53 protein-coding genes, 2 tRNA genes, 1 rRNA gene and 1 riboswitch (1 of these 57 running past the window's edge) are annotated in these 57,671 nt (G+C 43.4%); of the genes, 24 read left to right on the top strand and 32 right to left on the bottom strand.

The genetic code is table 11. From position 1 onward, the window contains the following. From MR764_RS16495 to MR764_RS16480, 4 genes are all read right to left on the bottom strand, one after another. A protein-coding gene (locus MR764_RS16495; RefSeq protein WP_247980546.1) for an alpha/beta hydrolase-fold protein crosses the window boundary here: on the bottom strand, positions 1–716 show its 5' portion. The gene continues 454 nt to the left of window position 1, outside the view; 716 of the gene's 1,170 nt are visible here — the first part of the coding sequence; its start codon is at positions 714–716; its stop codon lies off the left edge, out of view. A 472-nt stretch (positions 717–1,188) separates the two neighbouring features. Continuing rightward, a tRNA-Val gene (locus MR764_RS16490) sits at positions 1,189–1,263 on the bottom strand. A gap of 96 nt (positions 1,264–1,359) precedes the next feature. Next, a tRNA-Val gene (locus MR764_RS16485) sits at positions 1,360–1,434 on the bottom strand. 100 nt (positions 1,435–1,534) lie between these two features. Next, positions 1,535–2,830, bottom strand: coding sequence for a folylpolyglutamate synthase/dihydrofolate synthase family protein (locus tag MR764_RS16480; protein ID WP_247980545.1), 1,296 nt, complete (start codon positions 2,828–2,830; stop codon positions 1,535–1,537). Between the two features lie 98 nt (positions 2,831–2,928). Here MR764_RS16480 and MR764_RS16475 point away from each other — a divergent pair, with 98 nt between their 5' ends. The 13 genes from MR764_RS16475 to MR764_RS16415 all read left to right on the top strand — a co-directional run bounded on the left by MR764_RS16475 (position 2,929) and on the right by MR764_RS16415 (position 17,948). Next, positions 2,929–4,263, top strand: coding sequence for a PhoH family protein (locus tag MR764_RS16475; RefSeq protein WP_247980544.1), 1,335 nt, complete (start codon positions 2,929–2,931; stop codon positions 4,261–4,263). Between the two features lie 126 nt (positions 4,264–4,389). Further along, positions 4,390–5,694 (top strand): tRNA (N(6)-L-threonylcarbamoyladenosine(37)-C(2))-methylthiotransferase MtaB, encoded by a 1,305-nt coding sequence (gene mtaB, locus MR764_RS16470; RefSeq protein WP_247980543.1) that lies wholly within the window; start codon positions 4,390–4,392, stop codon positions 5,692–5,694. 32 nt (positions 5,695–5,726) lie between these two features. After that, entirely contained in the window at positions 5,727–6,524 is a 798-nt protein-coding gene (locus MR764_RS16465) for an inositol monophosphatase family protein (protein ID WP_247980542.1), read from the top strand. 113 nt (positions 6,525–6,637) lie between these two features. Beyond that, positions 6,638–7,114, top strand: coding sequence for a hypothetical protein (locus MR764_RS16460; protein ID WP_247980541.1), 477 nt, complete (start codon positions 6,638–6,640; stop codon positions 7,112–7,114). 5 nt (positions 7,115–7,119) lie between these two features. Next, entirely contained in the window at positions 7,120–8,160 is a 1,041-nt protein-coding gene (locus MR764_RS16455) for a glycosyltransferase family 2 protein (protein ID WP_247980540.1), read from the top strand. Between the two features lie 2 nt (positions 8,161–8,162). Beyond that, on the top strand, positions 8,163–8,585 hold the full coding sequence (locus MR764_RS16450) for a thioesterase family protein (RefSeq protein ID WP_247980539.1): 423 nt from the start codon (positions 8,163–8,165) through the stop codon (positions 8,583–8,585). Then, positions 8,582–10,060 carry a potassium/proton antiporter gene (locus MR764_RS16445; protein ID WP_247980538.1) on the top strand — a complete coding sequence of 493 codons (1,479 nt, stop codon included), beginning with the start codon at positions 8,582–8,584 and terminating at the stop codon, positions 10,058–10,060. Before MR764_RS16450 ends, MR764_RS16445 begins: the two co-directional genes overlap by 4 nt. Positions 10,061–10,191: 131 nt before the next feature. Further along, positions 10,192–10,887 carry a 4Fe-4S dicluster domain-containing protein gene (locus MR764_RS16440; protein WP_247980537.1) on the top strand — a complete coding sequence of 232 codons (696 nt, stop codon included), beginning with the start codon at positions 10,192–10,194 and terminating at the stop codon, positions 10,885–10,887. A 7-nt stretch (positions 10,888–10,894) separates the two neighbouring features. Continuing rightward, positions 10,895–11,965 carry a heterodisulfide reductase-related iron-sulfur binding cluster gene (locus tag MR764_RS16435; protein WP_247980536.1) on the top strand — a complete coding sequence of 357 codons (1,071 nt, stop codon included), beginning with the start codon at positions 10,895–10,897 and terminating at the stop codon, positions 11,963–11,965. Positions 11,966–12,030: 65 nt separating this feature from the next. Continuing rightward, on the top strand, positions 12,031–13,065 hold the full coding sequence (locus tag MR764_RS16430; RefSeq protein WP_247980535.1) for an FAD-dependent oxidoreductase: 1,035 nt from the start codon (positions 12,031–12,033) through the stop codon (positions 13,063–13,065). Next, positions 13,062–13,412, top strand: coding sequence for a 4Fe-4S dicluster domain-containing protein (locus MR764_RS16425; protein WP_247980534.1), 351 nt, complete (start codon positions 13,062–13,064; stop codon positions 13,410–13,412). The genes MR764_RS16430 and MR764_RS16425 overlap by 4 nt, the downstream gene beginning before the upstream one ends. After that, a complete protein-coding gene (locus MR764_RS16420) occupies positions 13,412–15,235 on the top strand; it encodes a (Fe-S)-binding protein (RefSeq protein ID WP_247980533.1) in 1,824 nt (607 codons plus the stop codon). The genes MR764_RS16425 and MR764_RS16420 overlap by 1 nt, the downstream gene beginning before the upstream one ends. Before the next feature lie 129 nt (positions 15,236–15,364). Continuing rightward, a riboswitch (TPP riboswitch) is annotated at positions 15,365–15,462 on the top strand. Positions 15,463–15,503: 41 nt separating this feature from the next. After that, a complete protein-coding gene (locus tag MR764_RS16415) occupies positions 15,504–17,948 on the top strand; it encodes a TonB-dependent receptor (protein WP_247980532.1) in 2,445 nt (814 codons plus the stop codon). Between the two features lie 97 nt (positions 17,949–18,045). Here MR764_RS16415 and MR764_RS16410 read toward each other — a convergent pair whose 3' ends face one another. The 7 genes from MR764_RS16410 to MR764_RS16380 form a co-directional block, all read right to left on the bottom strand. Continuing rightward, a complete protein-coding gene (locus tag MR764_RS16410; protein WP_247980531.1) occupies positions 18,046–19,176 on the bottom strand; it encodes a hypothetical protein in 1,131 nt (376 codons plus the stop codon). A 117-nt stretch (positions 19,177–19,293) separates the two neighbouring features. Beyond that, entirely contained in the window at positions 19,294–19,974 is a 681-nt protein-coding gene (deoC, locus tag MR764_RS16405) for a deoxyribose-phosphate aldolase (protein WP_247980530.1), read from the bottom strand. A gap of 1 nt (position 19,975) precedes the next feature. Continuing rightward, complete coding sequence (locus MR764_RS16400) at positions 19,976–20,206, bottom strand: DUF2007 domain-containing protein (RefSeq protein WP_247980529.1); 231 nt, start codon at positions 20,204–20,206, stop codon at positions 19,976–19,978. Positions 20,207–20,216: 10 nt separating this feature from the next. Continuing rightward, a complete protein-coding gene (gene xseB / locus MR764_RS16395; protein ID WP_247980528.1) occupies positions 20,217–20,417 on the bottom strand; it encodes an exodeoxyribonuclease VII small subunit in 201 nt (66 codons plus the stop codon). After that, positions 20,407–21,852: an exodeoxyribonuclease VII large subunit gene (xseA, locus tag MR764_RS16390; RefSeq protein ID WP_247980527.1), complete on the bottom strand. Its 1,446-nt coding sequence runs from the start codon at positions 21,850–21,852 to the stop codon at positions 20,407–20,409. Before xseA ends, xseB begins: the two co-directional genes overlap by 11 nt. Continuing rightward, positions 21,853–23,490, bottom strand: coding sequence for a S8 family serine peptidase (locus MR764_RS16385; protein ID WP_247980526.1), 1,638 nt, complete (start codon positions 23,488–23,490; stop codon positions 21,853–21,855). Between the two features lie 50 nt (positions 23,491–23,540). Next, a complete protein-coding gene (locus MR764_RS16380) occupies positions 23,541–24,329 on the bottom strand; it encodes a hypothetical protein (RefSeq protein ID WP_247980525.1) in 789 nt (262 codons plus the stop codon). A 277-nt stretch (positions 24,330–24,606) separates the two neighbouring features. Between MR764_RS16380 and MR764_RS16375 the strand changes: the two genes are divergently transcribed. Next, a complete protein-coding gene (locus MR764_RS16375) occupies positions 24,607–25,947 on the top strand; it encodes a Gfo/Idh/MocA family oxidoreductase (protein ID WP_247980524.1) in 1,341 nt (446 codons plus the stop codon). A gap of 231 nt (positions 25,948–26,178) precedes the next feature. Then, positions 26,179–27,441, top strand: a complete 1,263-nt coding sequence (locus MR764_RS16370) for an Nramp family divalent metal transporter (RefSeq protein WP_247980523.1) — start codon at positions 26,179–26,181, stop codon at positions 27,439–27,441. A 138-nt stretch (positions 27,442–27,579) separates the two neighbouring features. On the opposite strand, the gene MR764_RS16365 is transcribed toward MR764_RS16370, so the two are convergent. Continuing rightward, complete coding sequence (locus MR764_RS16365) at positions 27,580–28,092, bottom strand: YbaK/EbsC family protein (protein ID WP_247980522.1); 513 nt, start codon at positions 28,090–28,092, stop codon at positions 27,580–27,582. Positions 28,093–28,257: 165 nt separating this feature from the next. Then, complete coding sequence (locus MR764_RS16360) at positions 28,258–28,704, bottom strand: Dps family protein (protein ID WP_247980521.1); 447 nt, start codon at positions 28,702–28,704, stop codon at positions 28,258–28,260. Positions 28,705–28,803: 99 nt separating this feature from the next. On the opposite strand from MR764_RS16360, the gene MR764_RS16355 reads away from it, so the two are divergent. Next, on the top strand, positions 28,804–29,745 hold the full coding sequence (locus MR764_RS16355; RefSeq protein WP_247980520.1) for a hydrogen peroxide-inducible genes activator: 942 nt from the start codon (positions 28,804–28,806) through the stop codon (positions 29,743–29,745). Between the two features lie 68 nt (positions 29,746–29,813). Here the strand turns inward: MR764_RS16355 and MR764_RS16350 are convergent, their stop codons facing one another. Beyond that, on the bottom strand, positions 29,814–30,176 hold the full coding sequence (locus MR764_RS16350; protein ID WP_247980519.1) for a hypothetical protein: 363 nt from the start codon (positions 30,174–30,176) through the stop codon (positions 29,814–29,816). A 166-nt stretch (positions 30,177–30,342) separates the two neighbouring features. Next, positions 30,343–32,262: a molecular chaperone DnaK gene (dnaK, locus tag MR764_RS16345; protein ID WP_247980518.1), complete on the bottom strand. Its 1,920-nt coding sequence runs from the start codon at positions 32,260–32,262 to the stop codon at positions 30,343–30,345. A 241-nt stretch (positions 32,263–32,503) separates the two neighbouring features. Here dnaK and MR764_RS16340 point away from each other — a divergent pair, with 241 nt between their 5' ends. Beyond that, positions 32,504–33,613 carry a DUF5009 domain-containing protein gene (locus MR764_RS16340; protein WP_247980517.1) on the top strand — a complete coding sequence of 370 codons (1,110 nt, stop codon included), beginning with the start codon at positions 32,504–32,506 and terminating at the stop codon, positions 33,611–33,613. Here the strand turns inward: MR764_RS16340 and MR764_RS16335 are convergent. Further along, on the bottom strand, positions 33,610–34,905 hold the full coding sequence (locus tag MR764_RS16335; RefSeq protein WP_247980516.1) for a hypothetical protein: 1,296 nt from the start codon (positions 34,903–34,905) through the stop codon (positions 33,610–33,612). The genes MR764_RS16340 and MR764_RS16335 overlap by 4 nt on opposite strands. Positions 34,906–35,078: 173 nt before the next feature. Here MR764_RS16335 and panB point away from each other — a divergent pair, with 173 nt between their 5' ends. Both panB and MR764_RS16325 read left to right on the top strand, forming a co-directional pair. Beyond that, positions 35,079–35,894, top strand: coding sequence for a 3-methyl-2-oxobutanoate hydroxymethyltransferase (panB, locus tag MR764_RS16330; RefSeq protein WP_247980515.1), 816 nt, complete (start codon positions 35,079–35,081; stop codon positions 35,892–35,894). Between the two features lie 60 nt (positions 35,895–35,954). Further along, positions 35,955–36,665 carry an RNA pseudouridine synthase gene (locus MR764_RS16325; protein WP_247980514.1) on the top strand — a complete coding sequence of 237 codons (711 nt, stop codon included), beginning with the start codon at positions 35,955–35,957 and terminating at the stop codon, positions 36,663–36,665. On the opposite strand, the gene MR764_RS16320 is transcribed toward MR764_RS16325, so the two are convergent. From MR764_RS16320 to MR764_RS16310, 3 genes are all read right to left on the bottom strand, one after another. Next, entirely contained in the window at positions 36,643–37,125 is a 483-nt protein-coding gene (locus tag MR764_RS16320; RefSeq protein WP_247980513.1) for a cytidine deaminase, read from the bottom strand. The genes MR764_RS16325 and MR764_RS16320 overlap by 23 nt on opposite strands. Before the next feature lie 126 nt (positions 37,126–37,251). After that, entirely contained in the window at positions 37,252–37,764 is a 513-nt protein-coding gene (locus MR764_RS16315) for a threonine/serine exporter family protein (protein WP_247980512.1), read from the bottom strand. An 18-nt stretch (positions 37,765–37,782) separates the two neighbouring features. Then, the gene (locus tag MR764_RS16310) at positions 37,783–38,553 is read right to left on the bottom strand and encodes a threonine/serine exporter family protein (RefSeq protein WP_247980511.1); all 771 of its coding nucleotides are present in this window, start codon (positions 38,551–38,553) and stop codon (positions 37,783–37,785) included. 257 nt (positions 38,554–38,810) lie between these two features. On the opposite strand from MR764_RS16310, the gene MR764_RS16305 reads away from it, so the two are divergent. After that, the gene (locus MR764_RS16305) at positions 38,811–39,734 is read left to right on the top strand and encodes a glucosaminidase domain-containing protein (RefSeq protein ID WP_247980510.1); all 924 of its coding nucleotides are present in this window, start codon (positions 38,811–38,813) and stop codon (positions 39,732–39,734) included. Positions 39,735–39,750: 16 nt separating this feature from the next. Here the strand turns inward: MR764_RS16305 and MR764_RS16300 are convergent, their stop codons facing one another. Next, complete coding sequence (locus tag MR764_RS16300) at positions 39,751–40,110, bottom strand: hypothetical protein (RefSeq protein WP_247980509.1); 360 nt, start codon at positions 40,108–40,110, stop codon at positions 39,751–39,753. Continuing rightward, complete coding sequence (locus MR764_RS16295; protein ID WP_247980508.1) at positions 40,103–40,684, bottom strand: RNA polymerase sigma factor; 582 nt, start codon at positions 40,682–40,684, stop codon at positions 40,103–40,105. Before MR764_RS16295 ends, MR764_RS16300 begins: the two co-directional genes overlap by 8 nt. Positions 40,685–40,918: 234 nt before the next feature. Between MR764_RS16295 and tyrS the strand changes: the two genes are divergently transcribed. From tyrS to MR764_RS20385, 3 genes are all read left to right on the top strand, one after another. Further along, positions 40,919–42,211, top strand: a complete 1,293-nt coding sequence (gene tyrS / locus MR764_RS16290; RefSeq protein WP_247980507.1) for a tyrosine--tRNA ligase — start codon at positions 40,919–40,921, stop codon at positions 42,209–42,211. A 79-nt stretch (positions 42,212–42,290) separates the two neighbouring features. Continuing rightward, positions 42,291–43,238, top strand: a complete 948-nt coding sequence (locus MR764_RS16285) for a Wzz/FepE/Etk N-terminal domain-containing protein (protein ID WP_247980506.1) — start codon at positions 42,291–42,293, stop codon at positions 43,236–43,238. A 113-nt stretch (positions 43,239–43,351) separates the two neighbouring features. Then, on the top strand, positions 43,352–44,713 hold the full coding sequence (locus tag MR764_RS20385) for an O-antigen ligase family protein (RefSeq protein ID WP_247980505.1): 1,362 nt from the start codon (positions 43,352–43,354) through the stop codon (positions 44,711–44,713). 550 nt (positions 44,714–45,263) lie between these two features. On the opposite strand, the gene MR764_RS16275 is transcribed toward MR764_RS20385, so the two are convergent. After that, positions 45,264–45,635, bottom strand: a complete 372-nt coding sequence (locus MR764_RS16275; RefSeq protein ID WP_247980504.1) for a hypothetical protein — start codon at positions 45,633–45,635, stop codon at positions 45,264–45,266. Positions 45,636–45,854: 219 nt separating this feature from the next. After that, on the bottom strand, positions 45,855–46,562 hold the full coding sequence (locus MR764_RS16270) for a ThuA domain-containing protein (RefSeq protein ID WP_247980503.1): 708 nt from the start codon (positions 46,560–46,562) through the stop codon (positions 45,855–45,857). A 200-nt stretch (positions 46,563–46,762) separates the two neighbouring features. Between MR764_RS16270 and MR764_RS16265 the strand changes: the two genes are divergently transcribed. Beyond that, positions 46,763–47,998 (top strand): lipase family protein, encoded by a 1,236-nt coding sequence (locus tag MR764_RS16265; protein WP_247980502.1) that lies wholly within the window; start codon positions 46,763–46,765, stop codon positions 47,996–47,998. A 1,376-nt stretch (positions 47,999–49,374) separates the two neighbouring features. Here MR764_RS16265 and miaB read toward each other — a convergent pair. The 9 genes from miaB to rrf all read right to left on the bottom strand — a co-directional run bounded on the left by miaB (position 49,375) and on the right by rrf (position 57,659). Continuing rightward, complete coding sequence (gene miaB / locus MR764_RS16260; protein ID WP_247980501.1) at positions 49,375–50,751, bottom strand: tRNA (N6-isopentenyl adenosine(37)-C2)-methylthiotransferase MiaB; 1,377 nt, start codon at positions 50,749–50,751, stop codon at positions 49,375–49,377. A gap of 128 nt (positions 50,752–50,879) precedes the next feature. After that, a complete protein-coding gene (locus tag MR764_RS16255; RefSeq protein ID WP_247980500.1) occupies positions 50,880–51,524 on the bottom strand; it encodes an FAD-binding oxidoreductase in 645 nt (214 codons plus the stop codon). Positions 51,525–52,007: 483 nt separating this feature from the next. Then, on the bottom strand, positions 52,008–53,012 hold the full coding sequence (locus MR764_RS16250; protein WP_247980499.1) for a substrate-binding domain-containing protein: 1,005 nt from the start codon (positions 53,010–53,012) through the stop codon (positions 52,008–52,010). 123 nt (positions 53,013–53,135) lie between these two features. Then, positions 53,136–53,711, bottom strand: coding sequence for a Maf family nucleotide pyrophosphatase (locus tag MR764_RS16245; protein ID WP_247980498.1), 576 nt, complete (start codon positions 53,709–53,711; stop codon positions 53,136–53,138). 1 nt (position 53,712) lies between these two features. After that, complete coding sequence (locus tag MR764_RS16240) at positions 53,713–54,243, bottom strand: HAD hydrolase family protein (protein WP_247980497.1); 531 nt, start codon at positions 54,241–54,243, stop codon at positions 53,713–53,715. A 2-nt stretch (positions 54,244–54,245) separates the two neighbouring features. Then, positions 54,246–55,022, bottom strand: a complete 777-nt coding sequence (locus tag MR764_RS16235) for a DUF2520 domain-containing protein (RefSeq protein ID WP_247980496.1) — start codon at positions 55,020–55,022, stop codon at positions 54,246–54,248. A 54-nt stretch (positions 55,023–55,076) separates the two neighbouring features. Then, complete coding sequence (locus tag MR764_RS16230) at positions 55,077–55,730, bottom strand: superoxide dismutase (RefSeq protein ID WP_247980566.1); 654 nt, start codon at positions 55,728–55,730, stop codon at positions 55,077–55,079. Positions 55,731–55,868: 138 nt separating this feature from the next. Then, entirely contained in the window at positions 55,869–56,783 is a 915-nt protein-coding gene (locus MR764_RS16225; RefSeq protein ID WP_348773087.1) for an O-antigen ligase family protein, read from the bottom strand. 765 nt (positions 56,784–57,548) lie between these two features. Further along, positions 57,549–57,659 (bottom strand): 5S ribosomal RNA (gene rrf / locus MR764_RS16220). Positions 57,660–57,671 lie beyond the last annotated feature (12 nt).

Genomic DNA, 57,671 nt, shown 5'->3' with positions numbered 1-57,671 from the left:
ATAAACTTAGGTTTGTAAAAACCTTTATTGCCTTCCCCCGGAGCTGCATCCTGGATCACATTTCCATTCGGCATTACCACAATCATCGGTTTCGCTTTCCCCTCTGCAATCAGATTATCCATTATCTGAGCTGTTCTTCCAAGGGTGATCCAGGCTTCTTCGTCGCCACCCGCACCATGTAGTAAATACAAAACAGGATATTTTTCAGAGGAAGTTTCATAACCGGGAGGAGTGTAAACCGTAATTCGCCGATCCATTTCCAAACCGGGCGAATCGTACCACCGACGGGTTACCGAACCATGCGGAATATCGTTTACTTTATAAAGATCGGCCTGGTCTCCCTCAATGATGAAAATATTCATCAACGTTGCCACGTCCCGGATAATAAACGGATTGTTTTGATCCACACTGCGTACACCATCGATTAGAAAATAATACGTATACAGTTCGGGGACCAGTTGATCGGAGGTATAACTCCACAATCCCTTCTCATCTTTTACCATGTCTGCCGAACCGGGAACCCACCCCTGCGAGGGCATCCAGTCGCCCGAAAGCTTTACTTCTTTTGCATTTGGCGCCATTACCCGAAAGGTAACCTGATGTTCGGCACTGATTTCCGGAGATACAATTTCCTGTGCTCCAAACAAAGCTTGTTGCGCCCGGAGCGTTGGAAGTGTCAGAAAAAATGCTGTTAAAAACACTAACGTTCGTTTCATTGGTTTAAGTTTATTATTGAATTATTTACCAGATTATCAGCTCGTAGGAAAAATAAGTTTCATGTTCTTATTAATATTCCTTCGTATAAATTTAGTCTGAAATGATTGAAATTACCCTTTCGTTTTCTTTGCCATCAACATTTTCAATATCACAACCACCTGTGTTTTACTTTTCTCAACATAAAAAATAGCATTACTTTATAACCCCTTGTTTAGTTTCTTTTACGGATATGTTTTGAGATAATAAACGTATATGCTACTTTTATAAAATCAGTTGAAGATAGTTTTTTTGTCATTGAAATCAAACATATCTGTCAATTCAACTTTAGTAAGGATTATTGAAAAGCGATCGTAAGTATAGTTTAGTAAATCTTGCTGAAGTTCTATTGGAAACCTAGAAATGGTATTCCTAACCATAGATCCTGAAAAAGGAAAAAGGCCGACTGTCATTCGACAAATCGACCTTTTTTTGTGGGCGATGACGGATTCGAACCGCCGACCCTCTGGGTGTAAACCAGATGCTCTGAACCAACTGAGCTAATCGCCCGAAAATTATTCTCTATTGCTGAACGTCTCCTTCCTTACCGAAAGGACAGTTAAACCAAAAAAGGCCGTCCGTCATAAAACGGATCAACCTTTTTTGTGGGCGATGACGGATTCGAACCGCCGACCCTCTGGGTGTAAACCAGATGCTCTGAACCAACTGAGCTAATCGCCCGAAAATCGTTTTCTTGTTTCTGAACGCGCCCTCCTTTTCAGAAAGGCGCTGCAAATATAGAAGCTATTTTTAGTTCTGCAAAGAAATCTCAAAAAAATCTTCAGATAATTTCAGCGACCACAAAGGTGCTGCCCCCAACAAAAACGAGGTCTTTTTCTCCGGCATTTTCCAGCGCTTTTTTGAAGCCCTCATTCACAGAACTATATGTATCTCCTATCAGCCCGAAACCGGCTGCGTGCTGTTTCAACACCTCCGCATCCAGCGCCCGCTCAATATTTGCTTTTACAAAATAATAGCTTGCATTTTTGGGTAAAAGCCCCAAAACTTTGTCCGGATTTTTGTCGCCGACCGTACCAAAAACAAAGTGCAATTTTTTATGTGGAGTAAAATTAATCTGTTCCACCACCTCTTTTATTCCGTCAGAATTGTGGCCGGTATCACAAACCACCATCGGATTAGCTCCAATAATCTGCCATCGTCCCTGTAATCCGCTTGCCTCTTTCACCTGTTTCAGACCGGTTCTTAAATCCTGTTCAGCAATTTTAAATCCACGGTCGTTTAAAATGTCTACAGCCTTTAAAACAGTTGGAAGATTTTTATGCTGATACAATCCGAGCAGATCAAGTTTCAGATCACGATAAAAAGGCTCGTTGTTTTTGTCCACCTGCAGGTTTTGCATGCCGTCTACTCCCCGGGTCGCATAAGCCACCTTATATTCCTGATCAGCAAAATAAATAGGTGCGTTCACTTCCCGGACTTTATTCAGAAACACTGCTTTTGTTTCCTCCTGCGTTTCGCCAATCACAACCGGAATATTCTTTTTGATGATTCCCGCTTTTTCTCCCGCGATAAGTTCAAGCGTTTCGCCCAACAGGTTGGTATGATCGAATCCGATGTTGGTAATAATACCCACTTCAGGCATAATAATATTCGTCGAATCAAGCCTTCCGCCCAATCCCACTTCAATAACCGCCACATCTACTTTTTGCTGGGCAAAATAGTCGAATGCCATGGCAACGGTCAACTCGAAAAAAGAAGGTTCTATTTTCCACAACTCGTTGTTAGTACGGTATTTTTCCACCCAGTTCACCACCTCCTCCTCTCCGATCATTTTGCCGTCGATCCGGATGCGTTCCCGAAAATCCTTTAAGTGCGGAGAGGTGTATAAACCGATTTTATACCCGGCAGCTTGTAAAACGGTAGCCAGCATGTGCGAAACGGAACCCTTGCCATTTGTGCCCGCTACATGTATGGTTTTAAACGAGCGGTGCGGATGCGCATAATATTCGTCGAGCAGTAAAGTGTTGGCCAGGGTATTTTTATACGCCGCAGGTCCCATGCGTTGAAACATGGGCAGGCGGGTAAAAAGATAATCAAGTGTATCGCTGTAGTTCACGTCAATCTATTTTATTAACGGGTGCAAGTTTATTAAATTTTAAGGCATTCTCCCGGTTATCCCGTCAATTTATCTACATTTAAGAAATTCAATTTGATATGCTTAGTAAAACTGCAAAGAGTAAAATTTTCGTTCTGGATACGAACGTAATTTTACACGATTACACCTGTATTTACCAGTTCCAGGATAACGACGTTATCCTTCCGATCACTGTATTAGAGGAGCTGGACAAATTTAAGCGCGGCAATGATCTCATCAACTTTCAGGCTCGTGAATTCACCCGCCTGTTGGATGAAATTGTAGGAGATGAACTATTTAACGGCGGCAAATCGCTGGGACAGGGAAAAGGCAAGCTGAGAATTGAAACAGGAAAACCCTTTTCAGATGAACTAAAAGCTTCTTTCAAAGAAGACATCCCTGACCACCGAATTCTTGCCATCGCCGATTACATTTCGAAATCGTACCCTAAACGCAAATCGATTCTTATCACCAAGGACATCAACCTGAGGATGAAAGCCAAATCGCTGGGAATCCAGGCCGAAGATTACAAAACCGACCAGGTCACCGACGAGCACATCTTGGACAAAACCGTTACTACCTTTGATAATTTCGACGATTCACTGATCGACAAGTTGTACAACCAAGGAAGTTTCGCCAAAGACGAAGTGAAGAAAGACTTTAAGCCGGAAGCTAATGAATGCTTTATTTTCCGAGGAAGCTCTTCGAGCGCACTGGCTCGTTACGACAACAAATCGGAGCGAATTTACCGGGTGGAAAAAAATTCGGCTTACGGAATCAAACCACGAAACGCCGAGCAAACCTTTAGCTTAAACATGCTGATGGATCCGGAAATCAGGCTAATGGCGCTCACCGGGAAAGCCGGAACTGGAAAAACCCTGCTGGCGCTGGCAGCTGCCATAGAGCAACACCGCCAATACGAGCAAATTTTGCTGGCCCGCCCGATTGTGGCACTCAGCAACCGCGACCTCGGTTATTTGCCAGGCGATGCGTCCGATAAGATCAGTCCGTACATGCAACCGCTGTTCGACAACCTGGCCGTAATCAAGCATACGTTTAACCCGCGAAGCAACGAATACCAGCTGATCGAGGAAATGGTGAAGGAAGAAAAGCTGAACATCACTCCGCTGGCCTACATTCGCGGGCGTAGTTTATCAAATGCTTTTTTCATCATCGACGAAGCACAGAACCTGACTCCGCACGAAATAAAAACCATTATCACCCGTGCCGGAGAAGGAACCAAAATGGTGTTTACAGGCGACCTTCAGCAGATCGACTCGCCTTATCTGGATATGAAATCAAACGGATTGGCTTACATGACCGACCGTATGCGCAACCAGGAACTGTTTGCCCACATCAACCTGTTGAAAGGCGAACGCAGCTACCTGGCCGAACTCGCAGCAACGCTGCTTTAATAAAATATCCCCGGAGACTTCCATGTCTCCGGGCTTTTATCTTCCAAAACACTGAATCACACTCAACTTGCAAATCCATTCTTTTTTCTACCTTTGCAGCCTGTTTAGAAAGATTCAAAATTAGAGATGGACTACAAAGGGAAGAAAGCTGCTTTTTATACACTGGGATGTAAACTGAACTTTTCAGAAACCTCAACTATCGCTGCCTCTTTTAAAGAGGTGGGGTTTGATCGTGTGGAGTTTGAAGAAGAAGCCGATGTTTATGTGATCAACACTTGCTCGGTTACCAACCAGGGCGACAAGGAAAGCCGTAACATTATCCGGCGTGCAGTGCGCAAAAATCCTAACGCAATGGTAATTGTGGTGGGTTGTTATTCGCAGCTCAAACCCGAAGAAGTAGGCCATATTGAAGGCGTTGACCTGGTGCTTGGTACGCAGGAAAAGTTTCATATTCCGGCTTACCTGGGTGATTTACAAAAGAAAGAGACCACGCAGGTACAAACCACGCGTTTGGCCAATATCAAAAGTTACCACCGCGCTTTTTCGTGGGGCGACCGCACACGCAGTTTCCTCAAAGTTCAGGACGGATGTGATTACTACTGTTCTTTCTGTACCATTCCTTTTGCCCGGGGACGAAGCCGCAACGACACCATCGAAAATACGGTTGCCGAAGCACAAAAAGCGGTTGACAAAGGCTTTAAGGAAATCATTTTAACAGGTGTAAACATTGGAGACTTTGGCAAATCAACAGGCGAAAATTTCCGGGATTTGCTGAAAGCGCTAGAAAAAGTAGACGGATTGAACCGTTTGCGTCTTGGGTCGATTGAACCCAATTTGCTGAAGGACGAGATCATCGAACTGGTGGCCGGATCGAAAGTGATTATGCCACATTTTCACCTTCCGTTGCAATCGGGTTCCGACGAGATTCTTTCGCTGATGAAGCGTAAGTATTCGACTGAATTGTACCGCAGAAGAGTGGAACGAATCCGCGAGATTGTGCCGCATGCGTTCATTGGAGTGGATGTGATTGCCGGGACCAACGGCGAAACAGAATCCTATTTCCAGGAATCGTACGATTTTCTGAACAGCCTCGAAATATCGCAACTTCATGCTTTTACCTATTCGGAACGAAGCGGCACACAGGCCTTGAAAATTCCGTGGAAAGTAGAAGTGGAAGACCGGAAACGACGTACGCAGATGTACATCAATCTTTCGGAGAAAAAACTTCGGGCTTTTTACGAACAACACCTGGGAGCCGAGCAAACCGTGCTTTTTGAAGACAAAAAAAGCCACGACTGCATGAATGGTTTTACCGAGAATTACATTAAGGTAGAAATTCCTTACAACGAAAACCTGGTAAACCAGCTGCATCCGGTAAAATTAAAGTCAATTCTGCCAAACGGGCACGTTGCCGTGGACCTCATGGTTTAAAAAACAGTATTTTTACTCCAAACTTCGCAACTATGAATTACAAACAACTTTGTTTTCAGGTGCAGGACATTGCCCGTGAAGTGGGAGATTTTATCCGCACCGAACAGAAAAAACTATCCGCTGAAAATATCGAAATAAAGAGTGTTGCCAGTCTGGTTACCTATGTTGACAAAACTGCCGAACAACGCATTGTTTCAGCCTTAAAAACGTTGATTCCCGATTCAGGCTTTGTAGCCGAAGAAGGAACTGCCGAATCAAACAACGAGAAATACACCTGGTTTGTGGATCCGCTCGACGGAACCACCAACTATCTTTTTGGGCTTGCACCACATTCAGTAAGCATTGGTTTAGCTGAAGACGGGGAAATGGTGCTCGGCGTGGTATACGAAATTGGCGCCAACGAAATGTTTTACGCGTGGAAAGACAGTCCGGCGTATTGCAACGAAAAGGAAATTAGAACCGCCAGCCGTTCAAAAATCGAAGAAACGCTGATCGGAACCGGTTTCCCGTATTACGATTTCGACCGCGTGGACGACTACATCAGCGCCATGAAATACCTGATGAAAAATACTCTTGGCCTGCGCAGGTTTGGATCGGCAGCTGTTGATCTTTGTTACGTGGCCTCGGGTCGTTTCGATGCCTTTTACGAACATGCCCTCCACGCCTGGGATGTGGCGGCCGGAGTTTTTATCCTTCAACAGGCAGGCGGAAAAGTCACCGACTTTAATGGTGGCGATAACTGGCTTTTCGGAGGACAAATAATTTCAGCAAGCAGCAGTTTCTTCGACCAGTTTTACGGCGTCATCAACAAGTATTTAGGAAAGAAATAATTCATTGCAAAAAGCTTTGAAGAGTCTTTAAATGCATATCCATTTATGCATTTTCATCGGCAATTGCACATTAAATTATGCACTTTTGTCTTATTTTGCAAAAAAATATTGCCATGGCTGAAAAAGAAATTGCACTGCTAAAGGAACAACTCGCCAGCCTCGACGAACCAAAATTCGACCTCGAAGCCTGGAAAAATCACACACTTATTTTTCTGGAACGGATTTTCGGGAAAGACAGTACCAAACTGAAGCTGATTCGTGATTTGCGGTACGATTATTCGAGCTGGAACCTGCGCGACACGGCTGCCATCGGAAAAACAAAAGACAAAGACCCGGTAAAAATGCAGGCCAGGGAAATCCTGGAAGCCACCATTATGGAACTGGAAAAGTTGGGCCTTCCCGGCGATACTTCAGAACATCAAAAAGTGTGGGAACTTCTGGAAGACGAGCTTACCGGCAGACAGGTTAAAGAAATTGAAACACTGCTTAAATCTGAAATTTCGGATAAGGCAGAAAAGATTGGCGAAATTCTGGAAAAACTGGAAAAGGAAAATCTCGCAGCCATCATTGCAAAACTTCTTCTGAACTAATTTACATGACAAGCAACCCAAAAATTGCCATTGTAATTTTAAACTGGAACGGGGTAAAACTGTTCCCCGATTTTCTTCCGTCACTCATCGAACATTCGAAGGGAGACAATATTGACTTGATTGTTGCCGACAATGGCTCGACCGATGACTCGCTGGCATTTCTTGAAAAGAATTTCCCGTCGGTTACTCTACTCGATCTAAAAACCAACTATGGTTTTGCCAAAGGTTACAATGTGGCGCTGGACCAAATTGATGCCGACTATTTCGTGCTGGTAAATTCAGACGTAAAAGTGAGCAAGAACTGGATTCAGCCTTGTATTCAACACTTTGAATCGGACAAAACCGTGGCTGCCGTTCAACCCAAAATACTGAGTTACCATCAACCCGAATATTTTGAATATGCCGGGGCTGCCGGTGGTTTTATCGATCAGTTTGGCTATCCGTTTTGCCGCGGACGCATTCTCGATAAAGTGGAAAAAGACGAAGGACAGTACCAGACTCCGGGCGAAATCTTTTGGGCCAGCGGCGCCTGTATGTTTGTGCGAGCTGAAGTTTTCAAATCAGCAGGTGGGTTCGATCCGCTCTTTTGGGCACATATGGAAGAAATCGATCTTTGCTGGAGGCTTAAAAACCGGGGATTGAAAATCGTTTACGAACCAAAGAGCATCATTTTCCATTTAGGAGGCGGTTCTTTATCGTACGGCGATCCACGCAAAGTATACCTCAATTTCAGGAACAACCTGTACATGCTGTACAAGAATCTTCCCAAGAATAAATTCAAACGTATTCTTTTTATCCGAATGGTACTCGACGGTGTTGCCGCTGCCAAATTCCTGCTGGGTTTCGAAGGAAGAGCATTCCTGGCAGTAGCCAAAGCACACGCTACGTTTTATAAAAACCTGGCGAAACTTCGAAAAAGCAGAACTGAAATTCAGCAACATACCCTTTTAACCGATCATCCTGAAATTTTCAGGCAAAGCATAATGTGGAAATTTTTCATTCAAAAGAAACAAACTTTTTCAAGTTTGAATTTTAAGCCGGAATAAGCATGCAAAAACTTACATTTACAGAACCCATTTACACTTACCACATCGATTTTGTGGGACATGTCAACAACATTATTTACGTGCAATGGCTCGAAAATGCACGGGTAAAATTAATTGAAGCGATGGATCTCAGCATTGCCGATCTCTCGACAGAAGACAACATTCTCCCCATTATTACAGAAACACTGATTCAGTATAAAAAACCTTTTTTCTTAGGCGACACGGTCCAGGTAGAAGTTTGGGTTTCGGAAATGTTCAACGTTTCGGCCAACTTCAAGTTCCGCTTTCTGAACGGAAAAGACGAACTCTGCTGTACTGCTCAACAAAAAGTACTTTTCATAGACAGCGACACCCAAAAACCGTCAAGAAAAATTGCAAAATTTCGCAAGAACTTTGAAAAATTTCTTTTCTTGGAAACTGAATGAATGTAACGATTGAAAACATACTGCTGATCGGCTCCCTGCTGCTGTTTATCGGAATTTTGGTTGGAAAAACTTCTTCCCGGTTCGGGGTTCCTGCCTTGCTTTTGTTCCTGGCGGTGGGAATGCTCGCAGGCTCTGAAGGCATTGGCGGAATATATTTTGACAATCCTAAAGTCGCACAATTTATAGGTATTGTCTCACTCAACTTTATTTTGTTTTCGGGAGGCTTAGACACCAACTGGAATGCAATTAAACCGGTTCTCTGGCAGGGTGTCTCGCTTTCGTCGCTCGGAGTGTTACTTACCTCGGTTTCCATCGGGTTGTTTGTATGGGGCATTACCGATTTTTCACTTTTTGAAGGCTTGCTTTTGGGAGCCATCGTTTCTTCGACCGATGCTGCTGCCGTATTCTCGATACTACGATCAAAAAACCTGGGTTTAAAAAACAACCTGAAAGAAACGCTGGAACTGGAAAGTGGAAGTAACGACCCCATGGCCTATGTTTTAACCATTACTTTTCTGGGCCTGGTGCAAAATCCCGAAACCGGTTTTTGGTCTGTCGTTCTGCTGTTTCTGCAACAGATGTTAATCGGCGGACTGGCCGGATTCATTTTTGCAAAATCCACCAAATTCATCATCAATAAAATCCAGCTGATTTACGAAGGCCTCTACCCGATTCTTGTCGTCGCCCTGATGTTTATGACTTTTGCTGCGACTGATTTTATTGGCGGCAACGGTTTTCTTGCCATTTACATTTGCGCGGTATATATCGGCAATCAAAACATCATTCATAAGAATACCATCGTAAAAATGTTCGACAGCCTCGCCTGGCTAATGCAGATCGTACTGTTCATTACACTCGGACTTCTGGTATTTCCAACACAATTGCTGCCGGTAGCCGGAATTGGCCTGCTTATTTCAATCGTGCTGATTTTTGTAGCCCGCCCTCTAAGTGTTTTTCTGAGTTTACTACCGTTTAAAATGAAACCTCGGCGTCGGTTTTATATTTCGTGGGTGGGATTACGCGGAGCTGTTCCCATTGTATTTGCAACCTATCCACTGCTGGCCGGGGTTGAGAAGGCAGACATGATCTTTAATATCGTATTTTTTATTTCGCTCACTTCGGTGTTGATACAGGGAACCACATTAAACACCGTGGCTAAATGGCTTAATGTGGCGTTGCCGCAGAAAAGCAAAAAAGACGCTACCTGGGAAGTTTACCTACAGGAACAAGCCAAAAAGATTATTACCGAACTTACCATTCCGGAGGATAGTTTTGCGGTCGGGAAAAAAGTGGTGGAGTTGCATTTCCCCACCACTTCTGTTATTGCGTTAATCAAACGACAAGATCAATACATCACACCCGGCGGAGCTACCATTATTGAACACGGCGATATTTTAATGATTCTTTCGGAAGACCAGGAAAGTAAGAATAAAGTGTATGAATGTTTGCAGATAAGCCCCGCAATCCCTCATTAAATTCATAAAACCGTCCGGGTAACTCCTTTTTGAAAAGGCAACTACGTATATAAACGTAGTTCAGAATACGTATATCAGCGGTTTTAAAACTGTCGGTATTTGCCAAGCTTTGCAAAATACAGGCAGTTTTTATGTATTCAGATTTAAACCAAAGATTAAAAGCGGATGTACGGCTGGAAGAAGGGCTGCAGGCCTGCATGAACTGCGGAATTTGTACAGCCATTTGTCCGGCGGCCGAGTTTTACGAATACGACCCGAGAAGCATTGCCATCACCGTTCAATCGGGAAACGAAGAAAAAATTGCAGCGCTGCTCCAAAGCGATACCATCTGGTACTGTGGCCAGTGTATGTCGTGCAAAACACGCTGCCCCCGCAACAACTGTCCCGGACTCATCATCAGTGTGCTACGCAAACTCTCCCAGGAAACCGGCGCTTTTATAAAAAGCCGGATGGGCCGTCAGCAGTATTTAATCGTCAAAACCATTGGCGCAAACCTCCTCCAGTTTGGCTACTGTGTCCATCCAACTTCCCTCGTTCCGGCTACCCATCCGGAACAGGGGCCGGTTTGGCGCTGGATATACGAAAACATGCAGGAAGTGTATGCGTCGGTGGGCGCCAACCTCGATGGTGATGGCCCCGGCGCCCTGCGAAAAATCAGCGATAAAGATCTGGATGAACTTCACCAGATATTTGAGGTAAGTGGAGGCTTAAAACTCTATCAAACCATTGAGTATTTCAGTCAACGAAAAGCAATTGAACTGGGATTGACTGACCCAAACGGCGAAGCTGACATGGAAAAATACACGCAGTATCTACTGAATGAATAAGCCAAACATGGAAACAAAAACCAAAATACGCTGGAGCGAATACAACAAGGAAATTGCTGACAACAAGTTCTTTTATTTGAGAAGTTGCATCCGGCAAAACTTTAATCCGGGAGCTGAAAAAGTATTTTTGTCCATCCTTCAAAATAAGCTGCGGAAAGAGGTTTACGACGATCCACATCACACCACTTGCTCGGGGATCGGCTATCATTCCGACATTGTGCCTTTCGAAACCTTTCAATCCATGGTAGCCCGGCAGTTTTCGCTTATGACGGAACGCGGTTACAAAAACTGCGCAGTGTCGTGCATTACGTCGTTTGGCGGCTACAACGAGGTACTTTCCACCTGGAAAGAATTCCCTGAAGAACTGGAGAAAACCCGCGAAAACCTGTTAAAAGCCACAGGAAGAACGTTTGAAATACCGGAGAATCTTTCCCACGCCTGTGACATTATTTACCATTTCAGAAAAGAAATTGCGACACAGGCACGATACCGCTTGATCAATAAAGAAACAGGAGAACCGCTGAAAATAGTGGACCATATCGGGTGCCACTATGCTAAAATCTTTCCCGAGAAAGGTGTGGGCGGCTCTGAATATTCGCGCGTACTCACCGGAATGATCGAAGCCTGGGGCGGAGAAGCGGTCGATTATCCGGAACGCCGGCATTGCTGTGGTTTTGGATTCCGGCATTACCTCGTAAAAAACAACCGAAGCTATTCCATTTCCAACTCGCGCAAAAAATTTGAAAGCATGAAACCGTATCAGCCCGATATGATTCTGACCAATTGCCCCGGCTGCAACATGTTTCTCGACCGCTGGCAATATGCACTGGCACAAATTGAGGGAAAAGTTTACGGAGGCGAAAACGGCATCCCTGTGCTTTCACACGAAGAACTTGCAGGACTGGTGCTGGGTTACGATCCTTGGAAGGACATTGGCTTGCAAATGCACCAGATTGATGTAGAGCCCCTTTTGAACAAAATAGGAGTTGAATATGATCCGAAACAAAAATTTACAGGCGTTAGGGGACAATACATTAACGAACCTGAATTTACAGGTTGTTTAGCAAAACAAGATTGAATACAGATTGAGTGGGTTGATGTGATTGCATGTAAAACCAGTTGAAAACATAAAAAACGAAGAGGGTGAACAACAAACATGTAGCTGTTATTGGCGGAGGAATTGCCGGAATGGAGGCCGCTTCGGTACTTGCCCGGCAGGGACTGAAAGTGACACTGATTGAAAAACAGGCAAACACAGGCGGCAAACTAAACGATTGGGATCATCTTTTCCCCGATTTTTCGTCGCCCGATGAACTGGTGAATTCGCTGGCGAATAAAACAAAAGACAGCGGAGTAAACACTGTTTGCAATACCGAAATCAGCCGGATTGAACGAAACGGGAAACGCTTCGAATTACGGGCCAACCAGGATGTCCGTTTTTTTGCAGATGCCGTGTTGGTAGCTTCTGGCTTTAATGTTTTTGATGCCACTATTAAAGAAGAATACGGTTACGGGTTGTTTGGGAATGTGATTACATCGGTTGATTTTGAGAAACGGATGAAGAAACACGGCCAGCTGCACACCATTCAGGGAACAGCACCCAAGCGGGTTGCCATTATCCATTGTGTAGGCTCGCGCGATGCCAAAGTTGGCAATACTTACTGTTCGAAAGTTTGTTGCATCACCGGGATAAAACAGGCCATCGAAATCAGCGAAATGCTGCCCGACTGCGAAGTTTTTTGCTTTTACATGGACCTGCGTTTGTACGGATCAAAGTTCGACAGCCTGTACCTACAAGCTCAGAAACGCCATAAAATCCAGTTTATCCGGGGCCGTTTATCCGAGGCTGCCGAGCGCGCCGACAAAAGCATTCAGATCAAAGCTGAAGACACGCTTCAGGGCCGTCCGCTTCGGATGACGGTTGACATGGTGATACTTTTGGTGGGAATGGAACCGGGAGTATCCACTTCGCAGCTGATTCAGAAAAACCAAATGACCGTGGATGAAAACGGTTTTCTGAAATCGGCCAACATGCACTGCGCCCGCAACCAAAGCACGCAAGAGGGAATTTTTATGACCGGCACCGCAATTTGCCCAATGGCTGTGAACGAAACGCTCGAAAACGCGCGGTCGGCTGCAACAGAAATCATTCACTTTTTTGAAAACCGCAGACCATGAACGATCTCAGCTTTTTAAAACCTGCTTCCCGTCAGATCGATTTCGATAATTTCGACGACCGGCTGCTGCTTTATGTGCTAAAATACGAACCATCGTTTTTTACCTGTATTTCGTGCGGAGGCTGCACAGCAACCTGCAGCGCCGGTAACCTGACCAATTTCAATGTTCGCAAAATCGGGCTGTGGCTGCGCCGCGGCGAAACAGAAAAACTCTCCGAAGAAATCCAGAAATGTATGTTTTGCGGGAAATGCACACTGGTTTGTCCGCGCGACATCAATATCCGGAACGTGATTCTGCTGATCAAAAAGCGCATTGCCATGCTGAAAAACGAAAATACAACCGCATAATGGAAAAGCTCATCATCCTTCCCTTTAGCATTGGCTTTATCTACCTCCTCGGAATTCTGGGATTTCGCGTTGTAAAATGGGTTGGCGGCTTGTCGAGGCTTGATAAACTGCGGCTGATACACTCTTTCAAAACCCGGCGTTTTTTTGATTCCATCAAAGAAGTTTTTATGGAAGGACTTCTGCATCGCAAAATTTTCAGGAAAAACCCGGTACTGGGTTACATGCACATGAGTCTCGCTTTTGGCTGGTTTTTGCTGATTGTTGTCGGGCACATTGAAGTGATGGTTTCCCGGCAATCATTAATTGCACCCATTTATCTCCCCGTATTTTTTCGCTATTTCGAAACGGATCATTCTTTCATGTTATCCGGTATTTTTTCATTTCTGATGGATTTGTTACTGCTGTTTGTTCTTTCAGGAGTTGCACTGGCTCTGCTAAAAAGATTCAAGAAAAAACTCTTTGGGATGAAAAAAACCACCCGGTTAAAAACCGGCGACCGGATTGCCTTACTCTCACTTTGGATGATTTTTCCCTTGCGGCTTTTATCCGAAGGAATGTCGGCCGGTTTGTACGGAAATGGTAGTTTTCTGACTTCCACTCTTGGTCACATTTTTGGCAACCTGAACTCAGAAACGGCCAACCTTTCACTTTGGACCGCCTATTCCTGCTCGCTGGGATTCTTTTTTGCCGCTTTGCCCAATTCGCGTTACATGCACATCCCCACGGAGATATTATTGATTTTTGTTCGGAATGCAGGCGTCAAACTAAAAAAACGAAACAATACTTACACCAACATCCAGGTGTTTTCGTGCTCGCGCTGCGGGTTGTGTCTTGACAATTGCCAGCTATCGGCGGCCGGGATAAACAACACGCAATCGGTGTACATTCTGAAAAACATCCGCAACCACAATCTCTCCGACGAACAACTTTTTAACTGTCTGCTTTGTGGAAAATGCGAGGTTGACTGCCCGGTAGGAATCAACACCATCGACCTGCGAATTACCCAGCGTATTGAATCTACCCGGCAGTACAATTCCTCTTACAAATACCTGGAAGATGGCCCTGTCCCCAAAGCAGACACGGTTTATTTTGCCGGATGTATGACTCATCTCACCCCAGGAATTATTGCTTCTATGAAAAAGCTTTTCCATCTGGCCGGTGAAAATGTGTGGTTTATGGACGAGGAAAAAGCACCTTGTTGCGGCCGCCCTTTGATGCTGGCCGGACAATACGAAGCAGCTTCGAAACTGATTGCCAACAACACCCGAAAAATAATTGGCTCGGGAGCAAAAAAGCTGGTCGTTTCCTGCCCCATTTGCTACAAGGTTTTCAAAGAAGATTATGAACTCGCAAATGTGGAAGTAGTGTTTCATGCCGAATATATCTTAAACCTCCTTCAACAAGAAATCATCGCACTGAAAAAAGGTTCGGATCGGATAATTTATCATGATCCCTGCGAACTGGGACGCGGAATGGGCATGTATGAACCACCGCGGGAAGTGCTGCGGACCACAGGAAAAGTAATTCCCATTAAAAATGAAAAGCACATGGCACACTGCTGTGGAGGTAGTTTGGGGAACCTGAAAATTTCACAGGTCGAACGTTCGCTGCTTCGTAACCAAGCGGTGGAAGATTATTTGCGCTATCGCCCGGATGTGCTGGCAACTGCCTGTCCGATGTGTAAAAAGACATTCTCACGCCATCCAAATCTAAAAGTTCTGGACATTTCAGAAGCGGTGGCAAATGCGCTCCAAATTAGTTCCGACCAAGAATCCACAAAAGAAAAAATGAAACTTGAAATTCATGAGTTTGAATTAATATAAATTTTCCATCTCATTTTCAGACGATAGCAAGAACATCCTCCTAAAAAAAACGAACAAAATACCTATCGGTCGGGTTCCTTTACCAAAAGTTTGACAAAATCAAAAAAAGCTTTATACCTTTGTCGCGATATTTACGCAATGGGGTGTCCCGAGTGTTTGGGACTGAGATTATACTCAAAGAACCTGATCCGGTTAGTACCGGCGGAGGGAGAGCGAAAAGGAACATTTCCTGCCTCATTGGTTATTTTTTTAACCAATTAATCACAAAATGAAAAAGTTTAGTTTTTTACTGCTGCTGCAAATGTGTGTAGTTGTGTCTTTTGCTCAGGTTAAACTGAGTGGCGTTATTTTAAGTGATGGCGAACCGCTGGCCGGAGCGAGCGTTGTCATCGATCAAACCTTTTACGGCGTTTCCACCGATGGCAACGGCAATTTCGAAATAAAAAACCTGAAAGCTGGCGATTACACGCTAAAGGTTTCTTTTATTGGCTTCGAAACACAAGAAGTGGAAGTCAGTCTTCAAAACAACAAGAAAATTGAAGTGAACCTGGCGCCGGGAAGTGTTTTAACCGACGAAGTACTGGTTTCGGCCACCCGTGCAGGGAACAAAACCCCGGTGGCTTACAGCAATGTAACGAAAGAGCAACTGGAAAGCCAAAACCTCGGACAGGACATTCCGTATTTGCTGCAACTCACACCATCGTTTGTGGCAACTTCTGATGCGGGCGCCGGAGTGGGTTACACCAATTTCCGTATCCGCGGAACCGATTTAAACCGCATCAACGTTACCATTGACGGAATCCCGATTTCAGAATCGGAATCACACGGAACATGGTTTGTTGATATTCCGGATTTGGCCTCATCGCTTGAAAACGTACAAGTTCAGCGCGGGGTAGGAACTTCGGCAAACGGAGCCGCTGCTTTTGGTGGCTCTATCGACCTGCAAACCAACACCCTCAACAAGGAACCTTCAGCGGAATACCGAACTTCAATTGGTTCTTTCAATACTTTTAAAAACACTGTTTCGGCAGGAACCGGTTTGCTTGATGGTAAATTTACGTTTGATGTTCGCCTCAGTAAAGTAAAATCAGACGGCTTTATTGACCGGGCTTCTTCCGACCTGAAATCATTCTTTGTTTCGGGTGGTTATTACACAAAAAAGTCAGTGCTGAAAATCAATGTTTTCTCGGGTCTCGAAGAAACTTACCAGTCGTGGTGGGGTGTTCCGTCGGTGCGTTTAAATAACGACATGGCAGGAATGCAACAATACGAAGACAACTGGCTTTATACACACGAGGAAACTCAGCACATGATTAACTCGGATAGCCGCACGTACAATTATTACACGTACGATAACCAGATAGACCACTATCAACAAGATTATTACCACCTGCATTTTTCTCACCAGTTTAATGAATACCTGCACCTGAACACAGGCATTCATTACCGCAGAGGACGTGGTTACTACGAAAACTACAAGGCTGATCAGGATTTAAAGGAAAAGTACAATATCCCGTATCCGGTTGTCGGAAATGATACCGTTTTTTCTTCTGATTTGGTTAACCGCAAATGGCTCGACAATGATTTTTACGGAGGTGTTTTCGCTTTAAACCACAAAAAAGACCGGGTTGACTTTACATTAGGCGGAGGTTGGAATACATACGATGGCGACCACTTCGGAAATGTTATCTGGGCACAGTATTTAGGCAACGTTGCCCCCAATTACGAGTGGTACCGTGGAAACGGCTTGAAAAAGGATTTCAATATTTATGCAAAATTCAGCTATCAACTGGCGAAAAAATTAAATGTTTATACTGATCTGCAATACCGCAATATCAACTATAAAATCACGGGGATTCATGACGATTTAAGAGACATTAGCCAGGAGCATGACTACAACTTTTTTAATCCGAAACTGGGAATATTTTATCAACCTGCCGATAACCAGAAAATCTATGCATCGTTTGCCGTAGCCAACCGCGAACCCAACCGCGATAACTTTGTGGATGCCGACCCGAACGGAAAACAACCGGTACACGAAACGCTACATGATTGGGAAATAGGTTACAATTATCAGTCGTCGAATTTTACAGCCGGAGCCAACTTGTATTACATGAATTATAAAGACCAATTGGTCTTAACCGGAGAAATAAACGATGTGGGCGGGGTAATTTTGCTTAACGTTGATAAAAGTTACCGCGCCGGTTTGGAATTACAAGCTGGCTGGAAGATTTCGCGTACCTTACAATGGAATGCCAACGCGACAATCAGCAAAAACAAAATAAAAGATTTTACCGAATTTGTTGACGATTGGGATACCGGCGAACAACAAGCATTTGACCTTGGAACTACAGATTTGGCCTTTTCACCCAACTTTACCGGGAATAGCCAGATATTGTTTACACCGGCAAAGAACCTGTCGTTTAGCCTGCTCTCGAGTTATGTTGGCAAACAATACATCGATAACACTTCGAACAACGACAGAGTGTTGGATGCCTATTTCGTAAACAACCTGAAAATTGATTACCGTTTAAAAACCGGCTTTTTCGACGAAATTGTTTTGCACTGCATGGTGAATAACCTGTTTAATGAAAAATATGAATCGAATGCCTGGGTTTACTCTTATTTTTTTGGTGGCGAGCGCTATAAACAAGATGGCTATTTTCCTCAGGCCGGAACACATTTTATGTTTGGGGTAGACTTTAAGTTTTAGCAATCTATTTGTGATACTTTGTGCCTTCTTTGTGATACTTTGTGTTTCTGTTTTTACCACAGAGTTCACAGAGAAGGCACAGAACTTCGCATCCGGGTTATTCCAAAATCACCTTGCCCTCGATTTCAACCAACAGATCGGTTCGGCAAATATCGGCAATGATATAAACCACCGGCAGGTTCCCAAAATGCTTTTTGAAGGTTTTTCGAATCGGATGAAAATCTTTCCGGTTCTTAACATACACGCGGGCGTGGCCGTATTTGGCTTCCAACTTTTCGTCCGACAGATTTTGAAGTACCTCATCGGAATATAAACGCTGTATGTTTTGAATGGTCACTTCGGTTTGATGAACCGGATCGCCGACTCCCACTGTAAGCTCGCCGGTAATAGAAGCAGTCCCCGAAATAAAAATAAGCTTTTTATCTTCGTAATTGAAGTAGCGGGCCCGTTCAAATTTTGGAGTGGTTTTTACGCTGCACTCCTCACCGACCAATACGTTCTCGCTGTAATTGTGCGCCGAAATCTGTCCGGGATTATCGACAGGACGCGTTACAAATCCTTTTCCTTTAACGGCAACAAATTCAATAATAACGCCGCCACGGTTCATCCCAATTCCGGTAGCTGCCGGGTATCCGTTTTTCTCGAAAACCGAACCGTAATAATGCGAACGCACATCGTTAAAAGCCTGGTAGCGCTGCTCATTTCCATCGAAACCAAGAATATTTTCGAGGTAATTCCATTGCCGGATAATGTTCCCGATGCCAAAATCAGCGTTTTCAAGTACCTCGTTCAACGCGCCAAATGCCTGTTCCGAGCTGAGTTTACAGCATGCCTCCCGATTGGTATGTACGTTACCCACCAGTATTTGCATTTTGTGGTTGCTAAAAACCGCCGCACCATTTTCCCCATCGGAAATAGTTTTCATCTCCCAGATTTCCGGATCGTAGTAAAGTGCTTCCACAATAATTTTGCAGGTAAGAGGCGGCTGGGCTATAAACGACAGAATAATATTCTCGGAGAACAGCTCTGTTATACGTTTTTTGACACGGCTTCGGAGTCCTGCATAAGCCTCATCCGATTCGGTATCAACAAAAAAGTTGAGCTTAAAAATACGCTTCCCCGAATTGATTTTCAGCAACTTTACACAACAGCTCTCCACTTGCTCTTCAAGTGTAGAACACGCACGTTCCGGTTTTATATAAATTCTGTCTCCGTCTAAAAAATACATTCCCAATCCCTGTCAATCGCGAAATGCAGAAAAGAAACCAAGTTGCTTTTTCAACATTTCAGTTAAACGAAGCACAAATATGGCTGTTTTTTTCGCGAAAAAAAATGAGACTATTTCCTAGTAGTCCCCATCGGCCACACCGCCTTTCAGCACGGTTTCAGTTGATCCTATTCCCAGGCGGTCAGCTCCTTGGTCTAAAAATGCAACCGCATCTTCCCAACTGCGGATTCCTCCCGAGGCTTTGACTTTCATTTTAGCGCCAACGGTTTTTACCATCACGTCGATGTATTCGGGTTTGGCCCCGCCCGGTCCGAATCCTGTGGAAGTTTTTACATAATCGGCACCGGCTTCATATGACAGTTCGCAGGCTTTCGCAATTTGTTCCGGGGTAAGGAAACCACTTTCCTGGATTACTTTTACCAAAATTCCATGCTGATGTGCCACCTCCACAACTGCTTTTATATCCTGTAAAACATATTCGTATTCACCTGAAAGAAAACGCCCGATGTTCATCACCATGTCAATTTCATCGACACCGTCTTCAATGGCCTGTTGAGCCTGAAACACTTTTACCGGTGTAGCATCGGCGCCATGCGGAAAACTCAACACACACGACACTTTTACATCACTGTCTTTCAGCAACTCTTTTGCGGCTTTTATATCACAAGGTTTTACACACATACTGAAAACCCCGTATTTAGCACACATCTTTGCGTTGGCTTCCAAATCGGCCAGCGTTTGATCGGGCTTTAACACCGCATGATCGATGGTTTTTGCAACCTGTTCTATTCTATACATATTATGCTTCTGTAATTGCTTCGATTGTTTCAATTGCCGCTTTTAAATCTTCTTCACGGACATACAATTCGATGGCAGACTGGACTCCACCAACAAAACCTGCCGAAATTCCCTGACCATAACCATCTTTGATCAGACTAAAAATACCGTGCAACTCCAATTCCTGTTTGATCCTGTTGACCATAAACTCGTCACCGGTATAAACTTTTACAATTTCATCTTGTGTGTTCATATCATAAGTTTTAATCTTCCATTTCTTTCAGAATCTGCTCCACCTGCTCGTTGGTTTGAGTCAGCTTGTCTTTGCAGGTTTTTAGCAGGCTTGAAACGCGTTTTACTTTTTCGGCCAGTTCATCCACATCCAGTTCTTCGCTCTCGATTTTTTCAAGAATCTCTTCGATTTCGGCCATTGCTTCGCTGTACGATATTTTCTTACTTACCATTTTCGGTTTTATTTGTGATCTTACTTTTTACATTGCCATCCGCAAAGCGGGTTTCCAGCTCTTCTCCCACGTTCAGTTCCTTTGCCGACTTGATGATTTTCCCTTCCTTCAAAGTTAGTGTAAATCCTCTTTTCAGCACATTTTCGGGCGTTAATAAACGAACCGTATTTTCATTCAAACGTATCCGGTCTGTTTCCTTCGAAAGTCGTTTAGTAGCTTCGGTTCCTAGTTTTCGCTGAACACGGTCCAGCAACGCCTGTTGTTTTAACAGTGATTCTCCGGCCACTCTTCTTAATATTCGACGTTTGCGGTTGAGCTCGTTCCGGGCTTCCACCGACCAAACTGAAAGTACCTTATTAAGTTGATGTTTTTGCCCAATCAGTTCGCGCTGCTTCCCAAACGAAAATGAACTAACTCCGTGCTGCAAACGGCTTCCGGTACGGGTTAACTTGTTTTGTTTATCCCGGATAAAACCAGAAACCGTATCGCTGAGGTTTTCAGCCAGGCCTTCCAGCCTTTCCTTTTGAAACTGAAGGGTTTCACGCGTTAACTGCACAATAGAATTTTCCATTTCCAGTAAACGCTCGTAAAAACGTTCTACACCGTTAACAAGAAACTCAGCCACCGCCGTAGGTGTTTTTAGCCGGGTATGTGCCACCAGATCGATAATCGTGTCATCCTTTTCATGGCCAATCCCTGTAATTACGGGCAAAGGAAACTGCGTAATGTTTATGGCCAGGTCGTAATTATCAAAGCTACTTAAGTCGGCAGTGGCACCTCCTCCCCGAATAATCACAACGGCATCAAAAAAATCGTCGTACTGAAAAATCCGCTCCAAAGCGCGTATGATCGACGGAACCGCTTCAGCTCCCTGCATATAAGCCTCAAACAAATGCGTATAAAACCGGAAACCATATTCATTGCTCTCAAGCTGATTCATGAAATCCTGATAACCGGCAGCTGTTGCCGAAGAAATAACAGCTATCTTCTGCGGAACCAGTGGAAGTTCCAGTTCCTTGTTCATTTCGAAAACACCTTCGTTTTGCAAACGCTCGATGATCTGCTTTCGCTGCAAAGCCATGTCGCCAACGGTGTAGGTTGGATCGATATCGCGGATATTCAGGCTTAAACCGTACGCAGGATGATATTCCACTGTTGCCTGAACCAGAATTTTTATGCCGTGTGAAAAAAGTTGTCCGGTGGTCGTCTCAAAATAAGGTTTTAACATCCGGTATGCATACGACCAAATCGTGGCCCGTGATCGCGCAGTAATATCATTTCCTTCTTTTTCCACCAATTCAAGATAACAATGCCCGCTGCGGTTTTCCTTTAACTCACTCACTTCAGCCACTACCCAAACCGTTCCAGGGAAAGCATCCAACAATGCATCCTTGATTTGTTCATTCAGTTCCGTTAAAGTGAGTTTCTGATTCATCTACCTTATTTTGTTGACCTTTACCGACTCTGTTCCTGATGCCGTACTTATTCTCAATACGTAAATTCCGATTTCCATCGCCGTCCAGTTGTTTAATACGATTCTCTGCGTCGCCGGATACAACCAGTGTTTTTTCAAACGGCCGTCGATGGTATATAGTTCAAGTTGAATTTCGGATGAATGAATCGTTCCCGAATGTTCCAATACAAGGAAATCGCTCACTGGGTTAGGAAACACCTTCCAGCGTTTATTTGTTTCGACAATATTTGCCGATAAAGGATCCAGAATTTCAGCAGCTAAACGCATATTGGGGATACCATAGCCAACCAGCGAGTCGGGAGAAAGGTATTTACTACCTGATTTTTCCAGGGCGTCTTTGATTTCGAGTGCAGATTTTTCCGGAAACCGCTGCCACAAACAGGCTGCCATTCCCGCCAGAATGGGAGACGAAAACGATGTTCCGTTGATTTGTCCGATCACTCCGTTTCGTAGTTGTGCAATCGACCGGTAGCCCATCGCCGCCAGGTTAGGTTTTATGGCCCCGTCAGCTGCCGGTCCGGCAGAAGAAAAGTTGGCAGGAACAAGATTTTGATCCACCGCGCCAACACCTATTACACCTGTTCCGTCAGACGGTGCAATGATGCGGAACCAACTGTCGTTCCGTTCATTTCCGGCGCTTGCAAATACGAGCATTCCTCTTGAAGCGGCAATATTGGCCGCTCGTGTAATACGGGTTGTTTTCCCGTCCATATCGGCGTAGGTATGATCGGTTTTCGGATCGTCAAACATAAAATAGCCCAGCGAAGAATTAATAATATCGGCCCCCACGCTGTCGGCAAATTCGGCAGCAGCAGCCCAGTTATCTTCCTCCACAATATATTCGGTATCATCATCCTCAGCACGCAACAACCAGTAGGATGCTTTGGGTGCCGTGCCGATCAATTTCCCGGAATAGTTCCCTCCCATGCACGACAAAACACTCATTCCGTGATAATTCGTACTAAAAAAATCACTTTGCGGGTCGACAAAATCCCGGGTGCCCAAAATCTGATTGTTGGCCCACAGGCTATCCAGAGCCGGCAATGTATCAGCGCTTTCAAATCCGCCGTCGAGGACCGCAATCTGAAGTCCTTCGCCTTTATAGCCCTGATTGTGCAGAAACTGGCCTTCCATCATTCCTACCTGATGAACCGATGCGCCATACAGCGAAGTATCGATCGGATCAGCTTCGGAAAATGATTCTTCCGCAAACTTATCTGCCGCACTTTTAGTGATTACTGCGGGTTTTGTTTTTTGAACTTCGATAATAAAAGTCCAGGGTAGCAACAAGGTATCCAAACTGTCGATTTCCGTTTTTACGGTGATCCCGTTCAACCATTTTGAAGAATGAACAAACGTCACATCAAGTGTAAGTACCGAATCGATATACGTTTTATTTACCGGAAGATCCAGTGAATCGATGGGAATGTTTTGTTGTGTTCTGCGCTGAATGGCCCTTTCTGACAAATAAGCCCCGGGCGATGACAAAGAATATTCGGTTTCGTTTTTATCGGAGAAGGCAATCCAGTAATAATTTTGTCCGAATGCCTGTGTTCCAATAGTTAACAAAAAAAACAGCAGTGTGAGGTATCGAGTCATTTAGCGTATTTCAAATTGTCCCGCCAATTTAATCAAAATATAGACAGGGTTTACCGGAACATTTTGTTCTGCATCATATACTCCGAAGGATCCTGCATAAATTTTTCAGGATCGAGCAAGTGGCTTCTATTTTTCTCCAGTTCTTTCATTTGCAGATTGTCAATACTGTCGCGAACCTGCGGATTCAGAATTCTTCCCTCTTCGTAAAACAGCGAATACTGGTGTTTTCCCTCTTCATTGTAATATTTCCATTCGCCGTTACGCAAGTTATCTTTATACCCGCCAACTGTCTCCTGCTGACCATTTTCGAAATACACCAGGAACAACCCGTTACGCATGTTATTTTTCATTTTGCACTGCATGTAAGGCTCGCCTGTTTTAAAAAACACCTGGTAATCGCCTTCCTGCATGCCATTTTTCCAGTGGCTTTCTTCCATTACCTCGCCCGTATCGTAGTAACGATGCGAAACGCCGTCTTTCACTCCATTGCGATATTCCTCATCGGCTACTTTTTGATTTTCCTTAAAAACCAACCAAACGCCGGTCTTCTTTTCTTCGAAGTAATCTCCTTCTGCGAGTTTCTTCCGCCAAACATCAAACAATTGCGTATGGGCCGTGTCGCCGCGGTATTCAATTAAAGCTTTCAGCTGTCCGCCCGGATGATAGCGTTTCCACTCTCCCACCGGTTTACCGTCTTTAAAAGATCCTTCGTAAACAGGTCTTCCGTTGGCTTGCGTTTTTTTCCATAAGCCCTGGCGTAACCCGTTTGCATCGGTTTGATTGACTTGCGAAAACGTCAAAAACGGCAGAAAAACAAACAGCACGAATAGTTTATACATAGCTTTTTTCATTAAAAACGTAAAAATAGACAATTATTTTATGTTATCAGAAAGAACAAATCTCCGGCGAATGTATGTGCTTTCCCGGTTTCACTTCCGATGAAAAATAAGCAGGTGTAAAAATTGCCAGCATTAACGGGCGATAAGAATTTTGAGCGACTGAGACCACTTATAGATTTTAATATATTTCCAAAGTGTTCTGCATTTATATAAATTATTCAACAATATGAGCTGCAAAATTGATACATTAGCATCTTTAACTTAAATCATATACGAAATGACAATATCAAACCGAAGATCGTTTTTAAAAACGACCACCGCAGCCGGTGTTGGACTGTTTGCAGCTCCTCACATTGCCAAGGCAGGACTATCAAAAAAAAGTAAGAACGGTGAGGTGAACATCGCTTTCATCGGAGTTGGCGGACGTGGCCGGGGTCACGTACACAGAGCCGCAATTACAGAAGGAGTGAAAGTAACCGCTTTCTGCGATATCGATCCGGCAGCAGTTGCTAGCACAAAAAAAATGCTGAGCGATCTGGGAAAACCTGAACCGGCAGTGTATTCTGACGGCGAATATGCCTACCTCGAAATGCTAAAACGTGAAGATATTGATGGTGTTATCATTGCCACTCCATGGCTGTGGCACACCCGCATGGCTGTGGCAACCATGAAAGCTGGCAAGTATGCAGCTGTTGAAGTTTCGGCTGCCAATACGATTGAAGAATGCTGGGACCTGGTTAATACATCAGAAGCTACCGGAATGCCTTGTATGATCCTTGAAAATGTAAATTACCGCCGCGATGCCATGGCAGTAATGAACATGGTAAAACAGGGAATTTTCGGAGAAGTGGTACACGCCCGTTGCGGTTACCGCCACAGTTTGCTTGACGTTAAATTCAACCAGGACCTGAAATTTGGTGAAGGTGCACAGGGAGAGGCCCGTTGGAGGACACAACACTCGCTCAAACGTAATGCCGATGTTTATCCAACACACGGATTGGGACCGGTTGCAGCCATGTTAGACATTAACCGGGGTAACCGCTTCCTGTATCTGACTTCGACAGCCACAAAAGCAGTGGGACTGAAAGATTATATCGAAGAAAAGGGAGGTAAAGATCATCCGTATGCCCAACTTCCGTGGAAACAGGGAGACATTATTACTTCGGTGATAAAAACAACCAACGGAGAAACCATTATTGTGACCCACGATTGTAACCTGCCGCGTCCGTATTCATTGAATTTCCATGTGGCAGGAACCGATGGAGTTACCGACTTCGATTACGGTACCCGTCGTATTCATATCGAAGGACAAAGTCCGGCACATACCTGGGATGATTTCCAGGCCTGGCAGGATAAATACGACCATCCGCTCTGGAAAAAATACGGCGAAATTGCTAATGGATCGGGCCACGGCGGTATCGACTATTTTGTGACCCGCGAATTTATTAATTCCGTTAAAGAACAACGCCAACCGGTTATGGACGTATACGATGCAGCTGCCTGGAGTGCGGTAACACCACTTTCGGAAGCTTCTATTGCAACAGGTAGTTCTCCCCAGTATTTCCCGGATTTTACCCGCGGACAATGGATTAACCGAAAACCGGTAGAATTCGTTTAATAAAATAAGATCACTTATATCGAAGAGCCGTCTGTTTTTCAACCAGACGGCTTTTTTTTTGAAAAGGCCACGTTCAATCAGAACGGACACATAAACATTCGCGACTGAATCCACAGCCCCACATAGATGCGATTTCCAGATGCAGAAATATCTTTAAGAATATATCAATTCCCACATCCATCCGGGCAGACGATTGTTATAATGGGTTAACTATAACGTTAATTTTAGAACATGTTTGAGGCATTAAAAAATATCGACAGAAAAGGATACAAAGCCAAATTCGGCGGACGGGGAATTTTTAAGTTTATTGGTCCGGGATTACTTGTGACGGTTGGTTTTATCGATCCGGGAAACTGGGCCTCCAACCTGGCTGCGGGAGCTAACTTTGGCTACTCGTTGTTGTGGATGGTGACACTGTCGACGCTTATGCTGATTGTGCTGCAACACAACGTTGCCCACCTGGGAATCGCAACCGGTCTTTGTCTTTCTGAAGCAGCCGCTATTTATGTGAAGAAAAGGCATGCCCGCTGGCTTTTGTCCTCAGCCATGCTGGCATCGGTATCGACCTCTCTGGCAGAAATTTTGGGCGGGGCAATTGCCGTCAACCTGCTGTTTGATATTCCGGTAAGAGCAGGCGCCCTTCTGGTTACTATTTTTGTATTTGTTATGCTATTTACCAACTCGTACCGGGTCATCGAAAAATGGATCATTGCCTTTGTTTCAGTAATTGGACTATCATTTTTGTACGAATTGTCGCTGGTGAATATCGACTGGAATGCTGCGGTAAAAGGCTGGGTAACTCCTTCGTTTCCTTCGGGATCGATGGTGATTATCATGAGTGTTTTAGGCGCGGTGGTTATGCCCCACAACCTGTTCCTTCATTCCGAAATTATTCAAAGCCGCCAGTGGAACCTGGAGGATGACAAAATCATTAAAAAGCAATTGAGGTACGAATATCTCGACACGCTTATTTCAATGGTCATTGGCTGGGCCATCAACAGTGCTATGATTATTCTGGCAGCCGCCACCTTCTTTCAAACCAAAACACCGGTCACTGAGCTCGAACAGGCAAATTCGCTGCTGGCACCTCTTCTTGGAAATCACGCAGCCGCAGTTTTTGCCGTCGCACTGTTATTTTCGGGAATTTCCTCCACCATCACTTCGGGGATGGCAGCCGGAACCATTTTTGCCGGGATGTACAAAGAACCATACGACATTCAGGATAACCACTCCAGACTGGGCGTGTCAATTTCTCTCCTTCTGGCACTAGGCATCATCTTTCTAATTTCAAACCCGTTTAACGGGCTCATCATTTCACAGATGTGTCTGAGTATTCAGCTCCCGTTTACCATATTTTTACAGGTTTATCTCACTTCATCCGAAAAAGTAATGGGCAAATACAAGAATTCCCCTTTTTCGAAAATCTTACTTTACGGTCTGGGAGCAATTGTTGCGGTTTTGAATATTGCGTTATTTGTGAGCATGTTTCATTAATTGAACATGTGCAAATCGATTAGAGGAGGATACTAAATCCCTTCTCTCCACTCTAAATATGGAAAAAACGGCAGTTGCGATCTTAAATCCCAAAGCCAACCAATTCATCCGGATACTTCGGCAACCGTAACCGGCAAATTAGTAATCGGATTGCCAACGTTCGCTGGGATCGCCCGGCATTGCAACTTCTTTGCGCGAGAAGCGGAAAACATGCGGTTTTACCAGTCGTTCGAAATCTTCATAATGCATCTGAATCATCTCGGTGTGGTTTCCGGCATTAAAGGCGATCATTTCTTCCTCGGCCAGCGATTGAGCCACATAAACATCCAAATCATAAAGATTTCCAAACGGAGGCATGGCTCCCACTTCACAATCGGGGAAGAAATATTTGAACTCTTCCTCGGTGGCAAGTGCTACTTTTTCTTTACCAAACACGTCCTGAAGCAATTCGAAATCTACTTTGTAACTGGCCGGTAAAACACACATCGCCAGGTTACGATCAACTTTAATCATTACCGTTTTAGCCACTTCCTTCCCCGAAATGTGGGTTTTCGCAGCAATCTCCTGTGCAGTGTAGGCACTGGAATGTCTGATTGTAACGTACCTGATGTTATTTTCATCGAGGTACGTTCTTAGTTTTTGCGCCGGCATTTTCGTCTAGTTTTAATTCATAAATCCTGTTTCCGTATCACTTAAAAAATAAGCTCATTGTAGAATAGATTTTACTTCCACCGAATCGGAAAGTTTCAGAATGGGGCAAAAAAATACCCCACCAAACGGTGAGGCACTTTTCCTTTTTATCTTGTCTTAAAACGTTTATGCCAGGTAGGCTTCCAACATCCAGATTCTTTTTTCGGTATGGCCGATCCATTCACTCATCATTCCTGCAGTTCCCTCATCACCGGCTTCGCTTGCTGTTGCCAGAATATCCTGAAAACTTTCGAGGAAAAAACGGTAGCTGTTCAGTACGGTTTCAACACCTTTCTTTCCGTCCGAAAGATTCGATACCTGTTCCAAGGTTGCCACTTTCAGGTAATCGCCAAAAGTATGTAACGGCTGTCCTCCCAGGGTTAAAATACGTTCTGCGATTTCATCAACAATCTCTGATGATTCGTTGTAGTACTCTTCGTATTTTGCATGAAGCTGGAAAAACATGGCGCCTTTTACATTCCAGTGCAATCCTCTCAGGTTCTGATAAAAGATTTGGTAATCTGCCAATAACTTGTTTAATTTCTCTACTGCGGGTTGATTTTTTGTTTTCATCTTATTTAATTTTTAGTATTTGATTTTTATTATTTACACAACAAATATACTATTAGCATTATTTATTATTTTTATAACTCCATTTTAAATACTTATAGAATGAACATCAATCAACTGGAATACCTGCGGGAATTATACAATGCGGGAAGTTTTTCTGCCGCTGCCGAAAACCTTGGGATTACGCAACCGGCGCTCAGTCTTCAGATTCAGAAACTGGAAGAAGAACTCGATTTTAAATTGATTGACCGCACCAAACGGCCGCTAAAGTTAACCGATGAAGGCACGGTGTTTTACGAAAAAACCGTCGATATCCTTCAGCAAATAGAGCGGCTGAAAGATTTGTCGCTCGAACTGGGCGAACAAATAAAAGGAAACCTCCGGGTGGGAATTATTCCTACGGTAGCACCGTACCTGGTTCCGCTGTTCACCCAAAAACTGAAAACCCATTACCCTGAACTTCAGATTGAAGTTTTTGAGTTAAAAACCGAGGAAATCATCGACGAGCTAAAAATGGGGAAACTGGATTGCGGCATTATTTCAACGCCTGTTTCCATGCTCAATATTCGCGTAGAGCCACTGTTTTACGAACGGTTTTATGCCTACGTTTCGGTAAAACATCCGCTTGCTGCGAGCGATAAACTGGATGTTGAGGAAGTGGATCTCAATGACATCTGGTACCTCGAAGAAGGCAACTGCTTTCAAAACCAGGTAAATTCGATCTGTAAAATCAACTACCAGAAAAAAACAGCCCAGCAGCTGGTTTACCGCAGCAGCTCGATTGAATCGCTTCGGCGAATTGTAGAAAACGAATGCGGCGTAACTTTTGTTCCCGAATTGGCCACCATCAACATTCCGGCCGAACAGGAAGAAATGATCAAGGAACTAAAGAAAGAAGAGCCGGCACGCGAAATTAGCATGGTAACTGTAAAAAAGCCGGCACGCGAGCGCCAGGTGATCGCCCTTCAGGATGTGATTCGCGAAAGTATTCCGAAGCGTATGCAGGAAAAACCGGAGGGCTGGATTGTGGATACAATGCTGTAAAAAAAGCCTCTTCGCAAGAAGAAGCTTTCAGTCAAATAAAAAATCATGCGATTGCCCCGAAACAATGATCAGTAAATTTCCTTGGTCATTCGTTCGGTTGCCGTCATATAGTAACGCGCAAAGTTTTCATCTTTCATAAAAACAGTCAATTGTTCACGCCAGCTTTCGGCTACTTCCGAAAGGTCGGCAATACCTTTTTGGGCCTCCAAATCTGCCGGATTGGCTCGAAAAGCTTTAATTACCGGAATAAATTCGTCCATCCAGTTTTCATAACGATCCATTAAGTGTTGTTGTTCGGCGCTCAACGGAAATTCAGTTTTGTCGTTTAATACTTTTGCCGACAATTTTTCGCCTGCAATGGCACTGGCTCCAATGGTCAGTCCCAGTTTTGTTAAAAATGCTCTTCTCGATTGTTCGTATTCGTTGCTCATTGCTCTGCTTTTTTAATCTATTTTTCACAAACAACTGTAGCGGAAGAAGGTTTATGCCAAACAGAAAAAAGCCCTTTGTCTTTCAACAAAAGGCTTTTCCAGAAGTTATTGTCGTTTCGTTGACGGTACAACTTCGGTTATACCATCAATTTCTATGAGTCAGTAATTATTTTACTTCTTCGAAATCTACATCGGTTACTTCGCCGTCGTTTTTGGGCTGGCCTTGAGCACCTCCTTCAGCATGAGGACCTCCTTGCGGACCACCTTGTTGCCCACCCTGAGCCTGAGAAGCATTGTACATTTCCTGCGATGCAGCCTGGAAAACCGTATTCAGTTCATTCATAGCAGCGTCGATGGCAGCCAGGTCTTTTTGACCATGTGCTTCTTTCAGCTTTTTCAGTGCGTCTTCGATCGGCTGTTTTTTGTCGGCCGGAATTTTATCACCATATTCTTTCAGTTGTTTTTCGGTTTGGAAAATCAAACTGTCAGCCTGGTTGATTTTGTCAGCCATTTCTTTCGCCTTTTTGTCAGCTTCGGCATTTGCTTCGGCTTCGGCTTTCATTCTCTTAATTTCGTCGTCGCTCAGGCCCGAAGAAGCTTCAATACGAATCGATTGCGATTTCCCGGTAGCTTTGTCTTTTGCATTCACATGCAGGATACCGTTGGCATCGATGTCGAAAGTAACTTCAATTTGCGGGATACCACGTGGTGACGGCGGAATTCCGTCGAGGTGGAATCTTCCGATTGTTTTATTGCCCGATGCAATCGGACGTTCGCCCTGCAATACATGAATTTCAACTGAAGGCTGATTATCGGCAGCCGTTGTAAAGGTTTCCGATTTCTTGGTTGGAATCGTTGTGTTGGCTTCAATCAGTTTGGTCATTACACCACCCATGGTTTCAATACCCAACGAAAGCGGAGTAACGTCCAGCAACAACACGTCTTTTACTTCACCGGTTAACACACCACCCTGAATGGCAGCACCTACAGCTACCACCTCATCCGGGTTAACGCCTTTTGAAGGTTCTTTTCCGAAGAATTCTTTTACTTTGGTCTGAATAGCAGGAATACGTGTTGAACCTCCTACCAAAATTACTTCGTCAATTTCGCTCGCCGAGATACCTGCATTTTTCAACGATTTACGGCAAGGCTCTATAATTGCATTGATCAAGCTGTCAGCCAACTGCTCAAATTTTGCACGGGTTAAGGTTTTTACCAAGTGTTTTGGAATACCATTCACCGGCATAATATAAGGCAGGTTGATCTCGGTTTGAGAAGAACTTGACAATTCGATTTTTGCTTTCTCTGCAGCTTCTTTCAAACGTTGCAGGGCCATTGGGTCCTTGCGCAAATCAATGCCTTCTTCGCTGATGAATTCTGCGGCCAGCCAGTCGATAATTACCTGGTCGAAATCGTCTCCACCCAGGTGAGTATCACCATCGGTAGATTTTACTTCAAATACACCGTCGCCCAGCTCCAAAATTGAAATATCGAAAGTACCACCACCAAGGTCGAATACTGCGATTTTCATGTCTTTGTGCATTTTGTCAAGACCGTATGCCAAAGATGCAGCAGTAGGCTCGTTGATGATACGACGAACTTTCAAGCCTGCAATTTCGCCGGCTTCTTTAGTCGCCTGACGCTGAGAATCATTAAAATAAGCAGGCACTGTAATTACTGCTTCGGTTACTTCCTGTCCGAGGTAATCTTCTGCCGTTTTCTTCATTTTCTGAAGCACCATGGCAGAAATTTCCTGGGGAGAATATTTCCGGTCGTCAATTTGAACACGCGGAGTATTATTGTCGCCTTTTACCACCTGGTACGGCACACGTGACACTTCTTTAGTTACGCGATCGAAGGTTTCACCCATAAAACGTTTGATCGAGAAAATCGTTTTTGTTGGGTTGGTAATTGCCTGACGTTTGGCAGGATCACCTACTTTACGCTCTCCGTTTTCTACAAACGCTACAATTGAAGGAGTCGTACGTTTTCCCTCGCTGTTGGGGATAACTACGGGTTCGTTTCCTTCCATCACCGAAACACACGAGTTGGTGGTTCCTAAGTCAATTCCGATTATTTTTCCCATTGTTATATGTTTTAATTTTTATTGTTCTCAAAAATTCCGCTTCTCATTAATCAATCACTGTGCCATCAGATTTTCGGGAAAAATCGGCGCAATACTGACACATTATTGATGAATATTGGCGTTCACCCTGTCAATCCCGATGACAAAACGACAGAATTACATCTCTTTTCGGTGATTCAGACCCGATCAACTTCTTCCTTTCAAAAGTTTTTATACATTCGTGGCACTTAAAACAACAATTATGACAACTAAACCTTTGAGAACAGCTCCCGATAAAAGGCTTCAATCACTCGACGCTTTACGTGGTTTCGATATGTTTTGGATAACCGGTGGCGGTTATCTGGTAAGTCTTCTCGCAAAAATGACCGGTGCCGAATGGCTCGGAAATCAGATGCATCATGTTGAATGGACCGGCTTTCATTTCGAAGACCTGATTTTTCCTCTATTTATGTTTATTGCCGGTGTGGCTGTTCCGTTTTCGGTTGGGAGCAAACTCGAAAAAAACGTACCTAAACGACGACTTTTTCTTAAAATATTTAAGCGTTTACTCCTTCTGATTACACTGGGAATCCTATACAATGGCGTATTTAAAAACGGTTTTACTGATGGAAGAATTGCCAGTGTTCTGGGGCAAATCGGGATCGGCTATTTCTTTGCCGCATTAATTTATTTGTATTTCCCGGCGCTAAAAAGCCGGATCATTTGGCTGGCAGGCATCCTGGTGGGTTTTGGTGTCATTCAACTTTTGATCCCCGTTCCCGGAGTAGGTGCAGGTGTTCTTACTCCCGAAGGTTGTATCAACGGTTACATAGACCGTTTGTTTTTACCGGGACGCTTATACGGAGGAGTGTTTGATCCGGAAGGAATTCTCTGCAGCTTATCGGCAACAGGAGTTACACTGATGGGAACCATTGCCGGTAACATTCTTCGGAGCAGGAAAACTACCGACTGGCAAAAAATTGGTTACATGGCAGCAACGGGTGCAGCTTTAATCGTTCTTGCCCTGTTGTTTTCAACCTTCTACCCGATCATCAAAAAATGTTGGACTTCAACATTTAACATGCTAACCGGAGGAATCGGTTTTATTTTGATGGCCTTGTTTTTTATGATTATCGACCACTGGAAATTTAGCAGATGGGCCTTTTATTTTAAGGTAATCGGTATGAACTCGATCTTTGTGTATCTGTTTACCCATATTATCGACGTAGAAAACCTTACCGCATATTTTGTGGGCTGGATTGTAAATCCCATGGGTGAGGCCGGTACGCTTGCAATGGCAATATCAACCTTAGCTGTTGTGTGGCTACTGTTGTATTACATGTACAAAAAGAATATCTTTTTACGGGTCTAATAAGCACTTCGGTAAATACCAAGGCTAAACTCGGGGCCGGGCACCATAAATTGTTCTCCGTCGGTGATACGCCATGAGAAATCGAGACGAACGCGTGATTTCGAACTCAACTGGGAAAAATACCCCAGGTAGGGAACGAAATTATGACTTAGCGTACCAACATTTTCGAAGCCGTTCAATTCGATACCGGGAACATATTTTACACCGAAATTAAACCGGCTTTTGAGTTTACTGTAATAACTCCAGCCCACGTTAACTTCGGCTGTCATCCAGTCTGAATTTTTGTAGCGGTTGTAATTCAAATTGGCAGTAAAATTCCGGTTCCAGCTTACGTTTTTGTAACGGGCATCTTCGTACTGAACATAGCCTCCCCAAATAAAATCGGGTTCCTGGTTGTAGTATTTAAAAAAAGGTCCCATTTCAAAACGTTTGCCTTCGTATCGCGGATCGAACTCAGCATAGGACCAGTCAGCATTCATTGCTTCTGCTGGTTCGAGCAGAAATTTGCCGTTCAGGAATTTTTGGATTGCCTCCATTTCCTTTCCGGTGTCGTGCCCTTGTTTATAATCCCGTTCGTTTTTAAGCTGGGCGATGATTTGGGCAAACTGTGCAATTTCATAATCCGAGAAAACACGTCCCGGATAATATTTTTCCAATAAATAGTGTGCAGTCATCAGGTGATTCATCGGACTTAAACGCCCGATTCCAAATCCACCGCGCGCCTGGAATCCGTAGCGAAACCGATCTTCTGTCCGGGTTCGGTCTATATCGCTCACAACTCCCATCGAATCAATACTTGTACCGTCGAGACTCTGGCGGAAAACTTCGTAAAGCCCCCAACCCGAAATTTCGAAAGCAGTGTAATTCTTTGCGTCGTAATAATAGCGGTATTTATAATTAAGATTGGCAGAAGTTCTTAATCCATACAAATACTGATCGGCTTCCGAATTACTGACTTTGGAACTGTCGATCCAGTTTCCATAGGCTCCGAAGGGACCAAGATCGACTGAAAGATTCAATTCATCCTGCCGGTAATCCCTGATGTCCCAAAAAGAATTTTCGATTTTATATCCTCCGTTCAACGAGGTTTGATCTTCAAAAAAACGCGAAACATCGGTCCGCAATTCCTCGCGGTCCTTCCCCACCTGAAAAATCCATCCGGTATTCAGTTCCCGTTTTTTAAACGACACTACTTCGTTATTGACATCTTGTGCATTCGCCATAAACGACGGAATTAAAAAGAAGAAAGCAGTTGTGATAAAACCTGTTAGCCGGAAGCGTGGATTTTTCATTGTTTGTTTTTCATGAAGTAAGTAGCGCAAAGAAAATAAACCTTGCTGAATATTGCACTACCCTCCGGTTAATAAACGTTAACAGAAAACGAATCAATTACGATAAAAGTTGCGACTTTTGCGCAAGCCAAAAGCTTTGTCTAATTTTGTAGTCTAATTTGAAAAAAACAGATATGTCAATACATAACGAAATACGCCGAGTAACCACCCATCGCTTATCTGAAATGAAACTGCGCGGTGAAAAAATATCGATGTTAACCGCCTACGATTACAGTATGGCTCAACTGGTGGATGAAGCCGGAATTGATGTTATTTTAGTGGGAGACTCGGCTTCGAACGTAATGGCCGGGCACACAACTACCCTGCCGATTACATTGAACGAAATGATTTACCACGGAGCATCGGTAGTTCGTGCTGTAAACCGGGCGCTGGTGGTTGTCGATCTTCCATTCGGAACCTACCAGGGAAATTCGCGCGAAGCATTGCATTCGGCCATCCGTATTATGAAAGAAACAGCTGCTGATGCGGTGAAGCTCGAAGGAGGTGAAGAAGTGCTGGAATCGGTAAAACGTATTTTGTCTGCCGGCATTCCGGTGATGGGACACCTTGGGCTTATGCCTCAATCGATCCATAAATTTGGCACCTACACGGTAAGAGCCAAAGAAGAAGCTGAAGCCGAAAAACTGCTAAAAGATTCGTTATTGCTGGAAGATGCCGGTTGCTTTGGAATTGTCCTGGAGAAAATCCCCGCCTCGCTGGGAGAAAAGGTAGCGCAGGAACTAAAAATTCCGGTTATCGGAATTGGCGCTGGTGGAGGTGTGGACGGACAGGTACTGGTTTTGCACGATGTGCTGGGAATTACGCAACAATTTTCTCCCCGCTTTTTGAGACGATATCATAACTTGGCGGCAGAAATTAAAGGTGCGGTGGGCAATTACATCAACGACGTGAAATCAAGAGATTTTCCCAACGAAAAAGAACAGTATTAGTTCAGTGTTTAAAGTAAAATAAGATCATAGTTTGTGGCTCTCAGCTCATAGTGTCTAATCATGAAAGTAATCTACGAGGATAACCATATCATTGCCGTCAACAAAGCCTGTGGCGAAGTCGTCCAAAGCGACAAAACAGGCGATGCGACGGTAATGGATACCGTAAAAGCCTACCTGAAAGAGAAGTATAACAAACCCGGAAATGTATACCTGGGGCTTCCGCATCGTTTAGACCGCCCAACCAGTGGAATTCTTATTCTGGCCAAAACCAGTAAAGTGTTGCCGCGCCTGAACAAATTGTTCCAAACCCGTGGTGAAGTAAAAAAGGTGTACTGGGCAGTGGTTGATAAACGCCCTCCGAAATACGAAGATACACTGGAGCATTACCTGGTTAAAAACCAGGAACAAAACAGAAGTTATGCGTACACTGAACCAGGGGAGGGTACAAAACTGGCCAGGCTCACGTACCGCCATGTTGCCAGCATCGAACGGTACCATTTGCTGGAAATAGAACTGCACACCGGCCGTCACCACCAGATTCGTGTGCAGCTAAAACAACTGGGATTGCACATAAAAGGCGATTTAAAATATGGATTTCCGCGTTCGAACACCGACAAGGGAATTCATTTACATGCGCGAAAAGTGGAATTAATGCACCCTGTCAAAAATGAAATACTAACGATAATTGCTGATCCTCCCAACGATCCGGTTTGGAACGAATTCATCAACCTTTTCCACGCCGGACGATTTAGTCCAGTGCAACCGGTTTAAACGCCAGAGGCAACAGACTGTCGGCTCCGTTTAATACCTGTATTCCGTTTTTCCCGTCAAGAATAATACGAATGGGCTTTTTGAACCGGAACTCCGTTTCAACCATAACCTGGCGGCAAGAGCCACAAGGCTGGGCAGGCTCTTCCAAAAATCCGTTTTTGTTTTTTGCGGTGATGGCAATTGCTTTCACAGCTGTTCCGGGGTATGTAGCATGCGCATAAAACAAGGCCACCCTTTCAGCGCATAAACCATCAGTAAAATCGGCATTCTCCTGATTGTTCCCCGCAACAATTTCGCCGTTTTCCAGCAAAACAGCTGCGCCAACATTAAAATGCGAATACGGCGCGTAAGCATTTTCTGCAGCGGTACGCGCTTTCTCCAGTAGTTTCTGCTCCAGATCAGGAAGTTCTTCAATACGATCATATTCCTGAATAAGAATTTTGAGTTCTTTAATCCTCATCCTGCATATTTTGTTCAAATGTAACATTAAAAAAACAAAATGCTGAGGAAAAAGATTTAACCATAAACCAGCTTCTATGGGCAACAGATAACCGAAAGCTCTGAAAAGAAAGGTACTACGAATGTTTTATTTGGATTTTAATTCGTCGCGCTTGATCCGAACTACCAGGTTCTTTGCCGATTCCCTTCTGGAAATAAGCATTGGCGCAGAAACACCCAACGAAAGTGCGGCCAGCACAAAGAAGGCTTTCAATCCGTTATCAACGGTTTCTTCCAGTAATTTCAGAAAGGTGTCGTGATTAATTTTTTCGGTTAAATGAATTACTCCGAGCATGGCCCGATAAGCAAATGCGCCCGGAACCATAGGAATAACAGCAGGTATGGCCAACACAAAAGGCGGAGTGTGTCGTTGATGTGCAGCCACAATACTTGCAAAGCCCACCAAAACCGCTCCGAAGAATGAGCCTAGAATAATTCCGCCTCCTGCACCAATCACCACAAACTTAAGGGTACCGCCAAAGGCTCCCAGCAGAAATATAGTTAACAGGGTTCTTTTGGGAACATTGAAAAGAACGGCAAATCCAATGGCACCCATACCCAGCCAAAACCAACGATCAACAATATGTAACCACTCTTGCATAACCAATCCTTTTACTTTTTATATACCGTATATTAAAACTGCTCCCAACATTCCCAATGCAATGGCGAACGAAATCATCAATCCGTTTAGTCCCCGCACAATACCATTCATAATATTCCCGTCGAGTAAATCGGAAAGTGAGTTGATCAGCGGAATTCCGGGAATTAAATAAAGTACCGATGTTGCAAATGCATATTCCGGGTTCGGGCCAATCTTCATTTTTAGCGCCAAACCGGCAATCATTGACGAGACAAACGCAGCAAAGAATATCGCCAGATAAGGATTAAATGCCTTTTTCACAGCCTCCTGGCGAACGTACAAACCGATGAAAGTAGCTACAAAGGTTACCAGTAGTTCGAGGTAAACTCCACCAAACACGCGGCAGAATCCGGCACCAGCTGCCGAAACCATCGCCAAAACCAGAATTCGCGGGTAATGCGACAGTGATTTTAAACGCTCAAGCTCATTTTTCACCTGATCGATCTCCCATTTTTCCTGCACAATCCGCCAACTCATACGACTTATTCCGCTCACCATCCGAAAGTTCACACCATGAGGCGAAGTTCGTTTTAAACGGCTAAAGAAGAAATCCGTTTCTTCGTCGTAAATCGTCATCATTAATGCACGGTGTGTAATCAGCAAGTCGACATCGTATCCAAATGCGCCGGCAATCCGGCTGATGGTAATACGGATCCTCGAAGAGTTCGCCCCCGAACTCATCAGTAAAGAACCGACTTCCAAGAGCACTTTGCTCAACTCATTCACTTTCTCTTCGTCTGTAAGGCCCATCTATTTCGAATTTGAAACCGCGAAATAAGTTAAAACAAAATGACCACAAGAAAAAGTCGCCCGTTTATTTTCGTCCTTCAAGAAAGCTTAAAGTTCCAACATCATGAATTCGGTTCTCATAAAAAAAGAGAATCCCCGAAATCATCTCAATAAATTATGCTTACTCACGTTAGTTTGTTTATAAATTCTAAATCGATCGGTAAGAAAATCCAATAACTGCATCTATTTTTAAGCGAAATTATTTGAAGCATTTGGCCATGAAATATAACCTATTGACATTTTTACTACTTCTTTTCTCATTTTCAAGCTTTTCTCAAAAGATAACCCGCGAGGAATACATCAATCGCTACCAGTTACTGGCCATTGAAGAAATGAACAGAAGCGGTATTCCTGCCAGTATTACCATGGCACAGGGAATCCTGGAATCGGGAAGCGGAAACAGTGAACTGTCGAAGAGTTCGAACAACCATTTTGGGATAAAATGCAAAACGGGCTGGAAGGGGAAAAAGGTTTATTATGACGATGACCACAAAAATGAATGTTTCCGGAAATACACTTCGGTGGAGGAATCGTACATCGATCACACCAACTTTTTGATGGACAATCCGCGTTATGCTTTTCTGTTTCAACTGGAACACACCGACTATAAAGGTTGGGCCAGGGGACTTAAAAAAGCGGGGTATGCAACGGCACACGATTACGATAAACGTTTGATTAAGATCATTGAAGATCACAAGCTTCATCGGCTCGATCTTAAAATGACGCTAAACGCAATGTCCAGTTTTGAGCAAAAAAGCATGGGAAACCAAGACATATCCAACACCCTTACAGTTAATGCATTCCAATCGCACAAAGTCATAAAAATGAACCAGATAAAAGCGGTTGTTGCCCGCCAGGGTGATACCTATGAAATGCTGGCCCAGGAATTTGGACTAAATGACTGGGAATTGTACAAATTCAACGATCAACGTCCGGGCTATCGTCCGCTCGCCAACGAGATCGTTTACATTCAAGCCAAAAAAAGCAAATCGAAAGGAAAAACTACGCACCGGGTAGAGGCAGGCGAAAGCATGCATTACATTTCGCAGGTGTATGGCATTAAACTAAAATCGTTGTGCAAAAGAAACCGCATGAATTCGGGACAAATGCCACAGGTGGGGCAAATAATTAAACTACGGTAGAATATTGAGATAAGACTCAATGTTGCGACAATTTGTATGAAAAATAACGCAACAGAACCCTGTCGACAAACAAAATAAATACCACGAGTATATTAAGGCCTGCCACCCAGCTGACATTGTAAAGCAGAAAACTCCACCATGCCTGCCAGTTCACATCCAGCCAGATTAGTGCAATGCCGGCAGACAACGCGGCAATTCCGAAAATAGCTGCCAGGTAAATAAAAAATTCGCGGATGTACTGATTCCACGCAAACCTGCGCGCCATTTTATTGGCCACGGTTTCAGCAAAACGGTCAGATAAAAAGAAGTCGGGTTCTTCCCGAAGTACTTCTCCAAGTAGTTTTTCCGAATCAGTAAATTTCTTAGTGTCAGACATAATCTGCAAATATATTGGTTTGTTCCAATCGGGCAATTTTATCGATCTTGCCCTTTAGCATCATACGGGCGCGGTTCAGGTAACTTTTTATTGTTCCTTCGGGCATTCCCGTTATTTCAACAATCTCGCGGTACGAAAACTCTTCCAAATGATACAGAGTAAGCACTGTTCGGTAATGTACCGGCAAGGTTTCGATGAGCTTCAGCAGATGTCGTTTTATTTCTTCTGTTTCCACCGCTTTCTGGTTGGGTGCCGGATCGGCTTCCATCCCAATCAGTTTCGGTTCCTCGCTATACGACAACTCTCCTCTCCTGCTTTTCTTTCTCAAATGCGTAATGGCCGTATTGTAAGCAATAGTGGCAATCCATGTCGACAATTTTGACTCGTTCCTGAATTTATTCAACGTTTTGAAAACTTTGATAAACACCTCCTGGCAAATGTCCTCCACCTCATCTTGCTGCTGAACAATACGCCCAACTACATGAACAACCAGCCGCTGATATTTCGATACCAGGAACCGAAATGCATTGCTGTTCCCGTTTAAAACCTGCTGAACCAGTTGACTGTCTTCCATACTATTTCATCAGACTGGGCAAGATATGAAAAGGTTGCAATTATTTTTGAAGAAACCTGCATTTTTGTTTTCCGCTTATTTTCCCGTCGTTTACAGCTGCATTTTATATATTTGCGCAAATTTTAATCACACGATTTTTACTGAAGGTTAACAACGACCTTTAAACATATAAATCAAGCGGTTTAAATTTATTTTGAATGTAAATCTGGTAGTAACAACAATATTTTAAATCAAATGAATTTTGTAGAAGAGCTGAAATGGAGAGGCATGTTGCACGATATAATGCCCGGAACGGAAGAACAATTGCTAAAAGAAACCACCAGTGCGTATGTGGGAATCGATCCAACAGCCGACTCGCTGCACATCGGTCACCTGGTTGGGGTAATGATGCTGAAACATTTTCAGATTGCCGGCCACCAACCCATTGCTCTTGTTGGAGGTGCTACCGGAATGATTGGCGATCCATCGGGCAAATCGCAGGAAAGAAACCTGCTTGATGAACCGACTCTACGTCACAACCAGGAATGCATCAAAAAACAGCTGGCCCGTTTTCTTGATTTTGAAAGTGGAGAAAAGAACCAGGCGCTTTTGGTCAACAATTACGACTGGATGAAAAACTTTACCTTCCTCGATTTTATCCGTGATGTAGGTAAGCGGATTACCGTAAACTACATGATGGCAAAAGACAGTGTGAAGAAACGTCTCGGAGAAGAATCCAAATCAGGAATGTCGTTCACCGAATTTACCTACCAGCTCGTTCAGGGATACGATTTCTATCATTTATATAAAAACCATGGCTGCCGACTGCAGATGGGAGGTTCCGATCAGTGGGGAAATATTACGACCGGAACGGAACTGATCCGCAGAATGGACGGAGGCGAAGCTTTTGCCATGACCTGCCCGCTGATTACTAAAGCCGATGGTGCCAAATTTGGAAAAACCGAATCGGGGAATGTTTGGCTTGATGCCGAACGTACTTCGCCCTATGCATTTTACCAGTTCTGGCTCAACACTTCGGATGAAGACGCCGAACGCTACATTAAAATATTTACACTGCTTTCGAAAGAAGAAATTTCGACACTCGTTGCAGAGCATAAAGAAGCTCCTCACCAGAGAAACCTTCAGAAAAAACTGGCCGAAGAAGTGACCACAATGGTTCACTCGCGCGAAGATTACGAAATGGCAGTTGAAGCCTCTCAAATCCTTTTTGGAAATGGAACGGCAGATCAATTGCGTAAACTGAATGAAAGTACTTTCCTTGCTGTATTTGAAGGCGTACCTCAATTTCAGGTCAGCAAAACCGAACTGGAATCAGGTATTAACGTTATCGATCTTTTAGCTGAAAAAACCGACGTTTTCCCATCGAAAGGAGAATTAAGAAGAACAATTCAGGGGAACGGACTCAGCATAAACAAAGAAAAAATTACTGATCCGGATGCAGTGATCAATGCTGAATATCTGATTGGAGGAAAATATATTCTTGCTCAAAAGGGAAAGAAAAATTATTACCTGGTCATCGCCGGATAAAAAAGGTAAAAACAATTGGGCAAATACTAAAAACCGTTTGGTTTCGTTGAAAATACACGATCAAACTGAAACCACCTTTATGGATAATTTTTTTGACAACCAGCGAATTCTGGAAATTATCTGGAAACGCAGAGTGCATTTTGTAATCATCGGAATTATTGCGGTTCTGTTGTCTGCTGTTTTTTCCGGCCCCATTTTTATTCGACCCAAGTACAAGTCGGTTGCCCGGCTGTATCCGACCAACACCTTGCAACTGAGTAATGAGTCGGAAACCGAACAAATGATTGAGGTGCTGAACTCAAACGACATTAAGTTTAAGATGTTTGAGGTCTTCCATCTTTCTGACGTTTATGAAATCAGCAAAGAAGATCCGAATTTCATCACGTATATGCTCGACAGGTACGATGAGAATGTCTCGGTAAACAAAACCGAATTTGAAACCGCTGAAATAAAGGTATTGGATTACGAGCCTCAGCGTGCTTCCGACATGTGCGATTCGATCATTAAATTTTACAACAAGAAAGTTCGTTCGTTGTATAAAACTTCAGACAAAGAAATGGTGGTTATCACCCAAAATCAATTAAAAAAAAGATACAAGGAGCTCTCCGCTGTTGAAAAACAACTCGACAGCCTCAGGACAGCAACGGGAATCATCAGTTTCAAAGAACAGGTGCCCGAACTTACCCGAGGCTATATGACTGCGCTGGCAAACGGCAGAGGTAATGCACCTGACACAAAGAAGATCGACCAGCTGTACAATAACTTTTCGAAAGAGGGAGCAAAAGCAGAACTTCTTGAAGCCAGATACAACCGCACTTTATTGGTGATTGATTCGTTGACAATTTTACACGACATGCATTTAAGCGAATATGAAAAAAATATCACACATTGTCAGGTGGTTCAATCTCCCTTTCCGGCCGATAAAAAATCATACCCGGTGCGTTGGCTGATTGTACTGCTGTCGACAGTTTCAGCGGTATTTCTCGGATTATTGGTATTTCTGGTGCTCGATTACCGAAAAGAATAATACCGGTGTTCAAAAGCAACCAAATAAGAATTTCCTTTTTTTACCTCATCTCGGTTGGCTTTATCTTGTTGAACCTTTGGTTGGTGGTAAACAAGCACATGCTGTATTTAAACGTGCTTCCATTAGTATTCCTGCTGTTGCTCGTTGCTGTTTATTCCTTTGACAAGATTATCTACCTCATCGTATTTTTTACTCCGCTATCGATCCCCCTCCGGAAACTTATTCCCGGATTTGGATTTGACATGGACCTGCCCACCGAACCCTTAATTTTTGGGCTCTTAATTGTTTTTTTGCTTAAAGTACTACAGAAGCGGAAATTTGATAAAAAAATATTTTGGCACCCGGTGTCGCTGGCTGTTTATCTGAATTTGTTCTGGATACTGGTCACCAGTATCACCAGCACTATGCCACTGGTCTCGTTTAAGTTTCTGTTGATGAGAATCTGGTTTGTGGCGATATTCTATTTCCTTACCGCTAAACTCTTCTCGCAAGGCAAGCATATGGAAAAATATGTTTGGCTGTATGTGGTGCCGTTTATGGGAGTAATTTTTTATGCAACATTTCGCCATCTGGGCTATGGATTATGGGATAAACAGGCGGCTCATTTTGTAGTTGCACCGTTCTACAACGACCACACTTCGTACGGAGCTTCCCTTGCCTTCTATTTGCCCTTTTTACTGATGTTTGTGCTCGATAAAAGTCTGGAAAAAAAATGGCGTACATTTGCAACGTTTGCTTTTTTAGTGGTGCTGATGGGGTTTATCCTTTCATACAGCCGGGCCGCTTGGTTGAGCCTGGTGGCATCAATCGGACTGTGGTTTATTTTACTCTTAAAGATCAGGTTCAAAACCATTCTTATTACCGTGTTCTCTGCTGCTCTGATTTTTTTTACGTTTCAACAACAGATACTGATGAAGCTGGAGCAAAACTCTCACGAGTCGTCTGCCAATTTAGGCACACACATTTCATCGATGTCGAATATCTCGTCTGATGCATCAAACCTGGAACGTATTAACCGCTGGAGTTGCGCCATAAGAATGTTCGAGGACAAACCCGTTTTGGGATTTGGCCCGGGAACCTATATGTTTCAATATGCCCCCTACCAGCTAACCAAAGACCGCACCATTATCAGTACCAATGCTGCGGACGGGGGAAATGCGCACAGCGAATACCTGGGACCGTTGTCCGAATCGGGCTTATTGGGATTACTCACCTTTTTGCTGATTCTAGGTACGATAACTTACACCGCTATAACCACTTATTCCAGAGCAGCCGATCCGAGATTAAAAAAGATTGTTTTGGTCGCTTTTCTGGGGCTGGTCACCTATTATTTACACGGATTTTTGAATAACTTCCTGGACACCGACAAGCTTTCTGTTCCCTTCTGGGGTTTTACCGCCATGATTGTTGCCATTGATATAATCTCTCGAAAACAGGCAAAACCTGCAGAAACAGATTCTCCTGCCATTCGCTAGCAGTGCATTATTTTAATAATTCTGTTACGATATCGTTGTTCAGGCAAAGGAATTCCCTGAAATTAAACAAAAAGATAAGCTCGCCTGCTCTAATTTTCAAGTAATTTATTGAACGTCAGAACCAACTATTATGTAAATAATGTTTTGAAAAAATGTTACCATTGAGATTTATTCAAAAAGAAAGGGCAGTTCAACAACTGCCCTTTAAAATGTTAACCCCCAAACACACAATAGGTCAGAACGACCTATGACACAAATCTAAATAAAAATGGATTCTACACAAAGTTTTTTCTCACTTTTTTTTAGATTTTCCCATACATTTTTGGCTTAAAATAATTCCAGATCAATAGATTGCTTCCTTTTGTTGCCAGCGACGATGCGCTGTCATACTTTTACTCTTTCAAAAAAGGGTTAGCCACAAATTTGATCCGGGGAAAAAGAAAAAGAAATAAAGAGATTTGCTTTGTTTGGGGTAAAAAGTTATTCTACCTGCAAATGTTTCCTGATGCAGGTTATGGTATAAATAAAGATTCTATAGCCTATTTTAATGTTAACAGGCCTCCGGGTGAAGCGACATCTTGATCGCTTTTTGATTCAGCAAAGCTACTGCTTCAGCATAAGATTTAACATCGCGATTAATATCTAAAATATGATAAACCGGATTCGGCTTATCAACCATCTCGCGATATACAGGATAACGCGTTTCTGCTTTCGGAACCAGTTTCTCCGATGCATAATCGAAAGAAAACTCATCGTGTTCCGCAATCACAAATTCCAGGTCTGTTTTTTCGGGCCTGATGATACAAAATCGGGCATACAATAAATAGACTTTACCATCCGGAAGCCCAAAAAATTTTACCGGAAGGTTCGTAGGAATATATGTCATGTTGGATTGGTGGATTAACTTGGCAACAGTTTTCATATCATGCAAGTTAATTGGGTTTGTATGCCGTCTAAATTAACTAAAAAAATAGTCGTAGGTCCTCTTTAATTAACACCAGAATGTTAAAAAACGTTATAAGTCTATGTTATCGAGCAGATTCCAATTAATTCCGATGAAGTCTCGGTATTTTGGTTGGGAATTGGCATCCGGATGCCAAAAAATCGCACTAATTGCCTACAAAACGACTTAGCGCAACCTCTATTTTCCCGAGAGATAATGTATAGCCTGTAAAATGAGTTTCCGGTAATCGGCCTCTGCGTAAGTGCGATTGTCGTGTCCCGGCTGAATGTAGATCACTCTGGAGTTTCGATACCGGTTTTCCCAGGCAACATATTCCATACTTTTGGGGTGCCGGGTACTCAACAAGGGCAATACCTTATCTGAAATCCTGACGTTCCCGTAAACTTCATCAAAAAAACGAAGCTCCCGAAAACCGCGTGTCACAGAAGTATAATTTTCCACATTGCAATATACCCACACATCATGCTCATAAGTTGATGCTTCTTCTTCATCTATCCCCGTTCTTTTCTCAACGTATTTTCCTCCGATAATTTGCTCAAACTCGGGCCACTGCTGATAAGAAGCCAGCGAATGGTGAAGAAACAAAAACGGTTTGCCCTGCTCCCCCATCTGGCGATAGGCCTCTCGTTCTGTCAAACCAATCTTATCCCACATATCATAGAATACAATCACATCGAAATCTTTGGCATGATCTTTTGCAATTTTTTGATTAGCTGAAGGTTGCTCGTAATGTTCGTACTCTACACCTTCCATCGCGTCAAACATTTCGAAAAACGGTTGTGCCTCAAAGTCGTGGCCGCCGGTAACCAGCATTACCTTAATGGGCTGCGCAACCACCGAAAAATAAATCGCAACAAAAGCAGATACAAGTAAAAGTCTTTTCATTGGGTCAATATTTTACCAAACAAAATTATATTTCGAACTGAATCTTTGATGCAACGAAAATAAAAAAATCAAACCAAAGAAAAGATTGCCGAAAGCATCGCGTATCCAAAATACCACAAATTGCATTCTGTTTGCCATCCCCTTCCATTAAACAATAATTTAGCCTATTTTTGAAGTAACCTTATTGAAAACATTTTGCCATGAAAGATCTGTTACAACCCTTACTGCTTTTCATCCTGATAAGTATCGCCTTCTCTGCCTGTGACCGTTTTGACGATGAAAAAGTTGACGGAACCGAAAACGAATACCTGGTGGAAGAAAACTTTGTTGTAGCTTATCAACAGAGCGTTATCAGTGCAAACATGAATGTGGCTGCATTACTTTACCCTGAAATTTCAGCGATTACCGACAAATTTACTTCGGGAGTGGAAGTGTACAAAATAACCTACAATACCACTTTTGAGGGAGAAGCTGTTGTTGCTTCAGGTTTGGTATGCCTTCCAACAGCAGCCGGAACTTACCCGCTGATGAGTTTCCAGAACGGTACCAATACCCTGCACAGTGCAGCGCCTTCTGAAAATCCGAACGGTGATTTATTTCAGAAGCTTGAAATGATGGCTTCCTCCGGCTTTGTGATAGCCATACCCGACTACCTGGGTTTTGGCGCTTCTGATGATATGTTTCACCCTTACCTGCATGCAGAATCTACGGTTAAGTCGGTAGCTGACATGCTACGGGCAGTAAAAGAATTTGTTGAGGGAAAAAGTTCGGTTACGCTGAGCAACGATTTGTACATCACCGGCTACTCGCAGGGAGGATGGGTAACCCTGCAGCTTCAAAAGGCAATCGAAACCAACTATTCAAATGAATTCAAACTGAAAGCCAGCGCATGCGGTGCAGGACCTTATGATATTTCAACTGTAACGGAACTGGTAACAAGCCAACCCGAATACCCCATGCCTTATTTTCTGGCTTACCTGTATAACAGCTATGCAGAACTCGATATGGAAACTCCCATCGACTCAGTATTTCAGGAAGAATATGCCGCTAAAATATCGGGGCTATTTGATGGAAATCATTCGGGATCACAAATCAATTCAGAACTTACAACTGTTGTTTCCGATCTTTTTCAACCCAATTTTATGGCGAACTGGAAAACCAGCGAAACTTTTGCCTCGCTGCGCACGATGATGGAAGAAAACAGTATTGAAGGATACAACACCAATATCCCCACTCTGCTTCTTCACGGAACTGCTGATACTTATGTTCCGCCTGTTCTAAGTTCTGATTTGTACCAACAATTTATAGGGAAAGGCGTCAGTACAGATTTGGTTACCTTAGCACCACTTAACGGCTTAGACCACACCAGTGCCATTATGCCGGCAGAACTTGCAGCCATAGCCTGGTTTATTCAACTAAGAGACGGAGAAATTTAAAATTTAGGTCAATACGGCACTTACCATCGACCAGGAACGTATTCAGAAAGCACGACCCGAAATCGCAAAGTTTTTGACTAACGAATAGTAAGCTGCAACAAACAAAAGAGGAGGTGAGTTCACCTCCTTTTTCCTGTGAAAATCGATCAAAGAAGGACAGCTATTTTTCGTCCGGAAGTCCTGTCAGTCTATGATCAACTACCCTTTCCGGACGATTTCCCTTCGATTATTTCAGCCCGGCGTTACACACCGGGTTAATCACATTCGACGCTTTCAGTGCCATAGAAAGTAAAGGGTTCAAACATCACTGTCCGTTTAACTCGTCTTAACTTTGTTATTCTGATCAATATCCCAAAGGGATAAAATACGATTAACCTCGGGTGAAACCCGGGGGTGGGATGTAAGTAGATCAAAGGGGCAATCAATACGTGATTCAACGCACAATCGCTTTATGCGCCTTGTAAACTAACTTTCGTTATAAAATGCTGTCGAAAAACCTCACTTTCATAATTGTTGGTGATTTCTCGGGATCATGATTGTTTTCTTCTCTGTGTATTCTTTTCGGAACATTAAAAAGATTTTGCCAGTCGAATGCAAGATCAGGCGTGGTGAATAGCCATCGTTAAACATTTGATTTTTCATCGCGTGGTAATTCACCATTGCCAAAAAAAACATTTTTTCATCGCGTGGTGATCCGCCATACCTTGTCCAACCGATTTTTCACCTCTTGGTAAGTCACCAAAGGATATCGAATCAATTTTTCATCGCGTGGTGATCCGCCATTCCGCGAAAAATCATTTTTTCATGGCGTGGTAAATCACCATGCCTTCTTCAACCAATTTTTCGCTTCGTGGTGAATCACCAAAGGATATCAGAATGATTTTTCATCCGTCGGATGACGGACCATTGAATAATTTAAAATACATACGAATGAAATACACCAACTTTTCGTTCGGAACTGCAACATGCGCTTTTAACTATTCATCCCGCCGGACGAGGATTCATCTTCCACTCCCAACCCGGCACTGCGTACCGGGCTATTAAGCTCCGACACTTTCAGCCTCGGGAAACACTGAAACGATTCGAAGGAACCGTTCTCTAAAAAAAGGGTCCCTACTTCATTGACTATCGGCAGGAAACACGCGCTAAGCGGTTCCAAACCGCTAAGCGCTTAAAACAATCAATACTTTTATTATTGCGTCGAAAATAGAAAAGATCCGCGAAGTCAGAATTGCCTCTCCGGGAAAAAATAATCCCATACGAATTGGATTATAGTATGATACACAAATGACAACAAAAAATAAGCCCGAATGACCGCGGGTTAACTTAGACCTTCAAGGTTTCGAAAACCTTGAAGGTCTAAGTTATATTATTTGTTACACTGTTACCACCGATTTCGGTTGTCCGGCTTCTGACTTCAAACTGCCGGCTTCCACCAACTCCCCTTCCATCGAGAAATCGGAAGCGGAAGTGATTTTAACGTCGACAAACTGCCCTACAAGTTTTTTGTTTTCAGCAGCAAAACGAACAATCAGTTTTCCTTCGGTATGTCCCGACAGGAAACCTTCTTTCCGGTCGTCGCCTTTTACCAGCACACGCAAGGTTTTTCCAACCAAACTGTTGTTGTACGGAAGATTGTGTTTGCGCAGTTCTTCGGTAAGCACATGCAGGCGGCGCTTTTTCTCTTCGAGCGGAACATCATCGTCCCAGCGGTGACTGGTTGCTCCCGGTCGCGGCGAATAAATAGCGGTGTACGACATGTTGAATTGGAACTCTTCCATCGCTTTGCGCGTGTTGTCAAACTGTTCGTCGGTTTCGCCCGTGAATCCAACAATAATGTCGGTAAACAAAGTCGCCTGCGGAATAATACGGCGGATGCTTTCCACAATGTGCCGGTATTTTTCCATGTTGTGCTTGCGGTTCATGCGCATCAGCACTTTGTCGTCGCCACTTTGCATGGGCAGGTGAATCTGCTTGGCCAGCACCGGGTATTCGGCAATAACTTCAATCACTTCATCGGTCATGTCGCGCGGGTGAGGAGAAGTAAAATACACCCAGAAATCCTTTTTCAGGCGCTTGCCCAGCTCGCCAATTTCGCGCAGCAATTGCGGGAAAGTGATCTCCTCTCCTTTTTTATCGAGGCCGTACGAATTTACATTCTGGCCCAGCAAGGTGATCGATTTATATCCTTGTGCGGCCAGCAATGCCACTTCGGCAACGATATCGCGCGACGGACGCGAAACCTCCCTGCCCCGTGTGTAAGGAACCGCGCAAAACGAACAAAATTTATCGCACCCGTTCTGAATCGGAATAAATGCTTCAAAATTCGATTGGTAATTGGGTTTTACATCCCAGAACTGCTCAATGTTCTCGTTATGCGGATCGATCCCCACTTTTAAATGAAGCGGAGTAGTAATTCCGTAGTTGCTGATCATTTCGGGTAGTTTCGGCAGATCTTTCATCTGAAAAGTGATGTCGAAAAGCTTCAGAAACTTCTCGTGATCGTCGGGCAAAATACATCCGGAAATAAACGTGATCAGATTTTTATGGTTTTTCCATTTGTTCCACTTGTGAATACGCGAGTACACTTTATCGATGGCTTTTTGCCGCACCGAACATGCCAGGATCCCAATCAGGTTGGCCTCCTCCTCGTTGTCGGTCCACTGGTAACCGGCTTTATCCAGCACCGAAATCACCCGCTCTCCGTCAGATAAATTCATCTGACACCCCAATGTTATTACGTGATATTTCATCTCAAAAAGTTCAAAGTTCTATGTTCAGTGTTCAGAGTATGTTCATCCTGAGCCTGAATCTTCTAAAAATATTTCAACACTCCCTGTCTTTCTTTTCTCCCCTTTGGGGAGATTAAGAGGGGCTTCTATTAAAAGTAAACTTCGGTATAAATGTTCGAGACCGGGACTCCTTTTCCGGTTAAAATGTCGAACATCTCGTATATCATTTCACTGTTTCCGCAAAGAAAACAGTTGGTTTCCACATCCAATTTCTGCCCGGCCACAAACGCAGTCACCCGACCTTCAAAATCGCCGTTCTTGTCCGCCGATGTACAAAGTGTAATACGCTTCGGATCAAAATCCTTATGATCATAAGCTTCCTCGACATAACGTACACCGTGAATTAATTGATAATCGAGAGCGGGATGAGTTTTCACAAAACTGTGAAACGGGCTGATACCGGTTCCGGTGGCGATAAACAGAAACTTTTGCGGCGAAAACATATCGGGCGAAAACTTAAAGAAGCCAAACGGCCCGTCCACATCCAGCTGATCGCCGGGTTTGAGGCGTTTTAGCTTTGCCGAAACTTTTCCGCCTTCCACTTCGCGCACCAGTACTTCCAGGAAATCGTCGTTTTCTCCGCTGTAAACCGAATATTCACGGCGGTCGATTTGTCCCTTCAGGCTTAAAATCAAAAATTGCCCGGTTTGAAAGGGCATTCCGTTTCGCTCCATCCGGATTACAAAAGTTGAATCGCTTAAATGTCTTAGCTGTATGACTTTATGTTTCTTCAATTTTCTGAAATATTGTTTTCAAAACCGCGACAAAAGTATAAAATATCGGCAAAGTATTTGGGTATGAAGCATAGAAAAAGACTAATAAGTCTACAATATCATTAAAGGTCCACGTTCCGCTTTCAAATATTCTGAAAACAATAAAGATAACTACCCTCGGTTGAAATCAAAAAGCTGACAAAACAATCATGATTCTTAGGAATCACCAACAGATATGAAAGTTGATTTCCAGTAAATTGTATACCCTTTCTCCTGTCTTTCCCTATTCCTGGGAAAGACGATCAGCCTTCTTAGGAAACGAAGATCAAAATACTTGATTGCCATATGCGTTGAACCACCTTACAATCCTCCCTGTCTTCCAGCGGGAACTCACCATACTCGCAGGGAAGGATGAGACGATCGGTATAATTGGGAATGTACTAACAAACTTGAATAAAAAAGGGACTCCGTCATGGAATCCCTTCATAACCTACCTTTTTATCCCTATTTATAAACCTCCTCTTCTTTCTGATATCCCTCTGAAATCACGGTTAGTTTCAGGTTCTCTTTGTTCACGATCATGCCGTTAAAGAAAACCGTTGGAACCAATCTGGCTCCATTGCTTACCGTTTGGAAAGTGTTTTCAAAACCACCATCCTTAGCCAACTGAAAAGCAAGTTCGGCAGTTGCTGCAGCCAGTTTTTCGTAAGGCTTATAAACGGTGCAAGTTTGATGACCGGCAACGATTTCCTGGAGATTTGGCAAATCAGCATCCATCCCGGCTAGCAAAACGTCTTCGCGTTTGGCTTCCTGCAAAGCTTTGATTACTCCCATCGCAATTCCATCATTAGCAGCAATAATGGCATCCACTTTCTGCGGAAGCGCCAGAATCTTCTTGGTGTCTGCATACCCTTCTTCTTCCCCCCAATGATCGGTGAATTCGTTGTAGATAATGTTGATGTCTCCCTTCTCGACCAGTGGCTGCAATACATTGCGCTGCCCGAGGTACAAAAGCTGACTGTTATTATCAGTGAGAGCTCCACCAATTAGCGCATAATTACCCGTCGGTTTAATACTTGTCAGATAAGTTGCCTGCAAAGAACCAATCTCAATATTATCCGTCGACACATAATAGTCGAGCTTGCAATTCTTAATCAGACGGTCGTAGGAAATAACTTTTACACTGTGTGCATGGGCTTCTTCAACTATTGCCGCGGCTGCAAACTGATCGACAGGAACAACCACTAAAACATTAACACCACCAGCCAGCACTTCCTTGGCCTGCGCCAGTTGTTTGTCGGCATTGTTATCGGCAACTTTTACGATCACCGTTCCTCCCAGCTCTTCTACTTTTTGAACCAGAAAATCACGGTCATTTTTCCACCTCTCCTGATCTAAGGCGTGAATTAAAAATCCAACTTTTACTTTTTCATTTTTCTGTAATGAACAACCTCCGATCAGAAAGAACGCGAAAAAAAACAATGAAATTAATTTAATCGGACGATTCATAACATTGATTTTAGTTCTGTTTCTATTCAATTTACGAATTATCCGCGAAATATGTTAACCATATATTTTTTTAACGCTCTGTTTAATAACAGCCGGGATAATGAAACCTTTTGAGAAAGGGATTTAAAAACTTTGAATGTATTCGTATAATTTTTGAATGGGAAGCCCCATCACGTTGTAAAAAGATCCTTCGATATGTTTGATGCCAATGCTACCAATCCATTCCTGAATGCCATATGCACCCGCTTTATCGTAAGGTTTAAAATGAGTGACATAATATTCGATTTCGGCAGCTGTCAGCGTTTTGAATTCAACATTTGTCACCGAATAAAATGATTTTCGCTTTTTGCTGGAAGTTAAACAAACACCGGTGATTACCTGGTGCTCTCTCCCACTTAGCCTATGCAGCATGGCGCAAGCTTCGTCAAAACTTTCGGGCTTGCCCAAAACTTCCGGGCCGAGACAAACCACCGTATCGGCCGTAATCACAACATCGTTTTCTCCAAGTTCGGCATTAAATGCATCCGCCTTTAGTTCGGCAAGATAAACTGGAACTTCTTCGATTGCCAAACCGGCGGGCCATACTTCCTCCACTTCCTTTGTCTGCACCGTAAATTCGATTCCCAGCGCTTGTAGCAATTGTTGCCGGCGCGGTGATTTGGAGGCAAGAATAAAATTATATGTCGGGAACCAGTTCATTTTAGAAAGCACGAGCGTTCAACATTTCCGGGGTAAACCATTTTTGCTGGGCTTTCATGGTTTGCTCAATTACATCGCGCACACAGCCATCGCCCCCGTTTTTATCGGAAATGTATTTGGATATCTCCTTAATTTCCTGAACTGCATCTTTGGGGCACACAGCCAGTCCGACTTCAGTCATTACTCTGTAATCCACTAAATCATCCCCCATAAACATAATTTCCTCTGCGGTAAGATTAGTCTTTGCCAAAAAATCGTTGAGGGCTTCCACTTTATCGCGCACTTTGTCGTAATAATGCTCCACCCCAAGCTTCTCGTAACGCAGCCTGACACGCTCGATAAAACCACCGGTAATAATGGCCACCGGATAACCGGCTTTAACCGCATTCCGAATGGCGAATCCATCTTTCACATTCGCCGTCCGAACCGGATCGCCGTCTTCATTTAAAGGCGAGGTATCTTTTGATAGCACTCCATCTACGTCAAACACAAATCCTTTTACCTTTAATAACTCGTCTTTAAAAAAGCCCATATTTATTTCTTTTGATGATGTTCAAAAATACTCCTAGAAATTAAATTATACAACGCCTGTTTTTCGGGGTATTTTTCCAATACATGTAAATGATCATTAATTATAGTTTCGTCGAAACGCACTGCCGGTCCGGTTTGTGCATCCTTCGGATTCATTTCCTGTGCTTTTTTAGCCGTTTCCAGAATTAAGGGATGCAGCACTTCGAACGGAATATTCTGTGCTTCCAGAAAATCGGCAGCAAGCGTATAAAAATGATTGACAAAATTGTTGGAAAAAACAGCAGCAATGTGCAGGCTTTTTCTGCGTGCAGAATCCATCTCTGTTACTGACTCCGATATTTTGTGTGCCAGGGTGGTTAAGATTTTCAAATTGCCGGAATTATTCGCTTCAATAAAAACCGGGATTTGGGCGAAGTCCACCCTTCGCATTCGGGAAAAAGTCTGCAGCGGGTACAGCACACCGTAGTTCGATGAAAAATCGTTCAGCACGGCCATGTGCAAACTCCCCGAACAATGTACCACTAATTTGTTTTGAAAATCGATTTCCGATAATACGTCAGCAACAACGGCGTCTTTTAATGCAATAAAATAGATGTCGGCCTTATCCGTAATTTCTTTTGTTGAAGTGGTATAAGGCGAATTCAGTTTTTGTGCCAGCGTTCGCGCTGACTCTTCGGTACGGCTGTACACCTGGATTACTTTCCCTGCTTTTTCATTTAAAGCTGTGGACAGATGAGTAGCGAGGTTTCCGGCGCCAATGAAGCAAAAATTAAGGCTCATTATTTTTAATTTTTGTCAAAAATAATGAGCCTTACGCACAGTGCCAAAAACTGTTTATGCTAATGCTTTTGTCAGACGGTCGTTTACAACGTCCCAGTTTACAATGTTCCAGAAATTATCGACGTAATCTGCTCTTTTATTCTGGTAATGCAAATAATAAGCATGCTCCCACACATCAAGTGCCAATAAAGGGGTTCCTTTAACTTCGGCAATATCCATCAGCGGGTTATCCTGATTCGGAGTCGACGAAACTACCAATTTCCCTGATTTGTCAGCCAATAACCATGCCCATCCGCTACCAAAACGGGTTTTTCCGGCTTTCCCGAATTCTTCTTTAAATGCGTCAACCGAGCCAAAATCTTTTTCGATCGCGGCTTTTAATTCAGTCGGCATTTCTCCTTGTGTCGGAGTCATGTTCTCCCAAAAAAGACTGTGGTTGTAATAACCGCCTCCGTTGTTTCTGATTCCCTCAGGTTGCTTACTTATTTCAGCAAAAATCTGTTCCATTGGGGTACTCAGCAATTCAGTTCCTTCGGCAGCAGCCATAAACTTGGTATAATATCCGTTGTGATGTTTCGAATAATGAAGCTCCATGGTTTGCGCATCGATGTAGGGTTCCAGAGCATCGTAACCATAACCCAGTTCCGGAAATTTATGCCCTTCAAATGCTTTTGATTCTGATGCACATGATGCGAGCGTTCCCAACATTGGAGCAGCAACAGCAGCAACTCCTGCTGTGATGATAAATTTTCTTCTTTCCATAGTTCTTTTATTGTTCTATTTGTTACAAGAACATCAGGACCACAAAAAGGTTCGGACAAAGTGATTGATTTCCTCTATAAGGGATTATCGATCAGACAAAAAGCCTTCAGTAAAGTAATTTCCCGGCCCGGTAATAAACAAACAATAGAAAAAGAAGAAGAACGAACTACCCATGTGAGATTCAAGGTTGGAATCAGCCAAGTTGGCTACAAGCATAAAAACCAAAAACACGAGAAAATAGGGATCATGGTATCTCCTTGTTTTTATGATGGGGTAAATAAGCGAGAACATTATGTAGATAAAGCCAAGCATACCAAACTTTACGATATAATTCAGGTACTGATTATGTGACGACGCATACAGACTTTCATCCAATTTTGAATTGTTCTCTTTAAAGGCCTTAGCAAATTCCTCTTTCCAATTCCCGGTTCCGACTCCAAAAAAGAAATTCTTTTTTATGATCGTGATGGCTGCCCGGGCAAATTCGATACGCTGGGAAAACGACTGGTAATTGGCATTACCGGTTTGAGTAAAAACATAATATTCCCAGATGGTTTGATAAATTCGCGGGTAAAGCGAAAAACGTCTTTCATAAATATAATTTGCCATCCCGGCTTCTATATTCCTGACATCCTGTTCTGATAAAGCTTTGACTCCTTCGGCATCTTTTCGTAAGTCTTTTGACGTGAGATAACGCATTAACGTGGCTGCAACAGGATAACCGCTGCCTCCTATGGAATCGTATTTTATCTCTGAAACCTGATTCCATTCTTCGCGCATCTCAGGCTCGCAAATATATAAGTATACATAATGGCCATTTTCGACCATAGGATTTTGGGTATCGTGTTTATAGGGATTTCCCTGCGCAGTTTTTAGTTCAAGATGAGCGACAACCTTTTCATCAATATCATAAAAACCATTGACCGCATGCATAACATACCACACCGGGAAAATGATTATAACAACCAATCCGTTTATTCCAGCTATTCGTCGTTTCATTTTTTGCTGAAACAAAAGGTAAAAAACAAAACAAACTAAACTCGCACCAAACGCTAATATTCCGGTTAATGATTGTTGAAGGAATAAAAATCCAAGCATGCCAACTGTTAGTGAAGCCAATAAAATTTTTCTGACCTTGCCTACTGTTCGATAATTCAGAAATAAAAGAAATATAAAAAACCAGGCAGCTAATATCAGCTGAAAGCTAAAACGGATATGAGAAATCACGCTTATTTTATGGATTTCAAAACCTCCGGTATTTTTTATGAATTGCCACCTTACCAATGCAATAATGATAGCCACCGTAACTGAAGTACAAAAGGCATAAAAAATATATCTTTTCTGTAATGAATTCAACGTTTTTCCCAGTATAAAAGCAAGCGGAATAACCAGGTAAAAAAGCGTTTTTCTTACATCGTAAAATGAAGAATCATTTGTCAGGAATGTGCTAATTAAATAGATCAAAAAAACTGAGGGAATAAGGAAAAGAACTTTCCGTTCTTTTATTCTATTGAATTTATTGGCCCATGAATCTTCTGCAAGGGCAGTCAAAAGTATTAGACCGCTGAAAACCGAAACCAAAGCTTGTGATAAGGGTAAAGCAATAACAAAAGCAATAAGTGAAAGAAAGAACCAGTTGGCATCAATTAGGTTAGTAAAGAATTTCTTCATTAAGCATAGCTTTTGATATTGCAAAAACGGATGCACGAAAAGTTTATTGCATAAAAAAAACCTGACTCTGTTACCAGAACCAGGTTTTAATAAAGTTGGCAGCGACCTACTCTCCCACTGTTACGCAGTACCATCGGCGCTGGCGGGCTTAACTTCTCTGTTCGGAATGGGAAGAGGTGGTGCCCCGCCGCTGTAGCCACCTAAAATCTTTCGTTC

Origin of the sequence: Maribellus sp. YY47, assembly GCF_023111095.1 — a bacterium.
In the GTDB taxonomy this organism is placed as follows: domain Bacteria; phylum Bacteroidota; class Bacteroidia; order Bacteroidales; family Prolixibacteraceae; genus Draconibacterium.
This window is presented reverse-complemented; position numbering and strand designations above follow the sequence as displayed.

What these genes read in the sequence shown, in the direction of transcription:
- MR764_RS16475 (WP_247980544.1), top strand. Translation starts at nt 2,929, where the DNA reads ATGCTTAGTAAAACTGCAAAGAGTAAAATTTTCGTTCTGGATACGAAC.
- MR764_RS16315 (WP_247980512.1), bottom strand. Translation starts at nt 37,764, where the DNA reads ATGCAAGAGTGGTTACATATTGTTGATCGTTGGTTTTGGCTGGGTATG.
- MR764_RS16355 (WP_247980520.1), top strand. Translation starts at nt 28,804, where the DNA reads ATGAACATCAATCAACTGGAATACCTGCGGGAATTATACAATGCGGGA.
- miaB (WP_247980501.1), bottom strand. Translation starts at nt 50,751, where the DNA reads ATGAAATATCACGTAATAACATTGGGGTGTCAGATGAATTTATCTGAC.
- MR764_RS16310 (WP_247980511.1), bottom strand. Translation starts at nt 38,553, where the DNA reads ATGGGCCTTACAGACGAAGAGAAAGTGAATGAGTTGAGCAAAGTGCTC.
- MR764_RS16350 (WP_247980519.1), bottom strand. Translation starts at nt 30,176, where the DNA reads ATGAGCAACGAATACGAACAATCGAGAAGAGCATTTTTAACAAAACTG.
- MR764_RS16455 (WP_247980540.1), top strand. Translation starts at nt 7,120, where the DNA reads ATGACAAGCAACCCAAAAATTGCCATTGTAATTTTAAACTGGAACGGG.
- MR764_RS16285 (WP_247980506.1), top strand. Translation starts at nt 42,291, where the DNA reads ATGGATAATTTTTTTGACAACCAGCGAATTCTGGAAATTATCTGGAAA.
- MR764_RS16360 (WP_247980521.1), bottom strand. Translation starts at nt 28,704, where the DNA reads ATGAAAACAAAAAATCAACCCGCAGTAGAGAAATTAAACAAGTTATTG.
- mtaB (WP_247980543.1), top strand. Translation starts at nt 4,390, where the DNA reads ATGGACTACAAAGGGAAGAAAGCTGCTTTTTATACACTGGGATGTAAA.
- MR764_RS16295 (WP_247980508.1), bottom strand. Translation starts at nt 40,684, where the DNA reads ATGGAAGACAGTCAACTGGTTCAGCAGGTTTTAAACGGGAACAGCAAT.
- MR764_RS16410 (WP_247980531.1), bottom strand. Translation starts at nt 19,176, where the DNA reads ATGTATTTTTTAGACGGAGACAGAATTTATATAAAACCGGAACGTGCG.
- MR764_RS16335 (WP_247980516.1), bottom strand. Translation starts at nt 34,905, where the DNA reads ATGAAAAATCCACGCTTCCGGCTAACAGGTTTTATCACAACTGCTTTC.
- MR764_RS16270 (WP_247980503.1), bottom strand. Translation starts at nt 46,562, where the DNA reads ATGAAAAGACTTTTACTTGTATCTGCTTTTGTTGCGATTTATTTTTCG.
- MR764_RS16400 (WP_247980529.1), bottom strand. Translation starts at nt 20,206, where the DNA reads ATGAACACACAAGATGAAATTGTAAAAGTTTATACCGGTGACGAGTTT.
- MR764_RS16250 (WP_247980499.1), bottom strand. Translation starts at nt 53,012, where the DNA reads ATGAATCGTCCGATTAAATTAATTTCATTGTTTTTTTTCGCGTTCTTT.
- MR764_RS16225 (WP_348773087.1), bottom strand. Translation starts at nt 56,783, where the DNA reads ATGAAACGACGAATAGCTGGAATAAACGGATTGGTTGTTATAATCATT.
- MR764_RS16370 (WP_247980523.1), top strand. Translation starts at nt 26,179, where the DNA reads ATGTTTGAGGCATTAAAAAATATCGACAGAAAAGGATACAAAGCCAAA.
- deoC (WP_247980530.1), bottom strand. Translation starts at nt 19,974, where the DNA reads ATGTATAGAATAGAACAGGTTGCAAAAACCATCGATCATGCGGTGTTA.
- MR764_RS16320 (WP_247980513.1), bottom strand. Translation starts at nt 37,125, where the DNA reads ATGAGGATTAAAGAACTCAAAATTCTTATTCAGGAATATGATCGTATT.
- MR764_RS16340 (WP_247980517.1), top strand. Translation starts at nt 32,504, where the DNA reads ATGACAACTAAACCTTTGAGAACAGCTCCCGATAAAAGGCTTCAATCA.
- dnaK (WP_247980518.1), bottom strand. Translation starts at nt 32,262, where the DNA reads ATGGGAAAAATAATCGGAATTGACTTAGGAACCACCAACTCGTGTGTT.
- MR764_RS16325 (WP_247980514.1), top strand. Translation starts at nt 35,955, where the DNA reads ATGAAAGTAATCTACGAGGATAACCATATCATTGCCGTCAACAAAGCC.
- MR764_RS16240 (WP_247980497.1), bottom strand. Translation starts at nt 54,243, where the DNA reads ATGGGCTTTTTTAAAGACGAGTTATTAAAGGTAAAAGGATTTGTGTTT.
- MR764_RS16415 (WP_247980532.1), top strand. Translation starts at nt 15,504, where the DNA reads ATGAAAAAGTTTAGTTTTTTACTGCTGCTGCAAATGTGTGTAGTTGTG.
- tyrS (WP_247980507.1), top strand. Translation starts at nt 40,919, where the DNA reads ATGAATTTTGTAGAAGAGCTGAAATGGAGAGGCATGTTGCACGATATA.
- MR764_RS16420 (WP_247980533.1), top strand. Translation starts at nt 13,412, where the DNA reads ATGGAAAAGCTCATCATCCTTCCCTTTAGCATTGGCTTTATCTACCTC.
- MR764_RS16460 (WP_247980541.1), top strand. Translation starts at nt 6,638, where the DNA reads ATGGCTGAAAAAGAAATTGCACTGCTAAAGGAACAACTCGCCAGCCTC.
- MR764_RS16385 (WP_247980526.1), bottom strand. Translation starts at nt 23,490, where the DNA reads ATGACTCGATACCTCACACTGCTGTTTTTTTTGTTAACTATTGGAACA.
- MR764_RS16435 (WP_247980536.1), top strand. Translation starts at nt 10,895, where the DNA reads ATGGAAACAAAAACCAAAATACGCTGGAGCGAATACAACAAGGAAATT.
- panB (WP_247980515.1), top strand. Translation starts at nt 35,079, where the DNA reads ATGTCAATACATAACGAAATACGCCGAGTAACCACCCATCGCTTATCT.
- MR764_RS16265 (WP_247980502.1), top strand. Translation starts at nt 46,763, where the DNA reads ATGAAAGATCTGTTACAACCCTTACTGCTTTTCATCCTGATAAGTATC.
- MR764_RS16235 (WP_247980496.1), bottom strand. Translation starts at nt 55,022, where the DNA reads ATGAGCCTTAATTTTTGCTTCATTGGCGCCGGAAACCTCGCTACTCAT.
- MR764_RS16380 (WP_247980525.1), bottom strand. Translation starts at nt 24,329, where the DNA reads ATGTATAAACTATTCGTGCTGTTTGTTTTTCTGCCGTTTTTGACGTTT.
- MR764_RS16230 (WP_247980566.1), bottom strand. Translation starts at nt 55,730, where the DNA reads ATGTTGGGAACGCTCGCATCATGTGCATCAGAATCAAAAGCATTTGAA.
- xseA (WP_247980527.1), bottom strand. Translation starts at nt 21,852, where the DNA reads ATGAATCAGAAACTCACTTTAACGGAACTGAATGAACAAATCAAGGAT.
- MR764_RS16465 (WP_247980542.1), top strand. Translation starts at nt 5,727, where the DNA reads ATGAATTACAAACAACTTTGTTTTCAGGTGCAGGACATTGCCCGTGAA.
- MR764_RS16425 (WP_247980534.1), top strand. Translation starts at nt 13,062, where the DNA reads ATGAACGATCTCAGCTTTTTAAAACCTGCTTCCCGTCAGATCGATTTC.
- MR764_RS16365 (WP_247980522.1), bottom strand. Translation starts at nt 28,092, where the DNA reads ATGCCGGCGCAAAAACTAAGAACGTACCTCGATGAAAATAACATCAGG.
- MR764_RS16440 (WP_247980537.1), top strand. Translation starts at nt 10,192, where the DNA reads ATGTATTCAGATTTAAACCAAAGATTAAAAGCGGATGTACGGCTGGAA.
- MR764_RS16445 (WP_247980538.1), top strand. Translation starts at nt 8,582, where the DNA reads ATGAATGTAACGATTGAAAACATACTGCTGATCGGCTCCCTGCTGCTG.
- xseB (WP_247980528.1), bottom strand. Translation starts at nt 20,417, where the DNA reads ATGGTAAGTAAGAAAATATCGTACAGCGAAGCAATGGCCGAAATCGAA.
- MR764_RS16375 (WP_247980524.1), top strand. Translation starts at nt 24,607, where the DNA reads ATGACAATATCAAACCGAAGATCGTTTTTAAAAACGACCACCGCAGCC.
- MR764_RS16450 (WP_247980539.1), top strand. Translation starts at nt 8,163, where the DNA reads ATGCAAAAACTTACATTTACAGAACCCATTTACACTTACCACATCGAT.
- MR764_RS16305 (WP_247980510.1), top strand. Translation starts at nt 38,811, where the DNA reads ATGAAATATAACCTATTGACATTTTTACTACTTCTTTTCTCATTTTCA.
- MR764_RS16300 (WP_247980509.1), bottom strand. Translation starts at nt 40,110, where the DNA reads ATGTCTGACACTAAGAAATTTACTGATTCGGAAAAACTACTTGGAGAA.
- MR764_RS16245 (WP_247980498.1), bottom strand. Translation starts at nt 53,711, where the DNA reads ATGAACTGGTTCCCGACATATAATTTTATTCTTGCCTCCAAATCACCG.
- MR764_RS16275 (WP_247980504.1), bottom strand. Translation starts at nt 45,635, where the DNA reads ATGAAAACTGTTGCCAAGTTAATCCACCAATCCAACATGACATATATT.